Origin of the sequence: Ferruginibacter sp. (assembly GCF_049840995.1) — a bacterium.
Lineage (GTDB): Bacteria > Bacteroidota > Bacteroidia > Chitinophagales > Chitinophagaceae > Ferruginibacter.
This window is the reverse complement of record NZ_JASGIP010000008.1, coordinates 115,344-173,014: the sequence shown is the minus strand read 5'-3', so window position 1 is coordinate 173,014 and position 57,671 is coordinate 115,344. Positions and strand designations below refer to the sequence as shown.

The following is a 57,671-nucleotide window of genomic DNA, read 5'->3' as shown; positions in this document are numbered from 1 at the left end:
TCTCTATAACAATTCCAAAACTATCGTCTCAAAATACGGTGTTGGAATTATACGACGCTGGAGGCAAGCGGATGCTTACGCAAAAAATAACGGCTAATATTACGGTGATCAATACAGGAAAGATACCGGCAGGTGTTTACAAATATCGTGTAGCCGACAACGATAGTTTAGTGAGCAGCGGCACCTTGATGGCGGCACAATAAATTTAAAATTGCGGGATGCCTTCGTGCACAACCTTGCCATCAACAATGTTCAAACCTTTTTTAAGATCGTCGTACATATTGCAGGCTTTCTGCCAGCCATGTGCCGCGATCTTTAATACATAAGGAAGCGTTACATTGGTTAACGCAAGGGTAGAAGTATAAGGCACAGCGCCGGGCATATTACTTACGCAATAATGTACCACATCATCAATGATATACGTAGGATCTTCGTGTGTGGTGGGTCTTGTGGTCTCAAAGCAACCGCCCTGGTCTACCGCTACATCCACCATTACAGTGCCGGGGTGCATTTCCCGCAGCATATCTCTTTTAATAAGTTTGGGCGCTTTGCCGCCGGTAACCAGTACGGCACCCACAATCAGGTCGTGCGTGGCAATATGCCGCCTGATATTGTATTCGCTCGAAAATTCTGTAACTACATGGCTGGGCATTACATCGTTGATATAACGCAGCCTTTTCATATTGATATCTAAAATAGTAACATGAGCGCCTAAACCAGCGGCCATTTTTGCCGCCTGTGTGCCCACTACTCCGGCACCCAATACCAGTACTTTCCCTGGGGGAACACCGGGCACACCGCCCAATAAAATGCCCTTGCCCTTGATAGGTTTTTCCAAATATTTTGCGCCCTGCTGAATAGCCATACGGCCGGCCACTTCGGACATGGGAGTTAACAACGGGAGTGTACCATCCTCATCCTGCACGGTTTCATACGCAATGCAGATGGCTTTGCTGTTGATCATTGCAGTGGTGAGTTCTTTGCTGGAGGCAAAATGAAAATACGTGAACACGATCTGTCCTTCTTTTATCAGCGTGTATTCCTGCCTGATAGGTTCCTTTACTTTTACGATCATTTCCGCAGCGGCATACACTTCTTTAATATCTTCCAGCAGTATTGCCCCGGCTTCCGTATAATCCTCATCTGTACACCCACTGCCCAGGCCGGCGCCACTTTGCACATAAACAGTATGACCGTTCCTCACCAGTTCATAAACGCCTGCGGGGGTAATACCCACCCGGTTCTCATTATTTTTTATCTCTTTAGGTACGCCTATTTTCATGGTTTCAGTAAATATTAAAATGTGAAATATGTATGTATAAACGCCAAAATTCCCTATTTTATTTCTAAAAGCCAGCTATTAATTTGATTTTTTGAAAAAATACTGCTTTAAAATGGTGTTTTTTTGTTGTATGGGATGATTTTTAAGCCATTTTTTGAATTGTATGAAGATTTCTTATGTATCAAGCCCAGGTATTAAATACCGTATTTATATGTGGAATAACTTGCTCACTGCATAAGGCTCCCAAAAAAGGCTTTCGACCCCGAACTATTTTATTTCTAATGAGTTATACAGGAAGTTGTATTTTGTTTTAATTTGGAAAACAAATTGTCTTAAACTGCTAAAACATCTTTTATGAAAATAAGCGTGTTAGCTACCCTGCTGCTGATAATAGCAGCCCCGCTGTTTGCCCAGCATTATAATGCTTCACTGGTGCCTTACCGCCAGGGAGATTCTATGGGGTTATTCCAATCCCGATAAAAAAATCATTATCAAACCTGCATTCCAGGAAGCCAATTGGTTTGTGGCCGGTTATGCAGTAGTAAAAAAAGGGAACAAATATGGATACATTGATGAAACAGGTAAACTGGTAATTCCTTATAAATTCTATTCGGCCAAGCCATTTACCTGGGGTTATTTTGATGATAAAGGAAAACACACAGCTGGAGGTAAAGTAGTAAAGAACCAGGATACCGTTTTGTTTGCAGGTGCATCACTCAAGCCCAATGGTGCAGAAGTGTGTATTGATACAAAGGGCAGGGTAATGTCCAAATGCCCTGCTATCAATGAAGAAGCGCCGGGTAATAATAACAACAATGAACAACTGGTGATGATCGATTCGCAAAAAGTATATGGCCTGGTGAATAATGGTAACCTGTATGATAAACTGGTGGACGATTATAAAGTGGCCGGTGATGAACATACCTATTATATCGGTACTAAAAATGGTATGTATGGTGTGATCAATAATACATTTGATGTGGTGCTGCCTTTTGAATTCAGTTCGCTCAAAAAAACAGATGTAAATGGTAATCTTTATTTGGTAGCGGCAAAGAATGGTTTGTATGGTATGTATACCGGCAATGGCACCGTTTTTATTCCTGTAGAAAAAACAAAACTGAATTATATAAAATCAAGGCAGGGCAATGTGTATTTTATCGAATCAAAAGATGGTGTGGCCAGTTTGAAAGATCTTTCACAGAAAGATATCATCAGTTCCACTTACTCGGATATTGTATATGATGAGAACCGCGGTTTTGTTTTAACTGCGTCAGACAATACAAAGGGGTATTATTTTTTAGAAAATAAACTGATCGCTCCCAAATACAATGAAGTAAGATCGATAAGAGGAGGCGCTTACCTGTTTGTAAAAACAAAAGAAGGTAAGATCGGTTATATCAATACCGATGGGGTGGAATATTTTGAGAACTAAAAGAACAATGAGGGTACAATACAATAAAAGCTGTTTCGGTAAAATGAAACAGCTTTTATTATTCAGTAAAATAATTTTAAAACAATCCTTCGGGTTTGGATGCTTTCAGGTCCCTGGTGTTTTTTTGTACAGCAATGGCGGCAAATAAACTCAGCACAAATGACATGGCGTAAAATCCTTTTTCACTTTTTGCCATTTCGGCATTCCATAAACCAACCGTTAATAATACAATCGAAAGAACGGTGGTGAACCAGGCAATACCATAATACAGGTTGGTCACCGGCACGCCTTCCAATTGATCACGCACGGCTTTTTGTACAGAGATGGCAGAGAATAATCCCAGTATCAGCACGGTAAAATAATAGCCTTTCTCATTCAGTTGCATCGTAGCATTCCATAAGCCGATGTTATATGCAATAACGCCGATAAAAAGCGCCAGCCACGAAGCCGCGATAAATGCATTGGAAGGAGCCAGTGTTTGTCTTTGTTCCATAAATATCTTTTTTTACAACAAATGTATAAGCGGCCTGGCTGCGGGTTTTTGACAATTATCAAAAAGTAAAGATTGAAATGTTAAAAAGATCATGGGGGGTGTTTAGCAAGAAGAGGAGGTATTTATATCTTATTACGTATCCTGCTAAGTGTTTCCTGGCTCATGCCTAAATAAGATGCAATATAGCCCAGCGGCACTCTTTCAATAATATGCGGTGTTTGCAACAGCAGGTTTTCGTATAACTCTTTAGCTGTTTTAAAATGAGCGTTCACAAACCGTTCTTCCAGGCGGATATAATATTTTTCATAAGCGATCCGCAACAGTCTTTCAATTTCATGGTGACGGTTCAGTAGTGCTGTCAATTGTTCATGTGATATGCTCCATAAAATACTTCCTTCCAGTAACTGAATATTTTCCACCGCAGCACTATGCGTTATAAAACTATGGAAAGAGGTCACAAAATCATTCTCAAAACCAAACCAGTGGGTGATCTCTTTGCCATCTAAATTATAAAATCCCCGAAGCGCACCTTTTTCAACAAAATACAAATGCCGGCATACTTGTCCCTGCCTAAGCAAAAGATCATTTTTGGATACCAGCTTTTTTTCAAAAGCGCCTTCCAGTGCAGTGATTGCTTCACTTCCAAGCGAGGCATAGTTGCTGATATGTGCTAAAAGATTTTTCATGAAAGTTAAGTTATTAAAGATAATGCAGTAAACACAATTCAACCTTAACAAAATACAATTCATACCAATACACAATTCCGGGTTGCTGTATGCAAGTAATATTTGCAGCATCATTCAACCGTTTTAAAAAGTGTAGTGTTATGAAAAAAATATTTACCCTTCTATCATGTTTCATTGCTGCCATTGCAGTAGCACAATCGCCGGTAAACTGGCAAACAAAGATCGGTGGTACCGATACCGAGTACGCCAATGCAGTTGACACCAGCATCGATGGCAATATTTTTGCCGCAGGTTTTATCCGCAGCCGCACCGGTGATTATATTATGCAATATCCCGGACCTGATGTTTTATCACCCGATGCATGGATCGTTAAATATAATAAGTACGGTATCATTACCTGGCAAAAATGTTTTGGTGGTACTAACGCAGACGAATTTTTTGATGTTAAAGCCACTGGAGATGGAGGCGCTGTTGCAGTTGGCCGCAGTGGCAGTACCGATGGTGATATCAATAATAACAAAGGTGGTGAAGATATCATTGTAGTTAAATACGATGCCGATGGTAATATACAATGGCACCAGAATTATGGCACTACCTTACTGGATGGTGCAAGAATAATAATACCGATGACAGACGGCAGTTATGTGCTCGGTTGTTATTCCAACGGTAATAATAAAGATCTTATCGGTGGCAAGGGCGGCCGTGATATCTGGCTGCTGCAAATATCTTCTACCGGTACCATCATACGCACAAAAAATTTTGGCGGCAGCGCTGAAGATGATGTATTCGATCTGAAATTATACAATACTGATAACTGGGTATTCACAGGTAGCACCGGCAGTATCAATGGCGATGTTACAGGCAATCATGGGTCCACCGATGTATGGGTGGTAAAGCTGGATGCCAACTGGAACCTGGTGAAACAAAAATGTTTTGGCAGCACCGGTGGAGATATCGGCAATGGTGTGGTGGTATTACCCGATGGTTTTGCCATTGCAGCAAGGGCGGCCGCCAATAACGGCGATGTAAGCGGATTAAAAGGCGCAGTAGATGGCTGGTTGATAAAAACCACGAATGATCTTACGGCCAGCTGGATGAAAACTTTTGGTGGTTCTGCGAATGACTGGTTCTATGCAATGAGCATTACACAGGATGGTAATTTATTGGCAGCAGGGGAGACCAGCAGTACAGATGGCGATATCAGTAGTAATGCCGGCGTATCTGATGCGTGGCTGTTAAAAGTGGATGTTGCAACCGGTAACAAGATCTGGAGCAAAACATACGGGGAAACAAAAGGAGACCGTGCCAATGATATTGTAATGTGGGGCAATGATGATTATTTATTTGCAGGTCAGTTTGGTTACGTGGTTCCCAACAGTACTATTACACATGCACAATTATGGATCGTTACTTCCAAAGTATTACCAACCGCAGGGCCGCTGCCGGTAAAGCTGTTATCATTTGAAGGATACCACGACAACAACAGCAATATATTACTGTGGCAATCGGCGGAAGAGATCAATTCAAAAGAATACGTGATTGAAAGAGCTGTTGATGGCGTTCATTTTGATGCAATCGGCAAGGTTGCTGCAGCGGGTAACAGCAGTGGCACCCGTGCCTATAAATTTACTGACAATAGCCCGGCAGAAAAAAGCTATTATCGTCTACGCATCACTGATATCAATGGTGCTGAGACGTTGAGCAATATCATTTTTATAGGATCAAAAGAGCAGCAGGCCGCGGTAAAATTATATCCCAGCATCACAACCTCTTCTTTAACAGTGCAGATTTCAGCCAAAGAAGCGCAACCGGTTAATATTACCATCATCAATACCGAAGGGCAAGTGATGTATCGCCAAACAAAAAATGTGGTGATAGGGATCAATAAATTAACAGTTGATGTAAGCCATCTGCCCGCCGGCAATTATTACCTGTCTATTACACAGGCGCAAAATACCCAAACAACAAAATTCATAAAATACTAAAGCAGGAAGCAGGTTTATAATTCGATGAGCACATAGTCCCCGCCAAAACGGGGGCTATTTTTTATGCCGCATCCTTATTAATTTGTAGCTTTAAATAAAAAAATGAATAAGTACAATACCTTCCTGCTGCTGTTTTTGGTGGAAGTGGTGGCTTTTGGCTTTTTTATCTATAACTACCTGGAAGTATTTTTTTCATTTACTGCAATGGCGCAGGAAAATCCTCATCCTGATCCTTTTGCCTTGCTGCAAAACTTCCTGAACCCGGTACTGATCATTTCTTTTATTGTGCTGGCCATTACGAGCTTACTCAGCCGCATATTTGGTATTATCGCCGTTGCAAAAAGCAAAACTGTTACAGAAGGAGAAAAAGTGCTTTGGATCATTGGTTTTGGCCTGATGAGTTTTATTACATCGATCGTATTCCTTGTATTGGCGAAGAAGAAGCAGTTTATGGAATAGTCTTTTACTTTCTTCCAAACAACTTCTAATAGGGCATACAAAAAATCAATTCTACTGGTACAAAATTATTAATAAAAGGCTGATTACTTTTTTGTTCCAGCGGAACAACTGATGGGTAACACAAAAACACTCAGGCATCTTTCGTTTGTAGGAACGGCTCGTGTTTCTTTGCTTAAGATGATGCTTCTTTTATTGGCTAAAGCCTGCAACCACCATACGTTCCTACGGAACGTTGAAGGCCAGGTGTGTTATGTTTGTTACCGACAAAATGTTCCTACGGAACAGGTAAAAAATTGTATGAGGAAAGCAGCTATCTTTTGTTCCATCGGAACAACTCGTTGGTAACTAAAAAATCACCAAGTATCCTTCGTTCCGTAGGAACGGCTCGTGTTTCTTTGCTTAAGATGATGCTTCTTTTATTGGCTAAAGCCTGCAACCACCATACGTTCCTACGGAACGTTGAAGGCCAGGTGTGTTATGTTTGTTACCGACAAAATGTTCCTACGGAACAGGTAAAAAATTGTATGAGGCCAGCTGCCTTTTGTTCCATCGGAACAACTCGTTGGTAACACAAAGCCTCCTCAATCTCCTTCGTTCCGTAGGAACGGTTTGTGCTTCTTCACTTAAGAAGATATTGCTTTTACTATCTGAAGCCTGCGCCACCATACGTCCTGTGGCTTTCATTGTTAATGAAGAAAAAAGTTTGTGGAGTAAGTTGACTATAGTTTGATCAATCCCGTAAGGCTGCTATCGAATAAATTGGCAGAAGGAAATATATCATCACTGGTATAAGCAACAAGGTCAACACCACAAGAAAACAAGCAATATTTTTCGCCTGATTTTTTATAATAAAAACGTTGGTGGTTTATTGATGAATGGCCAGCCAGTAAAGGATCTACTATAAAAGTAAATTTATCAGTACGTGCTATTTGTGTTAAACTGTCAGGATATGTGCCCGATTGTTTTTTATAAAACTCAATGTCTTTTACCAGGTGGTCGAGTGCCGGCTGTATAATAGCAGCCGTGTTTTTCCTTCCTTGCTCGGTATATTCAGTATAGTAAATAGCAGATGAATAAATTAAAACAGTAAAGAGTAATGCGGTTATTCCAATATACGTAAGCTTTTTATCCCTGTATTTAAATATTCCCAACAGCATCAATCCAATGCCCACAACTGCGCCAACAAGTGGGATAAGACCTAACCAGCCTCTGCCATATAAATGTTTTGCGGGATTGAACTTTACTTCCATAGTTATTATTGCATTTCCTCCACCCATTTATCCCTGTCATCAGGACTGAATTTCCAGGGAGCGAAATTGTTTTCAATATTACTGAACATGGTATTCCATTCCTGTGGCGCATTACTGTCTTCCATAATTAAAGAGCGGCGTAATTCTAAAATAATTTCCAGCGGAGAAATAGACACCGGGCATTCTTCCACACAGGCATTGCAGGTGGTGCAGGCACGCAGTTCTTCCGTTGTAATATAATCGTTCAGTAATTGTTTGCCATCATCTTTAAACTCTCCATTGGTATTGATGTTCTTGCCTACCGCTTCCAGGCGGTCGCGGGTGCTCATCATTATTTTTCGGGGACTTAATAATTTACCGGTAAGGTTAGCAGGGCAGGCCGCACTGCAGCGACCGCATTCTGTACAGCTGTAGGCATCCAGTAAATTTTTCCAGCTAAGGTCAAACACATCTTTGGCGCCGAATTTTTGTGGAGGTGCATCGCCGGTGGGTGCCAGCTCCGGTTGCATCATATATTTTACTTCATTCTGTACCTGCGGCATATTGTTCATTTTGCCATGTACATTCAGCCGTGCATAATAGGCATTGGGGAATGCCAGCATAATATGCAGGTGTTTGCTGTAAGGCAGGTAATTTAAGAAAGCCAGTATACCAATGATATGCAGCCACCAGCAACTTCTTTCTATCATCACGAGGCTGCCTTCGCTCATGCCACCGAAGAGGGGCGCCAGCATGCCGGAAATAATAAAATTGCCGGTATCATGGTAATGTGCTGCTCCCTGCAATTGCAAAGCACGATCGGTGCTGTTCATGGTAAGGAACAAGGTCATTAAAATGATCTCGGTAAATAAAATATAATTGGCATCGCTGCGGGGCCAGCCATTAAGGTCTTTGCTGATAAAGCGTTTCAGTTTAATAATATTTCTCCGGATCAAAAAAACTGCACACACCACCATAACACCTACTGCGAGTAGCTCAAAAAAATTGATGAGAAAAGTATAAAAACCTCCCAGCAGGGGAAAGAACAAACGGTGTGTACCCAATATGCCATCCAGGATAATTTCCAGCACTTCAATATTGATGATGATAAAACCTGCATAGATCACAAAATGCATCACAGCTACGAGCGGGTTGCGGAACATTTTTTTTTGTCCCAGCGCCAGCAGCATTAAATTCCGCCAGCGTAGGGCTTTGTTATCTGTAAGATCTTCGTCCTTGCCCAGTAAAATATTACGCCGTATCTGCAGGATGTTTTTGGAGAACAGCCAGGTGGCAAAACCGGCACAGGCAACGAAAAGTATTTGCTGAAGAATATGCATAAGCAATGTTTGTAAAACAGATAATACACAAATTACACGAATTAGACGAATTACACGAATTTGGAAGTGGGTTTTGAAGAACCAACAGGGTGGCACAATAAATTAATGTATTTGCTGTAATTTTATTTTTTATTATTGCAATAATGAACAACAAAAAATACATCCTGTCAGCCGAAGTGGCCGAAAAAAAATTACGCCGCATGGCCCTGGAAATTGCCGAACGTAATTACGATGAACCGCAACTGGTGCTGATCGGTATAAAAGATCATGGTACGGTAATGGCCCGCAAGATCAGCGAATATTTAAAAGCTAATTTTAAAGGCGAGGTAGTAGTGCTGGAGTTGGGCATTGATAAAAAGAAACCAGCGGCTGTAACACTCAGCGCTGCAATGGATTTTAATAACAAAGTAATAGTGTTGATAGATGATGTGGCCAACAGCGGCAAGACCATGCTGTACGCCCTGAAACCTTTACTGGAACAGCATCCTAAAAAGATACAGACCCTGGCCCTTGTGGAGCGTACCCATAAAACGTTTCCTGTAGACGTGGATTATGTAGGCTTTTCTGTGTCCACTACTTTGGACGAACACATTTATGTAGAAGTAGCAAACGAAGCAGTTACCGGTGCCTGGATAGAAGAGGGGTGAGGAGCTGCAAGAAATAAAAACTTATTTAGGCGCATTAATTAAATATACATTCCCTGTCTTCCTGCTTCTCCCTTGCCACTATTCCCCTTGTGGCTGGCGCAAAAGCTTCAAGGGAGAAAGGGGAGCAGCCTCAAGAATATTTTTTTGCTTTGTTATTCAGATTAACATTTCAATCTTCCTGCTCATCCCTTGTAACTATTACCCTTGTAGCTGGTCCTCTCACGCTCCTGCAATGAAGAACATATACGATAGCCCGATAATTACAAATGCAAGGATACACACAGCATAGCCTCTTGTAAGTCTCGCCCTTTGTATCATACTCATGGCAATACCAATAGCCATTACCACCAGGCCAAGCCATACTAAATTGATGTAAGGAAATAAATAGGCTTTCAGTGTAATAAAATCAACGATCTTATCCGATTCCTTTATACCCAGTTTGATCTTTTTATTATCCGATACACCTGCAAATCTTAAATACAGGTTTTGTGCATACACCGTATCATCTACAGGCACCGCAGATGAATCCATGCCGCTGATATTGATCTCCACCAAAGGAAATGCCCTGTAATGCATACTGTCCTTACTTACCAGCGTTACATCGGCCATCAGCGCAGCATCCGTGGGTTTGTAATGAAACCTTTCATTATCAGGATTACTTACCACACCGTTTAAAACCAGGTAGCCCTTGCTGTAATAAACCGTATCGCCAATGCCCAGTTCCTTTATCACAAACCTGCTGGTATCGGTCTTGTCATTTTTGCCAGGATTGATACTGGATACATACGTGTAAATATCTTTAGTAAGATAACGTTTGGTGCCGGGGTTACTGCTCTTCAGTTCATCCTTGCCAACATACACATCGGGTGTAAGGGTAAAAATTTCGCTGGAATCTTTTTTTACAAACCGCAGTTTATGAAACACACGACCGTTTTCAGTACCGGCAGAATCGCCTGCATACGTAACATTATAATCCAGCATTCTTGTAGGTACATCCCTCAACATGGTAAGATTCTCCAGCGGGTTTTCCTTACTGTCTTTACTGAATGGGATATTGATACCCGTTACCCTGTTATCACTGATGGTTTTTTTATTGCCCGAAGCGATCAGCATGCCCACAAGCATCAACGCAAATCCCAAATGCGCAATGGACCCACCGGCTGCTTTTAATTTGCCATTCAATCCCGCCCATATATAAGCTCCATTGGCAATTACCGCATATATAGCCGCAAACAAAGCCATATAGATGGCAACTAAAAAACCGGCGCCCTGTTTATTATAAGTGATCGGGTAAAAAGATACCAGTAAAGTAGTCAATACTGCAGACACAAATGTTGGTAAAGCGATCTTCTTTAAAAAATAAGGACGTGGTGTATTCTTATATTTAAAATATTGTGTAATGGCGGTAAGCAATCCAATAATAAAAGCCACCAGCACCATTACTTTGTTGTAAGAGAATTCCACATCTTCCGGTTGCGCCACCGATTGATTGAAGATGGCATTATAAACCGGCACTGATGTTTTACCACTGATGAACAACGCTGCTAAAAAGAAAACCACCGCACCAATGAACATCCAGAATTCTCTGGAATCAATTCTCTCTTCAGTAGCTATGGACGGGATCTTTTTATAATTGATGAAATACAATACCAGTGCCGGTACCGTAAAGGCGCCCATAAACAGCAGCAGCATGGTATAAGTAACCCGCTTGGTTTCTTCATCCAGCGTAAACGCATGTACCGAAGTATCGGACAAGATACCGGTACGGGTTAAAAAAGTAGAGTAGAGTATAAAAACAAAACTCAGTATCACAAATAGATAACTTGCCCTGAGCGATTGCCCGGTTGCTTTAAAGATCACCATGGTATGCAAACCTGCCACCATGATCAGCCAGGGCACCAGTGAAGCATTCTCCACAGGATCCCATGCCCAGTAGCCGCCAAACGATAATGATTCATAAGCCCATTTTCCGCCCATCATGATACCAACACCTAATACACAGGCGCAGAACAATGCAAAAGGCAATGCAGGTTTTACCCATTCGCCAAAGCGTTTGGTTTGTATGCCTGCATAGGCAAATGCAAAAGGCACAATGGTACTCGCAAATCCTAAAAATAATACCGGTGGATGTATCACCATCCAGTAATTACGCAGTAAAACATTCAGACCTACACCATCCTGTATAAGCGACAAATAATCGCGGCGCAGCAGTTTTGTATCGGGATCAATGAAGATAGGCGCATTGGCCAGGTTCAGTTCATTACGGCTTAAAGTAAAAGGACTGCTGCCGATGCGGATATTGAAAACATAGATACCCAGTATCATCATGCCCAAAAAGAACTGGGCAAAACTTATTACGGTCATTACCGGCGCTTCCCATCCTTGCAGTAAACTGGTCTTGCTGCGCCAGATGATGAACAGGCCCAGTATGCTGTGCCAGATGGTCCACAATAAAAAACTTCCTTCCTGGCCTTCCCAGATACAGGCCAGCAAAAATTTCGATTCCAGTTCCTTCGCTGCATGCTTGTAAGCATACATGTATTCAAAATAATGGTGGGAGCAGATATAAAAGATGATCGCAAAAATGATCACTACAGAAACCAGTTGTGTGATAAAAGCAGTTCTTGCAAACCGTATCCAGGATTGTTTGTCAGTTAGTTCCTTTACCCGGGAGGCATTGAAATAAGCAATAGTAGCAATTAATGAAGCAACAAAAGAAAGAATAACAAAGAAATGTCCTAATTGTCCTGGCAGCAGGTGTTCACCGTCAAATTGCATCATTATAAAAGTAATTAGTGATAGTCCGTTCCTTAGTTGCTGGAAACCGATTTTTCCAGTTGTTTCTTATCGTCTTTATATTTGCTCGGACATTTTAAAGTGATATTCTGGCATTCAAAAACATCGCCCTGCATTTTTCCCTGCAGCACCACTCTTTCACTTTGTTCCAGCTCGGTGGGTTTGCTGTTGCGGTAAATTACTTTTGCCTGCGAACCAAGGCTGTCCACGATACTAAAAGTTAAATAGTTCGCGTCTTTAACAGGGTCGTAAACAATAGGTTGCGACTTGTCCAGTTTGGCAATAAGGTGTACATATTTTCCCTGCTTGCTTTTAGCAGAGCTGATGGTGTCGTAGGTAGAAAAGTCAGATGCCGGGAACCCAAAAACGATCAATGCAACTATGGCAACAGCGATCCCGATCAAAATGACAATATGCGTTTTCTTCATCGTTCAAAATTTCAGCGCAAAGTTATAACAAAACGGCTGCACTCACGTTATTGTCAGGTGTTTTTTACCGGCTTTTAATACGAATACACAGCAATACCCGGCCCGGAACCAATAGCAACGGCTCAAATCATTAAAATAAGGTTAAGAATGCCCGCCAGCAACGCCTGTAAAGAACCTTTTTCTAAATGCAACGTAAATTGTTTTACTTACTACTATCTTTGCAAACCTTTTTAATAATTCGCAATGACCGATCTTTCCCAATTTGATCCCAATTCAGTTGGAAATCCCAACAACAATATATTCAGCCTGCCCTTTCCTGAAGAAGATGCAAGACTCGTGATACTACCCGTGCCCTGGGAAGTTACCGTAAGCTACATGGCCGGTACTGCCCGTGCGCCGGAACATGTGCTCAATGCCAGCCTGCAGGTAGACCTTTTTGATCCCGATTATAAAGATGCCTGGAGACAAGGTTTTTATTTGCGCCCAAGCGATAAAAAAGTGTTGATGAAAAGCGATTACCTGCGTAAGGAAGCCGAACTCTACATCAACTACATAGCACAGGGCGAAATAGTGGCGGAAAATAAATTCATGTGCAAAACGCTGAAGGAGATCAATGAAGGCAGTAATTTTTTGAATGGCTGGGTGTACGAGCAAACCAAGGACCTGCTGAACCAGGGCAAACTGGTGGGCTTACTGGGAGGCGATCATAGCACACCGTTCGGATTTTATAAAGCCATTGCAGAAAAGCACGGCGATTTTGGCATACTGCATATAGATGCACATTGCGACCTGCGCAAAGCTTATGAAGGATTTAAATATTCGCATGCTTCCGTTATGTACAATGCACTGGAAGAAATACCGCAATTAAAAAAACTGGTGCAGGTAGGGGTGCGTGATTTTTGTGACGAGGAATTTGATTACATGATCAACAGCAAAGAAAGAGTGATCACGTATTTTGATAAGGATATTAAAGAACGCCAGTACGAAGGCCAGACCTGGAAGACCATCGTGGATGAAATAATACAACACCTGCCACAGAATGTATTCATCAGTTTTGATATTGACGGCCTGGATCCCAAACTTTGTCCGCATACCGGTACACCGGTGCAGGGCGGTTTTGAAACAGAACAAATGTTCTACCTCTTTAAAAAAATGGTGCAGAGCGGCCGCCAGCTTGTAGGGTTCGACCTTGTGGAAGTAGGTGTAAGCCACAGCGAATACGATGAGAATGTAGGAGCGAGGTGCCTGTTTAAATTATGCAACCTACTTACTACTGCAAATAGTTAATGCTGTTCTGATGAACGAGTTTGTATTCACGCTGAAAGACACGACTAAAAAAGCCTTCAATACTTTTTTCTGGTTCCTGTATTGTGTACATCTGCTGATAGCGGCACTCATGATCGGCAATACCGAAAACCCTTTACAGAAAAAAACAGCCATTGTAAGTTTTGCCTTCTGGATCATTGCCACCATCCTGTATTATTTCTTTAAACATAAATTCCGCTTATTCCGTTTTCAGCTGGCCATGTTTGCAGCCATGCTCGCATTCTGGTTGATACAATATGCCTGGTTACCGGCAATATTTTGTGCAGTCATCATCGTGTTTGTATTAAGAGTGTTTGCTATAAAAAGTACGGCGGCATTTTCAACCTCGGGTATACTGATCATTAAATCCCTCTTTAAAAAGCAATACCACTGGAAGGAAGTGGATAACGTGGTGTTAAAAGATGGCCTGCTTTCCATCGATCTGAAGAATAATCATTTGATACAGGCAGAAATTGACCCGGAAGACACTACCAATGCCGCTGAATTCAACAATTTTTGCAAGGCGCAACTGGGTTAAAAATATCCATCACTTTATTTTTTTATTTATTTTTATGGAATTCCGAAGGCGGAGCATCAAAGTAAAAAAACTTACTGTTATGCCAACCCAATACTCCCTGCAGATCGTACACCCTGCTTTTGAATTATTAAAACGTTCCGCCCGTGTACTGCACTTTATAGCTGCTTCAGTAATTTTGATCAATGCCCTGCACGTATTACAGGCACACCATGGCAGCAAAGTACTGTGCTATACGCAAATGGTGATAGCCGCTGATATTTATATTCTTGTATTCTTTGGCGGCGTGCTGCTGATAGAAGCGCCCCGGCTGAATTTAATCTTTCGCCTGATAGAAGCCCTGGCCATTTTCGGCATTTCTATCACACTGATGAAAGAGGGGCATACAGGCTTTGGCTTTTTACATTTAATGGCATCCGCAGGTTATTGTTTTTTATTTTACAGGGAGTGGAGGGTATTGCGTTCCGAAGCAGTGGATATTAGCCAGACCGGAATCTCCGTGCCTAATTTTATGAAGGATGCCGAGATCGGTTGGAACGAGGTAAAAGCCATCATTCCCAAATACCACAGCATTATCATTGAAACACTTACACATAAAAAACTGGAATTCGACCTGCGCAAAAATTTAAATATTGATGAGTTGGAACAAATTGACGATTTTTGCAAAAAACATTTGGTCAATGGATAATTGGTTAGTGGATAATGGATAATGTCCCGTAACCAACAACATTATCCGTTATTGCATTATCAATTATTAATTAATGGAATCTCCCTATATTTTATACTCCGACGGCGAAGGCAATATTTTTGAAGATACTTCACTCTACATAACCGGCCGCAGTGGCTGGGATGCAATGCCCATCGATCCGGAAGAATGGATCGAATTGCCTAGTGGCGGCAACCTGTACGAATTACCCGGAAGAAGAGGTATCGGCATTGATGTGGAAACAGGGGAGATGCGCCTTTGCGAAAAAGGATGGGCTGTAGCCGCATTCATACCGCCTGCACATACCGGCCTGTACATGGCCGCTTACGAAACAGCACCTGATGCACCTACACTCCCTTTATTTTGCTATACAGCAGCCGGCTGGCTGGATGATAAATTTTATGTACCTGCAGTACGTATTGAACAGGACATTCGCCAGGAGTGTCAAGGATATGATGATGAGTTGATAAAAGAAGGGGCCGAAAATCTTTTGAAGAATTACCCGCACAACAGGCTGGTGCAGCATTTAATGGAAAACTGCTGTATGACCTATACCTGCCCGGCAGCAAGAAAATCTTTCATTGGGAAGATGGGAATGCCCCGTGCCCGTATCGCCTGCCTGCAATGCCAACTGCATTGGCTGTATCAGTTTTCAGCCACAGGAAGAGACCATTATCAGTACACAGGACAGGCTGACCTTTAAGCCTACTGCCGAAGAGATCACCGAGTTTACGGTGCCGCACCTGGAAACAGCGCCTTTTCCGCTCGTAAGCTTTGGCCAGGGCTGCGAAGGCGAACCATTGCTGATGTGGGAAACCATCCGGGAGTCCATTATTGAAATAAGAAAACATACTTCCAAAGGCAGCATCAACATCAACACCAACGGCAGCAAGCCCGATGCCGTAAAAGCTTTGTGCGAAGCAGGTTTGAACAGTATAAGGGTGAGTACCAACAGCGCCCGCAAACATATTTACACACCTTATTACCGTCCTAACAATTATGTTTTTGAAGACATCATCGAAAGCTTAAAAATAGTGCGCAGTTATGGTGGCTGGACCAGTATCAACTATTTTGTATTTCCTGGTATGACGGACAGTATTGAAGAATATGAAGCATTGCGTAAACTGATCAAAGAAACCGACCTCTGTATGATCCAATGGCGCAACTTTAATATTGATCCGGACTGGTATTTAGGCAAGATAGGTGTTACCGATACCGGCGAATGCATGGGCGTAAAGCAGATGATGGAATTGATAAGAGAAGAATTCCCTAATTTAAAATTCGGTTATTTCAACCCCTCGATGGAGCGTATAAAAGGTAATTTTGAAGTGGATTTTGCACATTGATAATTAATTACTTAATCATCATACCTCAATAATAATTTCATGTAGATGGTGTATTCATCTGATGAATGCCAATTGTCGTTCTCGGTAGATTTATAGTAATATGTACCTTCTTCGGAGCCGACAAATGATAAGGAAGATCTGTCCTTATCCAGCTTGGAACCATCCAGTACTTCAAAGCTTACAAAGATATTTTTCTGTGATAAGATCAGGTTGTATTTGTTCAGGTCAAATTCATAAGGTTTTTCTGCAGCGGTACTTTTACGGATGATCTGTGCAACAGAATCAGTTAATAATTCGCGGCCGGGTTGTCCGTTGGTAACTTCCCGTACATGCAGGCGTATGATGCAGGTATCATAAGTATTATACACTTTAAAACGCACTTTGGCCACCTGGTATTCTTTGTGGCCGGGCAAAAAGGTTCTCCCGATCTCGCCCTTTTTATTTTCCGTATTCCAGCTCCTGAAATATCCAACGGCTTCTGTTTTGGCACCGGCGATCTCTTCTTTGCTGAATGATTTTATCACCACAGCGTCCATCGTTTTCTGCGCCTCCTGCAGTTTGAATTCATTTTGCTGCAGCGCCTGGCGTACAGGTACTTTTAAATTTTCATAGCCCACCGATGTTATCAGGATCGTATCAGCATGTTTAAGATTGCGTACCACCAGCGAAAAATTGCCCATTGCATCAGATACAATGCCATTACTGGCGGTGGTGAGTTTTACAGAAGCGAAGGGAGCAGGCTTTCCATCCCGTGCATAAATGATCTTTCCTTTAACTGCATTTTGCGACCAACCGGTCGCAGCACAAAGGATCATGGAAATTAATACAGTAAATTGAATAGTCTGGCCTTGCAAATACTTCCTTGCTGAAATCATAATAGGTTTATGCTTATTTTTCTCTGACGTAAAAATATCGTAAACCGTTGCAGCTAAAAAATATTTTGGATGAATGGCGAAAAAGAGAATAATGATCTTTTTAATAGCATCATGCCAATAAAAATGCCTTCCATTACGAAGGCATTCTTATTATACATTATATTGAAATATTCTTAATGCAAGGTTTCATCCAGCCATTTAAAGAATTCGTGTTGCCATACCAGTGCATCCTGTGCAGTCAATACCCAGTGGTTCTGATCGGGCAATAGAACAAACTTACTTTTGATACCTCTCAGCTGTGCAGCCTGGAAGGCCTGCTGCCCCTGTTCAATAGGAACGCGGTAATCCTTACCACCCTGGTAGATCAGGATCGGCGTATTCCATTTGGCCACCAGGTCGCTGGGGTTGAATTTGCTATAACTTTTTTGCGCAGCAGCATTGCTCTTATCCCAGTAAGGGCCGCCTTTATCCCAGTTCTCGAACCACAGTTCATCCGTGGTACCGTACATGCTGCGGAAATCGAACACACCATCATGTGCAATAAAGCTTTTAAAACGTTTATTGTGGATGCCTGCCAGGTAAAATACCGAATAGCCACCATAACTGGCGCCCACACAGCCCAACCTGGCTTTATCTACATATTTTTCTTTACTAACGCCGTCGATTGCACTAAGATAATCGTTCATCACCTGGCCGCCCCAGTCCTTACTGATCTGTTCGTTCCATTTAGTACCATGGCCGGGCATACCACGACGGTTGGGTGCCACCACGATATAACCGTTGGCTGCCATCAATTGAAAATTCCAGCGGAAAGAATAGTATTGCGTAAGCGCCACCTGCGGACCACCCTGGCAATACAGTAGAGCAGGATATTTTTTTGCAGGATCAAAATCAGGCGGATAGATCACCCATACCAGCATATCTTTTCCGTCGGTGGTTTTTATCATGCGCCTTTCAGTTTTACTCATGCCGATAGTGGCATAAGTAGCATCGTTTATATGCGTCAGCTGTTTCATATCGCCGTTACTGATGTCAACGGTGTATAATTCTGCAGCGTGGTTAATATCCCCTCTTGAAACAACCAGTGTATTACCGCTTTGTGTAACAATACCATTTACATCAAAATCGCCTTTGGTAACCTGGCGGATGATCGGCATCATCTTGGTAAGGCCGGGATAACTTACTTCAAACAATTGCAGTGTACCATCTATTGGTGCAAAGAAGAATAATTTTTTGCCATCGCTGCTCCATTTATAACCTTCTACATGAATATCATCTCGCTGTGCGGTCAGGTTCATTTTGGTAACACCATTCCATACATAAATATCCTGTTTGTCTGATTCATAGCCTGCACGCTTCATGCTCATCCAGGCTAACTCACCCTTCTGGTTATACGAAGGTGCAACATCATAACCCGGCATACCTGCAGTAAGATTGGTTGTTTTACGGGTATCGATATTGTAAGCATACAGATCGGTATTGGTGCTGAGGGCATAGGCAGTACCATATTCTTTTTTGGTACAGTACACCACTTCTTTGCCATTGGGGTTCCATACATAATCTTCATCACCGCCCGATGGTTTTTGTGGACAGTCATAAGGTTCGTCTTTCATCAGGTCGATGGCATTGTTCATATCCGGCTTACCATTTACCATTGGCGAAAGCATTACATGACTGAACTTACCATCTTCATAAGTGTCCCAGTGACGGTAATCGAGATTATCGAAAATATATACATTCGATTTTTTCAGTTCAGGATACGTATCAGCGCCGGTAATAGGTTTTACTTTCTGTTCCGCATCACCGATCATGTATTTACCATCGGCAGAGACCTTTTCATTGTTCAGCAGGCTGTCGGCATTGGTAACAACAATCGCATCGCCGCCGGTAACGGGCACCATAAAAGTTTTTCTTGAACTTTTATTTTCCTCTGCATTAGGAGTAGATACGGAATACAGGATATATTTCCCATCTTTAGAAAGACCGAGACCGGAAACCCTTCCGAGTTTCCATAGTAGTTCGGGCGTCATTTTGTTTTGTGCAAACGCAGTGCAACTGCTTAATGCAACAAATACCAGCAGTAATTTTTTCATAATAACATTATTAATTTTTCATTATTAATTATTAATTGCCTTAGGGTAATCAAATACTAATTGGCAGAATGTTTTTACACCCACGTACAATTTACTGTCGTCGATCATAAAATCGGGTGTGTGATGGGGTGGGGCATCTTTTGCATCATTGCCGCGGGGCATACCGCCAAAATAAAAAAAGAAGGCAGGGGCCTTGGTGCCAAAATAACTAAAGTCTTCTGCACCGGTAACCCATTCCATTGGCCGTACATTTTCCTTTCCTGCAGCGGCTTGTAAAGAGGGCAGCATTTTTTCCACCAGTTCGGGGGTATTGTAAGTTACCAGTGTTTTAGGATTGAAATTAACTTCCACCGTTGCGTTGGATGCTTCAGCGATCTTTGCGGCTGTAAACTTCATACGTTGCTGTACATCTACCTGCATTTTACTGTCCAGTGTTCTTAAAGTGCCTTCCATCAATGCTTCTTCAGGAATGATATTAAAACGTATACCGCTGTTGAATTTTGCAACGGTTATTACTACCGGTGCTTTGGTAAGATCCATCTGCCTGCTTACAATATTCTGAAAGCCTTCAATGATCTGCGCACCCACTGCAATAGGATCCACACCCAGCCAGGGTTGTGAGCCATGAGACGATCTGCCTTTTACTTTTACTGTAAACTGGTCGGCCGATGCCATAAAGGCGCCGGGTTTATATTGAATATCGCCGGCAGGTATCCAGCTTTCAATGTGCATGCCGAATATCACATCCACTTTAGGATTATCCATGGCGCCTTCTTTTACCATTAAAGCGGCACCGCCTTCTTCTCCCGCCGGTGGTCCTTCCTCAGCAGGTTGAAAAATGAATTTTACAGTACCCGCAATATCTTTCTTCATCGCAGCCAGCACTCTTGCGGTGCCCAGCAGCATGGCTGTATGTGCGTCATGACCGCAGGCATGCATTACAGGTACCCGCTGACCTAAGTAATCCGTACTGTCTTTAGAAGCATAAGGAATATTCACTCTTTCCTTTACCGGCAATGCATCTATATCAGCACGCAAAGCTATTACAGGACCGGGTTTGCCGCCTTTCAAAATGGCTACCACACCGGTTTTGCCCACACCGGTTTGTATTTCCAGGCCAAGATCTTTCAACTGCTCAACAATGTACGCGGCAGTTTTATATTCCCTGTTGCCCAGTTCAGGATGTTCGTGCAGGTGCCTGCGCCATTCCACCAGCTTAGCCTGTAAGGCCTGCGATTTTGTATCGATGGTTTTTGAAATATCCTGTGCTGCGGCGATTGCACAGCAAAAGAACCATAATAAGGTGAGTAATAATTTTCGTCTATGCATTAATGATAGTTTTGGTGGGTTAACAAAGAAAGCAAGTTTTGGAAACCATCCTTCTTTAATATCTTATTTATATTCCCCGAATACTTTTCTCAGTTCATCAGCTATTTCGCCCAGTGTGCAGTAATTTTCTACAGCTTCCACCACGGCAGGCATCAGGTTTTCACCGCTGATCGCCCTTGCATGCAACTGCTGTAAACAGGCGGTAGCCTTTGCGTTGTCTCTTTTGTTACGCAATGCTTTTAATTTATCGCTCTGCACCTGTTGTATGCTTTCATCAATTTTAAAAACAGGGGTAGTATTCTCTTCATCTATCACAAACTTGTTCACGCCCACAATTATTTTTTGCCCGCTTTCAATATTGCGCTGGTATTCGTAAGCGCTTTTGGCGATCTCGTTCTGCATAAAGCCTTCTTCAATGGCGCTTACGCTGCCACCCATGGCATCTATTTTTTCTATCAGCTGCAGGGCTGCTTTTTCCACTTCAGTGGTCAATGCTTCCACGTAATAACTTCCGGCAAGGGGATCCACCGTTTCGGGTGTGCCACTTTCAAAAGCCACGATCTGTTGCGTACGCAGCGCTATCCTGGCGGCTTCTTCCGTTGGCAGGCTTAATGCTTCGTCGTAACCATTGGTATGCAGCGATTGCGTACCGCCTAATACAGCTGCAATAGTTTGTATGGTTACGCGGCTGATATTATTTTGTGGTTGCTGTGCCGTTAAAGTGCTGCCGCCTGTCTGTGTATGAAAGCGCAGCATCATGGCTTTGGGATCGGTTGCGCCTAATTCTTTCATGATATTTGCCCACATCTTCCGCGCCGCCCTGAACTTAGCCACTTCTTCAAACAGGTTATTGTGCGCATTAAAAAAGAAGGAGAGGCGTTTGCCAAAAACATTGATGTCCAGGCCTTTTTCCAGCGCCGCTTTTACATAGGCTTTGCCATTGCTGAGGGTAAAGGCAATTTCCTGTACGGCGGTACTGCCAGCCTCACGGATATGATAACCCGAAATTGAAATGGTATTCCATTTGGGCACTTCTTTGGCACACCATTCAAAAATATCGGTGATGATGCGCATGGAAGCTTTGGGAGGATAGATGTATGTGCCTCTTGCGGCGTATTCTTTTAATATATCGTTCTGTATAGTGCCGGATATCTTTTTCAGATCGCGACCGGTCTTTTTAGCCAGTGCTACATATAATGCCAGCAAAATAAAACCGCTTGCATTGATGGTCATGGAAGTGGATACTTCTTCCAGGTTGATACCGCTGAACAAGATCTCCATATCTTCCAGGCTGTCGATGGCAACACCCACTTTTCCTACTTCACCATCTGCCAATGGATGATCGCTGTCGTAACCGATCTGCGTAGGCAGGTCGAATGCCACACTCAAACCATTCACACCCTGCGATAAAAGATAATGATACCGTTTATTGCTTTCTTCTGCAGTGGAAAAACCGGCATACTGGCGCATCGTCCATAATTTGCCGCGGTACATATCCGGTTGCACACCTCTTGTGTAAGGAAATTCGCCGGGCATACCTGTTGCAGCAACAGGGAGATCTTTTTCGGTGTACACCTGCCTGATCTCGATACCCGAATCGGTCGTTATTGTTTTTTCATCACCCATAATAAGGTTGGTTGATCTACTTCAGTATTTTATCTGCTTCGTATTTCAATGCGTCCAGCACTATCTTATTCAGTTCTGCATTATTGGTCATAGAATATTCCAGCAACGATTTGCTCAGGTCCATGGCCGAAGCATTGGCAGGCAATGCAGCGGCGATTTGGTTAATGATAAAAATGTTCTGGTCACGCAGTTTGGTGATCGCCTTCCACATTTCGGGGCTTACATATATCTGCTGACTTACATTGTATTCATATTCGCTGTTGAGTGTCTGCAGCAGTTCCATCTGCATTTGCCTTGCGCTGGTATCTTCTGAATGTAATCTTGATACCAGGTTTTTAAGACCGGCCCTTTCTGCATATAAGGTTAGCCTTTCATAAGCCTGCAGGCGCAGTTTGATGGTGTCGTTGTTCATGCCCAGCCTTTCTTTCAGCTCGTCTTTCATCCCTTTGAACTCGGCCAGCAACCATGCTATGGCAATAAAGAACATGAATGTGCCTGCGATCTGTATATCAGTGCCGGTTACTTCCAGTAAATACATATTTGAATTTTAGTTGACAAAAATAAGGTAAAATGTACTGGTTTTAACAGTCAGTCAGCCTGTTAAAGCTCTTTTAAAAAAGGCAGATTTTCCTGTTTTCGAAAGGTGCACCTGTACCGCATTTTTTAATTTGTTTATACCTTTGCAGTAAAACAGATAATATGGAAACTGCAACAGCACCGGTTACATTCACTAAAACAGCTATTGAAGAAATTAAAAGGCTGATGAGCGTGGAAGGTTTTGATAAAAGCCAGCAATTACGTATTGGTGTAAAGGGTGGTGGCTGCAGCGGCATGACCTATGTGCTGGGTTTTGATGCCAAAACAGAAAAAGACGAGCAGTTCGAGATTGAAGGTATTCCCTGCTTAATGGAAAGGTCGCATGGCATTTACCTGATGGGTATGGAAGTGGACTGGCAGGGCGGTTTGAATTCAAGGGGATTTACCTTTAATAATCCCAATGCGAGTAAGACCTGCGGTTGCGGTACCAGCTTTGCCGTATAGTGTGATCCAAATTTCTTTTGGATCTTTTTCCAATAAAAAGCTATAGCATTTACATTATAAGATAACCCAAAAGGATTTTGGGTTACACAAATAAAAAAACCGTCAATTACAATTGACGGTTTTTTTATTATGTTGTAGTGTGTACTATGCTTTTTTTGCTACCGCAACTTTTTCAGTAGCTTTTTCGGTGCTGATGATCTCAGCTTCGCCCAGTGGTTTGTCTTTTGCAAAGTCAACCAGTATCGGAGCAGCCACAAAGATAGAAGAGTAGGTACCGGTAATAACACCGATCAGCATCGCGAAGGCAAAACCTCTTGTTACTTCTCCACCAAAGATGAAGAGTACCAGCAGGGTTAAGAACACGGTCAGTGATGTCATGATAGTACGGCTCAGCGTATCATTGATAGCACGGTTGATGATGCTGCCTTTCTGATCTGCCTTGCTGCCTTTGCTGTATTCCCTGATACGGTCAAACACGATCACCGTATCATTCATACTGAAACCGATCACCGTCAATACAGCCGCAATAAAGTGCTGGTCAATTTCGAGCGGGAATGGTACAATATTTTTAAAGAAAGAGAACACGGCCAGTGTAACCAATACGTCATGCAGCAATGCCACAATGGTACCCATTGAATACCTCCAGTCGCGGAAACGGATGAAGATATAAATGAAGATGATGATGATAGAGAAGATAGTCGCTTTTACAGCGCCTTTCTTCAGGTCATCGGATATACTTGGCTGAATAGTGGTATAACTCTGGATAGATGCTCTTTTCGCATCTGGTTTAATGAACTGGTCGTAAGTAAAATCAGCAGGTAATACTTTCTTTAAACCAAGGAACAACCTGGTCCTTACCATACTATCGGCATTATCCTGTCCTTTTAAGTATGAAGTAGTGATATTCAGGTGACGCTCGTCTCCAACAGTTTTAATAACCGGGAAATCGCCATCAAAAGCAGCCTTTAAGTCGTCCTGTACCTGTTCGTTTTTTACAATTTTTTCAAACTGAACGGTATAACTGCGTCCTCCTTTAAATTCCACCCCTTCGTGGAAGCCATTGAAAAATGCACCGATACCCAGTAATAAGATAACGATAGAAATACCATAAGCTACTTTCCTGTACTCAATGAACTTAAAGCTGGCATGTTTGAAAATGCGCTTAGAAATAGCTGTGAAATAATTAAAGTGACGTTGCTTGTTAGTCCAGAATTCAGTGATGATCCTTGATACCAGGATACCGCAGAACAGGGATAATACGATACCCAGCATTTGCGTAGTGGCAAAGCCCAGTACAGGACCTAAACCAAAGTAGAACAAAATAGCTGCCGTTAAGAAGGTAGTAACGTGGGCATCCAGTACAGGAGCCAGTGAACGGCGGTAACCGTCATTAACAGCCTGCTGGTAAGATTTACCTTTGGTTAATTCTTCTTTTATCCTTTCAAAGATGATTACGTTCGTATCCACCGCCATACCAATGGTCAACACCAGACCTGCGATACCAGCAGCTGTTAAAGTAGCGCCGAATGCAGTTAAAGTACCAATGGTGAACAGTAAGTTTAATATCAATGCAATATTTGCAACCCAACCACCGGTGTTATAGTACACCAGCATCAGTACAAATATGATCACGAATGCGATGGCAAAAGATTTCATACCACCATTGATGGAGTCCTTTCCTAAAGTGGCACCCACTACCTGGTCGGCCACAATTTTAGCAGGAGCGCTTACCCTACCTGATTTTAATGTATTGGCAAGGTCAGTAGCTTCATCTACAGAAAAACTACCGGAGATGATCGATACACCATCTGTGATAGGATTGATAACATTAGGAGCAGAATAAATGATGTCATCCAAAGCGATAGCAATTGGTTTACCAACATTTGCAGTGGTCAATCTTGCCCACTGACCTTTACCATAAGAGGTCATTTTTAAATTTACCCCTGGTTTGCCATTCTGGTCGTATTCAAAATTGGCAGTTTCCACAGCTTCACCTTCAATAGGCGCTTTATCCGATCCCGGTACCAGCTTTACAGCATATACAGGGAAATACCGGCCACCTTTATCATTCTTTTCTTCATTACCCAATAAGAATTTGGCATTGGATGGAATGATATTCTTAACTACTTCGTTATTGATATAAGTGTTGAAAGCGCTGGTGTCTTTTGACTCAACCTGTGCTAACGCCGGCGAGTACACGTCGTTGCCTGCTTTATCTTTCTGAGGAGGAATAACCCTCATTACACTCAATAAAGGATTGGCGTTTTGCTTGCTCCTTAAAGAATCCGGAACTTTATTGGCGCTGTCAGTATTGGTAACACCGTTCAGGTAATCCTGCAATGCTTTGTCAGCAGTTTCAATAGGAGTGTACAGCTCGTTGATACGGTATACTTCCCAAAACTGCAGGTGTGCAGAAGCAGATAATAATTTCTTTACCCTGTCCGGATTATCAACACCCGCCAGTTCCACGTTGATGATACCCCTGTTCTCGTCCAGGTTGATATTAGGCTGTGCAACGCCGAATTTATCGATACGTTTTAATAATATTTTGTAGGTTTCTTTGATCGCATCTTTAGAGCTGGTGGTTAATTTGGCGATCACCTGGTCATCGTTATCAGATATCTTAACATCTTTACCCTGTCCGGCAAATAAAGCAGATAATTTACCAGCACCATTTTGCTTTACAAAAGCCTCTTTAAAAAGGGTGATGAAATTAGCGTCGCTGTGTAATTTATCAACATTGGCAGTTGCTATTGCTTTTAACAGCGCTGAATCTTTAGAGTTGTTGCTTAAAGATTTGATCAAACCATCCAGGCTAACGTCCAGGGTAACACTGATACCACCCTGCAGGTCCAAACCAAGGTTCAGTTCGTTCTCCTTACATTTCTGGTAAGTAGTTCCAACAAGCGGGAAGATCTCTTTGTCGCCGGTTGCGTGAAGGATACTGTCTTTTTTTGCTTTAACAACAGCATCAAAAGCTTCGCCCGTTACACCGGGAGCTACTTTTTTAGCAAGTTTTGTCGCTTGTGCCTTTACGTCGTTTTCATAGTTGCGTACCACCCAGGTATACGACAGTTCCCAGAGCGATATTAAAATCAATGCAATGGTAAAAAACCAAACCAGCCCTTTCAATTTCATAATAGTAGACTTTTTAAATAGCTATTTCTTCGATTTTTAAGAAGTGTGCAAAGATAGGGGAAAAAGCGATTGACAATTACTGCGGGATAATTTTAGAATTTTAGTCATTTTGCACTCAAAATCGGGTAGAATGGATGGTTTTCGCAATAATTGGGTAAGGGTTTTTGCTTTGTGCTTGTTTTTCAATGCCTGTTCGCCGTCAAAGCGGTCTACAGCTACCAGGCCTATGCCTGCCAGGCCAAACTTGGTAACCACGGCACAGGCTCAACCAATTGTTGTAGAGGATCCGTCAAAAACAGACAGCTTCCTGGAGAACCTGTTGCGGCAGCACCCGGCTCTTTTCGACAGTGTGCTGTTGCACCGTAAAGACTGGAATGTGCAGCTCATTTATACCCAGGTGAACCGTGGGGCGAATGGAGTGCCGAAATTAAATAACTACTATTTTAATGTAAACCCGGCCAATTATTTCTACCCGGCATCTACAGTAAAATTTCCGGTAAGCCTGCTCGCTTTACAAAAGATCAATGAATTAAAAAGCAAAGGAATTGACAGGAACAGCGCCATGATCACCGAAGCTGCAGGGCCGGTGCAGACGGTTGTTTACAACGATCCTACCTCGCCGGATGGTACCCCGAGCATTGCCCAATACATTAAAAAAATACTGATGGTAAGCGATAATGATGCTTACAACCGCCTGTATGAATTTTTAGGGCAGCAATACATTAATGACGAATTGCATAAGAAAGGATATAAGGATGTGCAGTTGCTGCACCGCCTCAATATTTTACTACCCGAAGCCGATAACCGGCAGACCAACCCGGTTAAATTCGTTGATAGTACCGGCAATATTTTGTACCAGCAGGAGGCCGTTACCAACAAAAAGCAGTATGAGGAAAGACACGACAGCATGGGCAGGGCTTTTTACCGCGGTGGAAAAATTGTGGATGAACCGATGAACTTTTCAAAGAAGAACCGGATCAGTTTGGAAGACCTGCATACAATTTTGATCAGTCTGGTATTTCCGGAAAAAGTGCCGGCAGCGCAACGTTTTAATATTTCGGCAGATGACCGGCTGTTTGTGTTGAAATACATGAGCCAGTTTCCTACTGAAAGCACTTATCCTCCTTACAGTGCTGATACAGCGGGTTACTGGCCGGCCTATTGCAAGTTTATTCTGTTTGGCGGCGACCGTTCTGCTCCACCCAATAATATCAGGATATTTAATAAACCCGGTGATGCTTATGGGCAAATGCTGGATGTTGCTTATGTGGTGGATTATGAAAAAGGAGTGGAGTTCTTTTTATCGGCTGTTATTTATTGTAATAGTGATGGCATTTTAAATGATGACCAGTATGATTATAAAACCATTGGTTTGCCTTTCATGAAAAATATCGGCAAGACCATTTATGATTATGAAGTAACAAGACCGAAGCAATACCTGCCTGATCTTTCAGGTATGCGTTTTATTTATGATAAGTGATAATAATTTTTCTAAACAATAATAAGCTTTCATTGATTTTTTTTAACCATTAATAAGTACTTTTGCAAATTATGCAACTATCTACACTTTTATCGAGATTTAATGAGCCGGAAACACTAAAAATGGCCAAATTAGGAAGGGAATTAAGAGCTAAAGGAATTGATGTAATTGACCTGAGCCTTGGAGAACCCGATTTTGACACCCCACAACACATCAAGGATGCTGCAATAAAAGCCATCAACGATAACTGGAGCCACTATACTCCTGTTGCGGGCTTTGCTGACCTGCGTGAAGCGGTATGCACCAAATTAAAACGTGATAATAATTTAGATTATAAACCGGAGAATATCATTACTTCTACCGGCGCCAAGCAAAGCCTGGCCAATGCTATTTACGCAGTGGTGGATAATGGTGACGAAGTGGTGATACCGACACCTTACTGGGTTACTTATTCCGAACTGGTTAAAATGGCCGGCGGTAAAGTGGTGGAGATACGCACTTCGCCTGAAAGCGGTTTTAAATGCTCGCCTGCACAACTGGAAGCAGCTATTACCCCTAAAACAAAATTGTTCATGTTCTCTTCGCCCTGCAATCCATCAGGAGCAGTGTACAGCAAAGCAGAACTGGCAGGTCTTGCAGAAGTATTCAGGAAACATCCGGATGTTATAATTATGGCGGACGAGATCTATGAATACATCAATTTTGTGGGCGGTCACGAGAGTATTGCACAGTTCAGTGATTTGAAAGACCGGATCATTTTAGTGAATGGATTAAGTAAAGGTTTTGCGATGACCGGCTGGCGCCTGGGCTATATTGCTGCCAGTGCAGAGATTGCAAAAGCCTGCGAAAAGATACAGGGACAATTGACCAGTGGTACCTGTTCTATTACACAGAAAGCAGCTGTTGCAGCGCTTACCGGTAATTTAAAACCATCCGAAGAGATGACGGAGGAGTTTACACGAAGAAGGGCAAGAGTGCTGGAACTGATAAAAGAAATTCCGGGCTTTAAATGTTTTGAACCGGAAGGCGCTTTTTATATTTTTCCGGATGTATCTTATTACTACGGAAAATCGGATGGTACACAAACCATCAGCAATGCCGCTGATTTCAGCATGTATCTTTTAAACACAGCGCATGTATCGTCTGTAATGGGCGATGCGTTTGGCGAACCCAAATGTGTGCGTTTTTCATTTGCCAACAGCATGCCTAATATTGAAAAAGCATGGGCAAGGATTAAAGACGCTTTGGCTAAATTAAAATAGTACCTGGAAGCTCCAGCTTCCAGCGCTTTATAAGGAGTTTTTAGCTCCTTTCATGAAATAAAAAAGGTTTCCAGGTAATTGGAAACCTTTTTTATTATGCAGAACCGGAAGCTGGAGCTTCCGGGCACTAAAAAGTAAATCTTGCAGAGAAGCCGATACCGGCGCCTTCAAAACCAACTTTGGAAACAATGTTCAGTTCCGGTTTCCAGTCGAGTGTAAGGTTCAAAGGTACCTGGCTGAATTTATAATCCAGTCCTACAATACCCGCTGCGCCTACATTGCTGCTGCCACTGTTAAAACCAACATAACCACCAAAGCCTATCAGCCATTGCAGGTTTTCGGTAGAGAGTGGTTTATGAATTTCATACAAACCGCAAATGCCCACGCCATCTCCAAAACTTAAAATGCCTTCTATAGCATTGCTGCCAATAAAATGTTTGTACGTGATACCATTTTTAATGACCGGTACCGTTGAACTTAAACGAATACCGATGGCGTCTTTATAAGAAGAACTGGTGGTGGTGCTGGTCTCTTCCTGCGCTTGCGTGGAGAGGGAAAAAACAAGGGCGGCTAACGACAATAAAAATAATTTTTTCATGGTTATATTTTTTTTGTAACGATAAACGAAAATGATGCCAGTGTACCACAGGTAACATCACACAGCAGCGCAGCATTGTATTTTTGCTGTTAAGAATTTTGTAAAAGAAAGGAGGGAAGTATTATTCGAACAGTTCCAGTTTGTTCTTGGGCCTGCGGGCATCCTGCCATTTAAAATTGCGCAGTTCTTTTTTATCAGCAGGTATTTGTCTCATGGGATACATTACACCATCCACTTTGTTAATGAATTTAACTTTATTCAGTTCTTTATTTACAAAGAAGATATCGATCACATCACTGCTGCTGCGATTCATACCGGTGTAAGCGCTGTCATTATCCTGCGGATAAAAAATGCTTTCTGCAGGCGTGCCTTTTACACGCATATAATCTATTTCACCATTCTTAAAATAGCCGTTTATTTCCCGACCACCTATCTGGTTGAATAATTGATCGGCAGTTTGATTAATGATGATGCTGTTGTAAAATACATGCACCCGCTTTGGTTTTTGATCAGCGGTGAACAGATGTATTGTATCACCGGCTATCTGCGATTTGCCATTCCATACCAATGGCTGACCAAATAATTTAAAAGTAGAATCGGCAGTAGTGTAATGTAAACTGTCGCATACTGCCTGCAAGCTGTCATTAAAAATGCGTACATGATGAAAGGCGAGGAAATACCTGATGGCCGTATCTTTTGAATTTACATTAATGGCCATTGGTTTGGAAACAATGGCGTTGCTGTCTTTCGGTGGACTGCTTTTGGCAAGTGTATCATTCATGATCGCAACCCTTCTTTCCAGGCTATCATATTTACGCAGCCCGCTGAAAAGTGTATCGCCTGCAATATAAGTACTGTCATTATCCCTGTACAATATCATCACCGGTTTGCGGGTAGCGAGAAAGGAATTTCTTTTTACATCCAGCCATATTTCATTACCGATCACCGTTACTTTGTTCACACTATCCACCAGCTTACCATTACCATGTATCTGCACAATGCCGCTTACTTTATCATAGGCCATCTGGTTACCCGATATGGAATGCGTGCTATCGCGGTAAACGGTTCTATCATTAAAGATCGCTTCTCCTGTAGAAAGATTATACGTACCACTTTTGGTGTCTATCACGCTGCCATCCTTGCTTACAATATGTGTAGGTGCAATAAAAGTGGCGGTATTGGTATTCAGGTTGTAGATCAAACTATCGGTAGTGATGGTATTATTGGGATCTTTGAAGTACACATTCTTTCTGAAATACACATCCTTGGTATCGGCCAGATAAGTACCTTCTTTGCTGGTCAATACGGTCTGCCCGTTCACCACGCGGCCGCCATTTTTATAATTTGCAACGCCTGTTCTTAAATTATATTCCAGTTCATCTGTAAACAAAGTTCCTTTTTTATCGGTAAGCTTCACATCCTTTTTTAAATAAGCGATCCTGTCGCCACCCACATAGCGTAATGATTGCGCATAGGTATGTATGCTGTCGTTATCGTTGATATGGATATTACCAAAAGCCTCTACAATATTGGTGCGGCGGTTGATCACCACGCTGTCGCAATAAGTAGTGGTAGCGCCTTCTTTTATCACAGCATCGCCGGCCGCTGTTTCAATGGTAGTGAGGGAATCAATTGTTTTTTCACGAAGACTTCTTGCTTTTACGATCTGTATCACACGGTTAGTATCCTGCGAGGAAGAAGGGGGAGGGGCAATGATCCTTTGCTGTGCAGTAATTGTATTGCCGAAACCATGCAGCAGGAACAGTAAAATTATAATGCGTGTAAATTTCAATTGCAATGGTATCAGTTTTATTGAACTGGCTGCAAATTGCTGAAATAATTTTATAACAGAATGATAAAATTATTTTTGCAGTATGATATAAGGCGCATTCAGCGTGTCCGGTAAAGGATATTTTAACGGTTCGCTTTTATTTTTTTTGCCAAACACCGAGAACGAGATATAGCGTTTAGGATTGGTCTTGATATCATCCAGCAGCACGTTGATCTTGTTGGCGGTGGCCGCAAGATTATTGTACAGCTTGGGATCGTTCAGCAACATACCCGCCGTGCCATTGGTGGTATTCAGTTTACCCAATGAAGCCTTTAATTCAGTTACCGTGGCATCCAGCGTGGTCAATGTTTTTTGCAGGTCCAGGTTGGAAAGATTGGTGGTGGTCTTATCCAGGTTGGTCATTACTGCAGTAAGCTTATCATTGTTATTGGCAAGGTTACCTGTAAAGGAACTTACATTATTCAACGATTTTGCCAATGCACCTGTCTGAGTGTTCAGCAATGTGTTGAGTGATGCAGATGATTCCGTCAATCCTGCGGTTGTTTTATTCAGGTTTTCTAAAATGCCGCGGATATTATTTTTTGCATTGGGATCCACTACGCTGTTTACGGTCATTAATACGGAATCCAAAGACTTTACTGCATTTTTCACTTGTCCCAGTACCGGCCTTATTTCCTGCACAGCAGCATCTAAAATGCCTGCGCTGGTCTCGGTCCTAATTGTATCATCCTTGGGTAAATATTGCATCGCATCGCCCAGGCGTATCTCCACCGTGGTGGTACCGAGCGGGTTATTTTTTATAGTGGCATAAGAATTTACCGGTATGTTCACGTCTTTAGTAAGCGTCATATTCACCAGTATTTCCTTCATGTTCTTATCGGTGGTAATGCTGTACACAGTGCCTACCTGCAGCCCGTTGATCATTACAGGATTGCTGGTGGCAAGCCCCTGTACATTGGTATATTTTGCATACATGGTATGGCTGGTGCCAAACAGGGTCTTTCCTTTTAAAAAGTTAAAGCCCAGGATCATTATGGTAATGGCAAATGCTGTAAGTACACCTATCTTGGTCTCGTTCGAAATTTTCATATAATAGTTAGTTAGACAAATATACTTATTACCGGCAAAACTCCGGCCAATTTACAGGTGGGGCTATTTAACCTCGAACCTGACGGAAGCATTGTTTTTAAGATCGGCAGACAACCTTACTTCGTAACGGTTGGTGCCATCGGTGATGATCATTAATGCGGTATTAGGTGGTATTTTTCCAAGATTGTCTGCAAATAATACCAGCTCATTATTCCTGCCCGGCTGAAGGTTTAAATTGAATGCATAAGCGCTGGCAGTTAAGGATTCTTTTTCCACTATCACCGATTTGTTGAAGTATACAGATACTATATCATCATCAATATCCCCATCATCATACAACTCCACTCTTATTTTATCGCTTTTTACCTGCAATACTTTTTCTTCTTTGGTATTCCTGGTTTCGTATGCTGCATTAGCAGGCGTTTGTGCGGTTGGTTCTTTTGGTTTGGGAGGATCGGCCTGCGCTGCCTGCTGCCCATTGGTTTTTGCGCCGCTTTCTATCTGTTCCTTATAGCGTTTAACAGCTGCTGTTATGGCTTCTGCCAATTCCTGCTGCCCCTGTTCGCTGTTCAGGTAGCGTTCATCTTCAGGATTGTTGATAAAGCCTGTTTCTATTAATATGGCCGGCATGTTGGTGGCCTGCAATACCCATATTCCCTTCTGGCGCTGGCTGATGCCCAGTGCAGCACGACCTGTTTTTTCTATTTCATCATTCACATAACCGGCAAGCCTGTCGCTCCTTAACTGGAAACGGCTGGCATAAATGCTGGCCAATGTCCTTCCTTCGGGGCTGTTAAAATCAAAATTCTCGGTTGAATCCACGTTGTCTGTTTCAATTTCAAAATCCTCACCACCATCCATGATCGCTTTTAATTTATCACTCGTTTTATGCGGTGCGAATATCCATACACTGGTTCCGCTTCTTGTTAATGGCATTTTAAAATATTCATACACGGGAACTGTTACGGTATAAGGATGGGGAATTTTTTTCCGTTTTTTGCCTTTACCGGTATAGGTATATTTATAACGGGTCTCTTCACGGGTGCCGATCTGCCTTCTGCCTTGCTTCAACGGGCCGCTATCGGCATGTATGCACAAAAATAGCTGGCCGCCCTGTTCGTTGGCGATCCTTCGCTTTTTCACGGGGATCCTGGTAAATATCGGTGGTACGGGTGGGTTTTACATTTACATCGGGCAATTGCTTTTTAAGCTCCGCCACCAGTTTTAATGATATAGCAAGGGTAATATCTTTTTCTTTGGAACGCAGGGAATTTTCATACTGGCCTGTTGCACCGGGGTCCTTGGTTCCGCCATGGCCCGCATCCACGATGATAGTAGTTAATTTTTTCTGAGAAAAAGTACCTGGAATTATTAACAAATTAAAAGCAGCAATAGCAACTAAAACGGGCACTTTGTTTTTCAGCATACTCAAAAGGTTTACCGGGGGTTAGTAATTATATTAATATTCACAAATTCATTCTGTTAGAATGGCTATTTTTGCTCATCCAAAAAAAATGAACCAACTGTACAAAGGTAAGGCAAAATATATATTGACATGGGCTTTGGCGCTGGTGTTCACAGGCATAACGCTGTATGGTGGTAATTATAGTTTTAATGAGCATCACTTTCACAGTAATTTAACTGACATCCCTGCCAATAAAAACGAAAAAAATATTGCAGATATTGTAATTGTTGACACTCCTCCTGTTAAAAAATCTATTCCCGACACCAGCCATATCACTGAAGTGAAGGTGGATACTTTTAATTTTAAGACCTCCAAAGATTCACTGGATGCCCCCATAACTTATCATGCCGATGATTCCATGATACTGGATGTGCCTACAAAAAAGATCATCCTGTATGGTAAAGAAACCAAGGTAAATTATATCGATAACCAACTGGTATCGCCGCATATTGAGTTCGATCAATCCACCAACCTGGTAAGCGCTTATTTTGTTAAAGACAGCACCGGCAATGTAATAGCATGGCCCACTTATACCCAGGGCAGTTTCTTATCTGTAAGTGATTCCATTAAGGTGAATATGAAAACGGGTAAGGGTATCACCAAAGGTACTTATACCAAGCAGGATGAAATGTTTGTGTATGGCAGAACAATAAAAAAGGTGGATGCGAATGTATTTTACGCCTCTTACGGCAGGTTCACCACCTGTAACCTGGATACGCCGCATTTTGCCTTTGTAAGCAAGAAGATAAAATTTATCAATAAAAAAATGGCCTTTACCGGCCCCGTGCATCCTGAAATTGAAGAGATCCCTTTACCGATATCATTGCCCTTTGGTATTTTCCCTTTATCCAAAGGCCGCCACTCCGGTATTATCAGGCCCAGCTTTACTGCCAACGAACAATTAGGATTGGCGCTGGAAGGGATCGGTTATTATAAGATCATCAACCAGCACTGGGATGCGGTGGCATTGGGTACCTTGTACTCGTACGGGGGATGGACGGCGAGCATCAGTCCACGATATTACAAACGCTATCATTACCAGGGTAATTTCAATATCAATATCCAGCACCTGCGGGATCTTGATAAATCGGGGGCCCGTAATTTTAACGTAACGTGGTCGCATAGTGCCGATACCAAGTCCAGGCCGGGTGTAACTTTCAGCGCCAGCGTAAATGCGGGCAGCAGCAAATTCAACGAATCAGTGCCCAACAGCCCGCAGCGGAATTTTCAAAACCAGATGAACTCTTCCATCACTTACTCCAAAGTATGGAAGGATAAACCTTTTAACCTAACCGTTAGTGCCAACCATAATCAGAACACCCAACAGCGCCTTATTAACCTGAACCTGCCCGATGTTGGATTCAATGTTACAACATTGTATCCTTTCAGGAGAAAGGAACCGATCGGTGAATATAAATGGTACGAGAACCTGGGCGTGGCACTCAATTCAAACGTAAAGAGCCTGACTTATTTTTATGATACGGCCAGCAATATTACCAAACAGCTGGTGGATAAACTGCAATGGGGCGGCAGCCATAGTGTGCCTATCACACTTGCATTACCACCACTGGGTCCGCTGCAGATAGCGCCCAGCGTTAGTTACCAGGAATACTGGTACCAGAATAAAACGGTGCGTAGCTGGAATGATGTAACTAAAAAAGTGGACACAGTTACCACCAAAGGTTTTTACCGTGCACACGAAATGTCGTATGGCGTATCGGGTACCACCAGGATTTTCGGTATGATCGGTTTTGGCAAGAACAGCAAAGTGCAGGCCATCCGCCACGAAATAAGGCCGAGCATTGGTTTCAGCTATCATCCTGATATCAACGGAAAAGATCACTACACATTGCAGCTGGATACTTCCGGTAAAATATTCTCCAGGCCGTCCATCTACGATGGCAATATTTTCTCTGCTTTTGGCGAAGGAAAATCGGGCGCCATCACATTTGGTATTGATAATAATATCCAGATGAAAGTAAGGAGTAAAAAAGATACCGGCGAAGCTGCTATTAAAAAAGTTACACTGATCGACGGTTTCAGTATCAACAGCAGTTACAATCTTTTAGGCGATTCATTCAAACTGCAGCCTTTCACTATTTCTGCAAGAACGAACCTTTTTGAAAAAGTAAGTATCACTGCAAGTGGTACTACCATGCCTTATCAAACCAACAGCAGGGGCGATTTTATTGATAAACTGATCTGGAAGAAAAAGCCCTGGTCGCTGGGTACGCTCACCAATGCCAATATTTCGCTGCAAACGAGCTTTAAAGGTGGTGATAAGAATGAAAAACTGCCCAACAACAATAATGTGGATGCCAATGGTAATGTATCTGGCATGCCGCTGGATGAATACCAGCAGGAGGCGAATTACATCAGCAAGAATCCCGGTGAGTTTGCCAACTTTAATATTCCGTGGAGCCTGAGTTTTTCGTATGCCCTTACCTATGTAAGGCAACTGAATGCAGATTATTCCGGGTACAAGGGTATTATTGCGCAAAATATCAGCTGGAACAGTACACTGAACCTTACATCCAAATGGCAGATCGGGTTTAATGGTTATTACAATATCACTACCGGCGAAGTGGGTTCCATCAGTATGTATCTTACAAGAGAAATGCACTGCTGGCAAATGGCCATTAATATTTCGCCCGTGGGTAAGTACCGTTTCTTCAATATCAGCATCAATCCTAAGTCGGGTATCTTAAGGGATCTTAGATCTAACCGTACCAGGTATTTCTACGATCTGTAGATCATTGCAATGAGCGCAGGTATTGTTCCTTCATTACTATAAATACTTTTTCTTTTAATTCCTTAACGGGAATATTGGCGGGAGATATGGCCGGCAGGAATTCCATTGTTAAAGGAACAGGCAACAGGTAAAAGAATTTGTTTACCGGCATGGCTTTTTTGGTGCCGGTGATGATGCAGGGAATGATCTCTTTTTGTGTATCGGTAGATAATTTAAAAGCGCCATCGTAAAATGGTTTTAGCGGCTCGGCTGTTCTGTTGCGGGTGCCTTCAGGATAAATGCTCATGTGCATACCTTCTGCAAGTACCTGCTTCATGGCTTCATAACTCTGTATACGGCTTTTTTCATTTTTCCTGTCAACCAATATAGAGCCTTTACGATAGAACCAGCCGAATAAAGGCACTTTGGCAAAAGATGCTTTGGCGATGGTCTTATTGGGTCCGGGTACATAGGGCGCTGATAAGGGCACATCCAGCAACGTATTGTGATTGAATACCACGATATAATTCCTGCCGGGTATAAAATTTTGTTTGCCTTTTACTTTTACCGGGCAGCCCACCAGCGGCAGCCAGATGTTCATCCAGAAGCGGGACACTTTTATAAAATAATCCTGGCCTTTGATCCCTTTTATTAAATAAGAGACCATTGAAGGAATGAAAATGAGGAGGAAAGTGGCAATAAAACTAATAATGCCCCATAAAGCCCACAACCTTGCAAAAATATTTTTTATAACGTTCATGGATACACTAAATCAGGGAGTTAATAATTTCCAATCGATAGGAGCAAGGCCTTCTTTTACCAGCAGCTCATTGGTTTTTGAAAAATGTTTGCAGCCAAAAAAACCTTTATCCGCCGAAAAAGGCGAGGGGTGTGCCGCTTTTAAAACAAAATGTTTGGTCTCGTCTATCAGGTTTTGTTTTTCCTGCGCAAATTTGCCCCATAATAAAAAAACGATGCCTGTTCTTTCGTCGGATATTTTTTGAATAACCGCATTGGTAAAATCGGCCCAGCCAAAATTGGCATGACTGAATGGTTCATTAGCCCTTACCGTTAAAGCCGCATTGAGTAACAGCACGCCCTGTTCGGCCCAGCGGGTAAGATTACCATATTGCAGGGGCATGGCCACACCAATATCTTTTTGTATCTCTTTAAAAATATTCACCAGCGATGGCGGCGGCTTGATACCATTGGGCACTGAAAAACTTAATCCGTGCGCCTGGCCGGGACCATGGTAAGGATCCTGCCCGATGATGACCACTTTTACTTTATTGAAAGGCGTTTGATTGAATGCATTAAAGATGAGCGGACCGGGCGGGTAAATAGTTTTGCCCGCAGCCTTTTCTGTTTTTAAAAAAGTAACGATCTGTTCAAAGTACGGTTTGGTGAATTCGTTCTTTAAAACAGCCGCCCAGGAAGCTTCAATTTTTACATCCATTCATTACAGATTTGCATAAAAATACAAAAGCTGTGAAATATAAATGCGTTTTAACCGGCCAGCTGGTATTTTATAACCATGATTTTTTACTTAATTTACAGATCAACTTTATCTAATACAATTGCAGTATGAAAAAACTGGTGGTATTATCAGCCCTTGTGCTGATCATTTCTTCCTTTGCCAAAAAAAATATTACCTGGGTGGCCATTGGTGATTCTATCACTTACCTGAACGACCATGCCAATGAAACGGGCAACCGCATTACCAAAGGTTACATGACCCGTGTTACGGATAAACTCGGCAATATTCATTTTATCAACCAGGGACATAATGGCTGGACGGCCAGCCGCATTGCAGATAATATTGAAAAACTGGGATTGGTGAAAGCAGATGTATATTCTGTTTTTTTAGGTACCAACGACTGGTGGCATTCCAATAAACTGGGCAGTTTTGCTGATTACCAAAATAATACCGGCAGTGGCACTTTGTATGGCGCATTCCGCATTATCATCAATAAACTGCGCAGCCTTAATCCCGATGCAAAAATTATTTTGATAACGCCTATGCAGCGTTCGGATTTTGTGTATATCAATAATCCCAAGAACAATGCTTATGGTTCTTATAAAGAAAAAGATGGACAAAGCCTGGAACAGTTTGCCAATGCGGTGGATAGTATTGCAGACTTTGAACATTTTAAATGTGCAGACCTGTACCATAAAAAAGGGATGGAAGTGGAACAACTGGTAAAATACAAACGGTTAAAAGATCCGCAAACGGGGGCGTATACCAACTATACTTACCCTGCCTATACCAATATTCCTTTTAACCCGGAAACGGATGAATATCCATATCCTTTGGATGCGATCGATGTTACTTATGATGGCCTGCATCCCTCAGACAAAGGCTATGAGATCATTGCCAAAATGCTTATCAGGATCATGAAAAAATATTAATATAGTACTACATCCTGTTGAAAAATATAATATCAGGCTGCCGTCCGGCATAATTGCATGTACGTTAACGAATAATTCTTTTGTGTTTGTTACATTTTCTATATTTTTAATCCGATTTACCAAAATACAACCAACCTGCTATTGCCTGAGAAGCCGTTATATAATGAACGTGAACTGTTGATACAAGTATCCGAAGGAAGTGAGCTTGCCTTCAGGCAATTGTTCAATACTTACCATCCTAAATTATACAGTTTCATACTCCGCATCACCGAATCCAGCGAAATGGCGGAGGATACCGTGCATGATGTATTTTCTTAAACTATGGCTGCACCGTGACCGTTTAAAGGAAATTCAGCAGTTGAATGCCTATTTATTTAAAATGGCGCAGAATACGGCTTTCAATGGTTTGCGCAGCCTGGCCAAGCGTACGTTGTTGACCACAGAGCTGGATAAAGCTACCGTACCGGAATCGGGCAACCCCGACGATAAGCTGGTACGGAAAGAAGTGCTGCAACTGATCCACAATGCAGTAGGTAAACTAACACCCCAGCAAAAAGAAGTATTCAAAATGAGCCGCGAAGAAGGGCTTAAACAGGAAGATATTGCCAAACGCCTGGGCATTTCCATCTTTACGGTAAAAAGGCACCTTACCGATGCCCTCAATCATTTACGCAAGGAAATCACGGAGACTTACGGTTCAAAAGCCGTGGCACTCTGCGTTATTTTATCGCTCAGCCTGTCCTGAAACGGGCTTTAATTACCCCTCCTGATTTTTTTTTGTTTTCATCTACTACCTTTTTGGTTTTGCTGTGTCTCACAAAAGGATATTGCTTAACTGTTATGCTTGTTTTATGAAATTCTTATCATTTTTCTGCACCAAAACAATTACCAATGCCTGAAGCAAAATTGCAGGACCTGTTTGCAAAACATGTAGCCAAAACCATTACGGAGGCTGAAAAGCAGGAGCTTGCCATGCTATTGCTTTCTCCCCAATGGGAAGGAAAAGTAAAAGAATTATTACAACAAAGCTGGGAAGAAGAACATGGAGATGAAATGATGCCTATCCATAAAAGGGAAGCGCTCCTTCATGCTATTCTTTCTGCCGAAGCGCCTGTTGCGGCAACCGAAACAGTCAAAAGCTATTCCATCTGGAAGCGGGTGGCTGCTGCAGCGGCAGTTTTGCTGCTCGTTTCAGTGGGCGGTTATATGCTGCTTAAAAATAAACCTGCACAATGGGAAAGCATAGCCGAAGTTCCTGCAAAAAAAACACCTGTGACCGATATCAGCGCCCCTGCTGCAAGGGCTATGATCACTTTGGCGGATGGCAGGGTATTACCGCTTGACAGCATCAACAACGGAACATTTGCCACGCAGGGCGGCGTGAACCTGGTAAAGAATGCCAATGGCCAGATCGTGTACAGTGCGGCGCAAAAAGCTACCGGGGATATACAATATAATACGCTCACCAATCCCAGGGGAAGTAAAGTGGTGGATATGATACTGGCAGATGGCAGCCGCGTATGGCTCAATGCCGGTTCGTCGCTTACATACCCTGTTGCATTTGCAGGCAAAGAAAGAAAAGTGGCCATTACCGGTGAAGCCTATTTTGAAGTGGTGCATAATGATGCGATGCCTTTTAAAGTCAGCTATGGCCAAACGGAGATCACCGACCTGGGTACGGAGTTCAATGTAAATGCTTACGAAAATGAAGCCAATGTAAAAGTTACGTTGCTGCAGGGTTCAGTAAAAGTAACACAACCCGTTGCAGGTATAAATAAAGGTATCATCATTAAACCGGGCGAACAGGCACAGGTGAAAAACGATATTAAAGTAATAAAAGATGTGGATGTTGAAAAAGTAATGGCCTGGAAGAATGGTGTGTTCAATTTCCAGGATGCTTCGCTGGAAGATGTGATGCGCCAGCTGGAACGCTGGTATAATATTGAAGTGGTGTATGAAAAAGGTGTTCCGCAATTTGAATTTGTGGGTAAGTTAAGCAGAACGTTGAGCTTATCCGCTGTACTGCATGGCCTGGAAGTATCGAAAGTACACTTCAGGCTGGAGCAGGGTAAGAGGGTAGTGGTACTGCCCTGATAACAGGATCTTTTAAGAGAAGATAATCATAATTGAGTGCGCAAAAAAATGCCGCCCTGGAGTCGCGATCCTGGCGGCAAGCCGGAAAAATTCCGGAAAGTTTTGCTCCATTCAAAATTTTGAGTTCGGTTAAAAACTACATTTTAGAAACAAAACCAATGTGAAGTTATGCCAAAAACTGCTATTTCTGATCGCAATGCTGTGGTTTTTCAGTCCATGGTGATTCCTTTTAAGTGGCTTGAAAAACCGGGATTACAGCCGTTGCGGTTCTCAACTAAAACGCTGCGTATTATGAAGCTGATCATCTTTTTTATGCTGTGCGCTTTGCTGAATGCAAATGCAAAAACTGCTGCGCAAACGGTCACTTTTTCCGGCAGGAATGTAACACTTACCAAAGTGTTTGATGCAGTGGAAAAACAAACCGGCTTTACTTTTTTTGCCAACAAAAGCTTGCTGAAAGACATTAAACCGGTGTCGCTTTCTGTGAAAGACATGCCATTGGCTACTTTCCTGGATCTTGCTTTCCAGGGGCAGCCCATCAGCTACGAGATCACCAACAGATCGATCTTTATTAAAGAAAAAGCGGCAACTGCCAATCCTCCTGCGGGTGGTAACCAGCAACCTGCTGTAAAACAGGACCTGCGCAAAGAAGTTACGGGCAGGGTAACGGGTGCAGACGGTGCGCCGTTACAGGGTGTATCGATCGTGGTAAAAGGCACTAAGACCGGTACTTCTACTGATGCCTCAGGAAAATTCACCATTAATGTGGAACCGGGACAGGTACTCGTGTTCTCTTATATCGGTTTTGCTACCGTGGAGCAACCGGTTGGTTCACGTACCACTGTAGACGTAGTGCTGCAAAAAGCGATAGCCGAAGCAGAAACTATCGTGGTTACTGCATTGGGCATTTCCAAAAAAAGCAAATCACTTACTTATAATGTACAGGAACTGAAAACAGAAGATATCACCAAAGTAAATGACGGTAGTTTTGTGAACAGCCTAAACGGTAAGATCGCAGGTGCTACCATCAATGCTTCTTCTGCAGGCGCTGGCAGTTCATCCCGTGTGGTGATGCGTGGTTTAAAATCTATTAACGGCAACAATAATGCCTTGTATGTGATAGATGGTATCCCGATGCCGAATACCATCCGTGGCCAGGCCGCAGATATTTTTTCCGGCGCCGGACAGACCGGTGATTTTGTTTCCAATCTTAACCCGGATGATATTGAAACTGTGTCCATCTTGAGCGGACCTTCTGCAGCTGCATTGTATGGCAGTGCTGCCGCCAATGGTGTGATACTGATCACCACTAAAAAAGGACAGAAAGATAAAACCAGTGTATCCATATCTAACGGTACCACGTACTCGAACCCATTACTGCTGCCTAAATTCCAGAATACGTATGGCCAGACAGAAGTGGGCAGTTATTACAGCTGGGGCGATAAGCTGGTAACACCTTCTGATTATAAACCTGCTGATTTTTTTGAGACCGGCGTAAACTCTACCACAGGTCTTACACTTTCTACAGGTAATGATAAAAACCAGACTTATGTATCCGTAGGTAATGTTACTTCTTATGGCATTATTCCTAACAACGATTATAACCGTTCCAACTTTACAGCACGCAATACTGCTGTACTGGCCGGCGGAAAACTGAACCTGGACCTTGCGTTTATGGCGGGCCTGGTGAAGGAAAAGAACATGATATCGCAGGGGCAGTATTTTAACCCGCTGATCGCTATCTACCTGTTTCCAGCAGGCGATAATTTTGACCGGGTAAAAGCGTATGAAAGATATGATCCTTCGCGAAACCTGATGACCCAGTTCTGGCCTTATGGCGATAACGGTTTATTGATGCAGAACCCTTACTGGGTTACACAGCGTGATCTTTTTGAAAATAAAAAAGAACGCTACATGACCACCATGTCGCTGAAATACAATCTTGCCAGCTGGATCAATTTATCAGGCCGTGTTAAATTAGATAAGGACGATGAAAAGGATGAGAAAAAATTTGCTGCATCCACCAATACATTATTTGCATCCAACAATGGTTATTACTCATTAAACTCCCTGGATACCCGCCAGATATATGCAGATGCATTGGCCAACATCAATAAAAAAATAAACAGGGACTTCAACTTAACTGCCAACCTGGGCGGCTCTATTGAAGATATCGTGTACAACCAGTACATGTACGGTGGAAAATTACAAGGCGTTGCCAACCTGTACACTTACAGCAATGTAAATAAGTCTACTTCCGAAATGTCGCAGACGGGTTATCATAAACAAAAGCAATCAGCTTTTGCCAGTGCACAACTTGCCTTCCGCAATATGGTGTACCTGGATGCAACTGCACGTAACGACTGGGCTTCCACACTGGCGCAGTCAGGCGGTGATAAATCATTCTTCTATCCATCTGCAGGTCTATCCGCAGTGCTGAGCGACCTGTTGCATATCAAGTCCAATAAATTATCGTATTTAAAAGTACGTGCATCTTATTCTGAAGTGGGTAACGAACCGGATGTATTCCTGACCATACCTACTTATTCGCTTACTGGCGGCTACCCTGTAACACAAACCAGGTTGCCGAATCCTGATCTTAAAGCAGAGCTGACCAAATCGTGGGAAGCGGGTCTGAATGCAGCTTTCTTTAACGGCGCATTGAAACTGGATGCAACGGTATATTCATCCCGTACGTACAACCAGTTCTTTACACCTACACTTTCATCTGCATCCGGTTACACCAGTGTAATCGTAAACGCAGGCCGTGTGGATAATAAAGGTATTGAGGCTTCATTAAGGTATACCCGCAAATTCGGCAACTTTAACTGGAGCACATTTGCCAACTATTCTTTGAACGTGAACAAGATAGTGGAATTGCTGCCGGGCTGGACCAATCCTATCACCGGTGAAGTGATATCCTTACATGAACTGGATATGAGTGGAACGGGTAGCTATAAAATGATGCTGAAAGAAGGCGGATCAATGGGAGATATCTATGTAAATACTTTGAGAGTGGATGAACACGGTGCTATTTATGTGGACCCGGGTTCTAAAACTGTGGTGGCTGAACCTAATAAATTTGTTTATGCAGGTAATAACAATCCTAAATACAACCTGGGATGGGGTAACGACCTTAAATGGAAGGGCATCGGGCTGAGCTTCTTATTCACGGCTCGTGTAGGCGGTATCGTTGTATCCAATACGCAGGCCATCATGGATGCGTTCGGTATATCACAGGCATCGGCAGATGCAAGGGATAACGGCGGCGCTCTTGTAAACGGCAAACGGGTACCTGCAAAAGAATACTACCAGGTGGTGGGTGCCGGCGCTTCGGGCGGTATTGCATCTATGTACTGCTACAGTGCTACCAATGTACGCCTGGGCGAAGTTTCTTTAGGGTATGATATCCCTGTAAAAAGATGGGTGAAATTTGTAAAAAGCGCCAATGTTTCATTGGTGGGCCGCAACCTGTTCTTCCTGTACAATACTGCGCCATTTGACCCGGAACTTACTTCCAACACGCAAACCTATTACCAGGGTATCGACTATTTCATGATGCCGAGCCTTCGTTCAATAGGATTTTCTGTAAAAGTTAATTTCTGATAATCTCAATAAATAATCATTATGAAAATTATTATGAAAAAAGATGAACTAATTTTTTGGGCAAAAATGGTTGGCATCAGTGTAGTGCTGATAGCTGTAATTGCATCCTGCACCAAAAACTTCGATAAATACAATACCAACCAGAACGAAGCTACCGAGGATATGCTGGCAACAGATAACCTTAAAACGGGCGCCTTCTTCTCGCAGATGCAGCGCAACGTGGTTTTGTTTAAAGACGGTACCAACCTTACCAGCGATTACCAGGTGGCACAGGGCCTTACCAGCGATGTATACTCTGGTTATATTGCACCAACCGGTACATGGTATGGCGGTGTGCACAACGGCGCTTATTACTTTATCACCGGCTGGATAGAAAGGACCTTTACTTCCGGTTTTGCATCAGTGATGCCGGCATGGCAATCCATCACCAAAATTGCTGCCGATCAAAACCTGCCCCAGGTGGCGGCAATAGCCACGATTGTAAAAGTTGAAGGTATGCACCGCGTTGCGGATGCCTACGGACCCATACCTTATAACAATTACGGCAGTGGTACATTACAAAATAACTACAGTTCCTTGCAGGATGTGTATACCAAGTTTTTAACTGAACTGGATTCAGCTATCAATGTACTTACACAGTATACCCAATCCAATCCTGCTGCCACTGTATTAAAGGACTATGATTTTATTTACGGCGGCAATGTGGCCAACTGGGTAAAATTTGCGAATACATTGCGCCTTCGTTTAGCAATGCGTATCGTTTATGCCAATGCGGCACTAGCACAGACCGAAGCAGAAAAATCAGCTGCCAATCCCATTGGTTTTATTACCAGCGCCAATGACAGGGCAGCTTTACAGCATTCTGCCAACTTAGTGTACTACCACCCGTTATACGAGATCGCTTATTCTTTCAATGCCGGTGAAGCCCGTATGAGCGCTTCCATGGATTCTTATTTGAATGGTTATGCTGATCCACGCCGTGCAGTATATTTTACCAAGGCAGATGATGGTAACTATCATGGCGTACGCCAGGGTATACTCACCACAACCTGGACGCCGTATACAGGCACCAAGATATCCAGCTTTAATATGAACACCAGCAGCACACAGATCGTATGGATGACGGCTGCTGAATCGTACTTCCTGCGTGCAGAAGGCGCTTTACGTGGATGGAACATGGGTGGCACAGCACAAAATTTTTATAACTCAGGTATCAGCGCTTCATTTGTAGAAAACGGATTGCAGGCAACTGATGCAGCGACCTATGCGGCAAATGCGACTGCAGTACCGGCTTCATTTACTGATAACAGTGGTCAATCCGGCAACAATATTGCTGCACAAAGCACCATTAAAATAGCCTGGAATGCGGCAGATGTTTTTGAGACCAACCTGGAAAGGATCATCACACAAAAATGGATCGCTATGTATCCCGATGGTCCGGAAGGATGGGCTGAATTCCGCCGTACTACTTATCCTAAATTATTCCCCGTAGTCAATAACAATAGTAACGGTACCATCAATACAGCCACGCAGGTGCGCCGTATCCCATACCCGCAATCGGAGTATAATAATAACAGAACAGGTGTGCAGAGCGGTGTTGCGGCATTGGGCGGACCTGATGGCGGTGGTATTAAATTATGGTGGGACAAAAAATAATCAATTAGAAACAACATAAACATAACTGTTATGAAAAAACATTTGATTGCCGTTGTAGCACTGGTTGTATCAGTAATGATACTGGCAAGCTGCAAAAAAGATGCGGAGGCTTTGGAAATTCAGAAGCCTTATACATACGATGAGCAATACTATTCCAATTTAAGGGCGTACAAAAAAACAGAATCACACGCTTTTCTATGGCTTTTATGCAGCGTATGCTCCTATACAGGGCGCTAGTGGTAACAAAGAATCTCCTTCGTGGGGAGAACGTATCCTGGGGCTGCCGGATAGTGTTGATATTGTGAACTTATGGATGGGTATCCCTACAAAAGACTGGCAGCCGTTGGCGCTTGCCGATATGCAGTTCTGCCAGCAGAAAAAAGGCACCCGCTTTGTATCGCACCAGGATGCCAGTAATATATCGCAGTTTGTAACTGCAAAAGGCGATACGGTGAAAATAAAAGACAGTGCCACTATTACACAATACGGGCAGTATATCATTGACCAGGTGATCAACAATAATATCGACGGTGTGGATATTGATTACGAACCATCACAAGGTGTATGGACCACTTCGAACAATTTCACCATACTGGTAAAATACATTGCCCAGTCGTTCGGGCCAACAGGAAAGTATCCTGATAAATTACTGGTAGTGGATTATTACTCTTCATTACCACCGGCTGCTGTGGGGCCGCTTGTAAACTATTATGTAAAACAAGCTTATTCACAAGGTACAGGCGGCGTGCAGAATGCCACTAACCTGCAGAGTTATTATAATTCAGTTGCCGCGGCAATTCCCCCGGGCAAATTCATTGTACAGGAAAACTTTGGTGATTTTTCTGCCAATGGGGGAACACCATTCACCGAAGCAAATGGTAATACATTAACCACCGATGGTACACAAATGTATTCCATGGAAGGGATGGCAAGATGGAATCCTACGCAGGGTAAAAAAGCAGGCTTCGGCGCATTTTATTTTGACAGGGATTATTATTCAGCAACAGGCGTTCCATACTATAATGTAAGGCGGTCGATCCAGATTGTAAACCCTGCAGCTAAATAATATTTCAGATCACTTTAATAATACTATTAAAAATTATAAAATGAAGACAAAAATATTCCTGGCACCATTTTTTACAACAATCGCTGCAGTATTACTGCTGTCTACCGGTTGTAAAAAGAAAAATGATTTTGGTCAACCCGTTATTCTTATTACCGGTACAGAATCATACCCGATCGTAAAATTTTCTGTTGAGAATACGCCTGCCACTTACCTGGTATCGGCAACTTCTACTATCAAAGCGCCAACAGATATCAAAGTTAACTTTGCGCTGGATACCGGTGCTGTTACTGCTTTTAACAAAGCGCACAACACTACTTACTTCGGCGTGCCTGCATCTGCTGTTGAAGTAACCAATGTGGAAACGGTGATCAAAGCCGGTTCTTCTGTTTCATCATCTGTAAGTGTAAAAATGCTGTCTACCGCTCCATTGGTAGATGGCCGTTCTTATCTTATACCAATTACGATCACATCATTCAGTGGTGGCAGCAGCGATATAAGCGTGCTTGAATCATCCAGGACCATTTTCTTAAGGGTGGCAAGGGTGATCAGCTTCCCTGCATTATCCATGAATAATTCCAATGCCGGTACTACAGGAACACCGGGTACACGTGGCCGTTTTAACGCTACTGCTATCCTGGATGCCACCAATCCTGTACAGCTGGCCAATTTTACACTCGAAATAAAAAATCTTATTTACGCTTACAGAACCGGTGATGGTAATACCAATCCTCAGCCTATACAGACATTGATCAGCTGGAGCAGTTACACCGAAGACAAGAGTATCGGTTTACGTTATGCAGAGTTGGGTAACCCCAGTAATTCATTGCAATTGATCGGCTCATTGGGTAGTGCCTTCGCCTATAATTTCAATGCCAATCAATGGTACACCATTTCTTTATCGTATGATGGCAGTAAAATGTCCATGTACGTTGATGGTGTTAAAGCAGCGGAAGTATCCGGCTCAATGGTATTGCCATTGTCAAGACTGAACCTGGGGCAGAACTGGGGTGGTTATGATACCAAACAGTATGTAAACGGCCGTATCGCGGAATGCCGTGTATGGAGCCGTGCATTAACTGCCAGTGAAATAAAACTGAACCTTTGCGGCGCCGATCCTAATGCTGATGGGTTAGTGGCTTACTGGAAATTCAATGAAGGTTCTGGAACGAAGTTCAAGAACTCATCAAGCGCAGGTGCTAAATACGACCTGGACTGGACCAAAGTATATTGGGATAATGCAGGCAGCGGCACTTTGGTTGCTGTAGATAAATCTGCTTACGTTACATGGACAAATGACATATTGAACAAGTGTAGCCAATAACCGGAATTGTAATCCTAAAATTAAACTGCAAAACATGTTAAAAATAAAATACTTCACAGGATGCCTTGCACTGGCGGTTGCATTTTTCTCCTGTAAAAAAAGCGACTCATTTGATGTGGTAGGCGATCCCACCACCAAATTCTTTGTAGACAACAATCCCACATTTGCCAATATGCCGGATAATTCCATCAGCTATGCGGCAGTGAATATTCCTAATGTTGCAGGAAGTGGCGTGGTCAACTTATCCACCACTGTTCCTGCTGCCATCAAATTCCCGGTATATGCATCCAGGGCTATCAGTATGGATGTTACCATTAATGCCGAGCTGGATACAACATTAGTAGCAGCATACAATGCATCACACAATACCAAGTATGCAGTTTTTCCTGCCGGTATTTTAACCACTACAGGATTGGTTGCACATATGAGCAAAGGTTCCAGCACATCCAGTGATTCCATCACTGTACCGGTAGACGCTACCAAGCTGGGTTTACTTACTTTAACTGCGTATATGGCGCCCATTAAATTAACCAGCTTATCTGCAGCAGCGGGCGAGATCACCACCAATACCAGGATCGCTTACATCGTAATAAATGTAGAACAAAGAAGGATCAAATACCTCGCCACTACTGCAGATGTGATCGGCGCTATATTGCCAACACGTACTGCATGGACTTCTGCATTTGATCCTGCATTGACCACTACCGGAAGCATATTTGATGGATCGACTACCACCTATTCAAGATGGTCAGCATCTCCCGGTACACTGGATGTAAATATGCAGACCGTGCAGAATATTACAGGTATCCGTTTATACACTGCCACTTCAGCTACTTATGTTCCTACACAGGTGGATGTATATCTCAGTACCGATGGTATTACTTATGATCTTATCGGTTCGCCTTTAAAAGCAAACCTTACGTATGCATCCAGCTATAATTACATATTGTTTTATAAAGCTATCCCGGCAAAATATGTAAGGCTTAAGCTGTATTATGCCACATCTACCAATACACAGAATTACAGGGTGGTGGAGTTTGATGCGTATGCGAATTAAAAGTGCCGGTATTTAAAAATAACCCGATGAAGAAGTGCTGTATCATTATCCTGGCGGTAAAATTTATTTTCATCGGCTCATTGTATGCGCAAACAATTTCGAACAGTGTGGTATTTGAAGAGCGCATACATGATTTTGGTACCATCATGGAAAAGAATGGAAAAGTATCGCACGTGTTTACTTTTCGCAATGCAGGTAAAACGCCGGTAGTGGTTACAGATGTTTTCAGCGCCTGTGGTTGTATCGGGAATGTGATCACCAAAGAACCCGTGAAGCCGGGTGGTAAAGGAAAAGTAACGATCACTTTTAACCCGGAATATAAATCGGGTTTCTTTTCGAAGGAACTGGTGGTGTACAGTAACGATCGTAAGGAATTCAGCCGTATATGGGTGCAGGGCAAAATTATTCCTGCTGAGCATCCAATAGAGGAAGACTATCCTTATAACTATGGTAATGGGCTATACATGCGGTTGAAAGTAATGGCCTTCGGTTATTTAAAGCCTGGCGAAACAAGGCAGATGGAACTGCATTACGCCAACAATACCAATAAACCGATGACCTTAAATTTTTTGATGAAAGATAAAAGAACAGGATTGGTATTTAAAAATCCCGGTACCATAGCCGCTAAAGGAAAAGGAGTGATGACGGTTGCTTATACAATGCCAAAGGAGAGCAAAGATGATGTGCTGTTCACACTTTATCCCTATGTAAACAATAAGCAGTTAAGTGAAACATTGCAGGTAAAGATATTGTACGGAAAATAAGCCATGCAGGTAAGCTGGCGTAAAGATAGTTTGGTTGGATTTAGCAGCAATCCACGTTTAGCAGTAGGCCGATGCGGAACACGATCCGTCAAAAGCCTGCTGCATTTTTAAAGAAAAAGGTATAGCCAGATAATATTAAACCAGTACGGGTAACATTAGTTTTTGCATGAAAAAAAAGAGGATCACTGCTGTTGGCGTTTTATGCCTGTTGCTTATTAATTCTATAGAGGCGCAGCATAACGCCAACAAGTATCCCTTAATACCTTACCCAACAACTCTAACAGAAGGTAAAGGCAATTGTATTATCACACCTGCAACAGTGATAGTGGCGCCTGCCAATGACTGTTTTAAGAATGAGGTCAATATCCTCAACTTTTTTTTTACCAATTATTTTGGCAAGCCATTAAAGATCACTACTCGGTCTGCCGGCCTGGCCATTAATCTTGTACAGGATCCGGCTGTTACTGCGCCGGAAGGTTACCAACTGCACATTACCAATCAGCATATCACCATCAGTGCGGCAACTGCAACAGGTATGTTCAGGGCTATACAAACTGTAAGACAATTGTTGCCGGTTGCGACAGAAAAAAATAATAAACATTTTTCCACTTCTTTATCACTGCCATCACTTGATATCAATGATGCTCCCGCTTTTGCATGGCGGGGAATGCACCTCGATGTATCCCGTCATTTTTTTTCCATAGACTATTTGAAAAAAATGCTGGACCTGATGACACTCTACAAGTTCAATAAATTTCACCTGCACCTTACTGATGACCAGGGCTGGCGCATAGAAATAAAAAAATACCCATTATTGACTGAAGAAGGCGCCTGGCGCAGTTTTAATAACCAGGATTCTGCCTGCATGCTGAAGGCAAAAGACAATCCTGATTTTGAGATCGACAAGAAACATATTGTACAGCGCAACGGTAAAACAATGTACGGCGGCTTTTACACGCAGCAGCAAATGAAAGATATCGTTGCTTATGCAGCAGCAAGGCATATCGACATTGTTCCTGAAATTGATATGCCCGGCCACATGATGGCAGCCATCAATAGCTATAAATATTTAAGCTGCGATGGCACCAGCGCATTCGGCGAATTATTTTCAATTCCCGTTTGTCCCTGCCTGCCCACCACTTTTGCATTTGCGAAAGATGTGTATACCGAGATCATGGATATATTTCCCGGCGAATACATACATATCGGGGGAGACGAAGTGGACCGTAAATTTTGGGAAGCATCCCCGGAATGCAAAACATTGATGCAGAAAGAAGGGCTGAAAAGCACGGCCGAATTGCAAAGTTATTTTATCCGGCAGATGGAACAGTTCTTCAACAGCAAAGGCCGCAAACTGATCGGTTGGGATGAGATACTGGAAGGAGGCGTAAGCAAAACAGCCGCAATAATGTATTGGAGAACCTGGGTGCCGCAGGCGCCGTTAATAGCAGCCCGTAACGGCAACGCCGTTATCATGACACCAGGTAATCCTTTATATTTTAATGAGCAACCTGATAAAAATTCTTTGGCTGCTGTATACAATTATAACCCTGTGCCTGCAGGATTGAATCAACCTGATGAAAAAAATATAATGGGCGCACAGGCCAATATGTGGGCAGAACAAATACCATCCGAAGCCCGTGCAGATTATATCATGATGCCGAGGATGCAGGCCCTGGCTGAAAACCTGTGGAGCAGCGATCATAATTACGCCGCATTTTTACAAAGGTTGCAACAGCAATATGCAAGGCTGGACCTGCTGGAGGCGAAATACCGTTTACCCGATCTTCCGCTAATGGAACAATACGCCTTCACGGAAAAGGCTACACTAAAAGTTGAAAGGCCATTATACAACACGGTGATCAGGTACACGCTGGATAGCACATTACCCAATGTGCGTTCCAGTGTGTTAACCCAGCCCCTGCAGATCAAAAAGACATCGCTGGTGCGGCTGGCGGTATTTAAAACGGACGGCACACGTGGAGATGTGTACGATGTGCAATATGTACAACAGCAGCCTGCGCAACCGGTTGTTTCAATTGTAAAAGATGGCTTGACCTGTAACTGGATAAAAGCTAGTTTTGCAAGTGCGGCCCTGCTTGCTAAAGAAACAACCCCACAGGGTTCAACGATTGTCGAGAACATACTGGTGCCCAAAGAAGCGGAGGCGCCGGCATTCGGGCTGCAATACCGTGGTTATATTGATGTGCCGGAAGAAAGCACTTATAGCTTTTACCTTACCTGCGATGATGGAGGTATTTTAAATATCGCCGGCAGGGAAGTGGTGAACAACGATGGCATGCACGCACCCAAAGAAAAAAATGGACAGGTGATATTGCAAAAAGGTTTGCATGCCTTTAAACTGGATTTTGTAGAAGGCGGGGGTGGATATACATTGCAATTACGGTACAGCAAAAACGGGGAAGCACCGAAACCGGTACCGGCTGCATGGTTCAAACATCCGCAATAAATTCAATGATCAATCTGGCGCAATGAAAAGAATAACAGCACTTGCATTATTGGTAGCACTGGTACTTGTGAACAAGATACAGGCGCAGGCGCCGCCAAAACCTTATGGCGCCCTGCCAACCGCTGCACAGTTAAAGTGGCACGAAACGGAAATGTATTGCCTTATCCATTTTGGAGTGGATACCTATACAGATAAAGAATGGGGATTTGGTGATGAAGATCCTGCAATAGTGAACCCGGTTCATTTCGATGCAACACAAATTGTGGGCGCCGTAAAAGCGGGCGGTTTTAAAGGCATTGTGGTGGTGGCAAAACATCATGACGGGCTTTGCTTATGGCCTACCAAAACCACGGAACATAATATCAGCAAAAGCCCTTTTAAAAATGGCAAAGGCGATATGGTAAAGGAATACCAGCTGGCCTGCAATAAACTGGGTATGCAACTGGGATTGTATTGTTCGCCATGGGACAGGAATAATCCATTGTATGGGAGTGCCGCTTATGTGAAGATCTACCGGCAGCAATTAAAAGAACTGTACAGTAATTACGGACCGTTATTCATTTCCTGGCACGATGGCGCCAATGGCGGCGATGGTTATTACGGCGGTACAAAAGAAGTAAGAAAGATCGACCGGACCAGTTATTATGGATGGGACAGCACGTTTATGATTACACGAAAAATGCAGCCCACCGCTGTTATTTTTGGAGATATAGGACCCGATGTGCGTTGGGTGGGCAACGAAGAAGGTTATGCAGGCGAGACCTGTTGGGCGACCTATACACCCGTTGCTCCCGACGAAGGCAAAGCGCCTGCTAATGGCTACAGCAAATACTGGCTGGCCACCGAAGGAACCATGAACGGTAAATACTGGATGCCGGCAGAATGTGATGTGCCGTTAAGACCAGGTTGGTTCTATCATGCAAGCCAGGATGAACAGGCAAAATCTGCTTATACCTTATTGGACCTCTATTATAAAAGTGTTGGCCGCGGCGCCTGCCTGGATGTGGGCATTGCCCCCAACCGCGAAGGACTGTTGCACGAAAACGATGTAAAGGCCTTAAAAGAATTCGGAGCATTGCTGAAACAGGTATTTGCAGTAAACCTTGCAAAAGGAGCGGTATTTACCCCAAGTAATATCCGTGCAAAAAATGCAGCAAAATTCGGCACTGCATTTTTAACCGATAACGATCGTTATTCTTATTGGGCCACAGATGACGAAGTGATGAATCCTGAATTACTGATCGACCTTAAAAAAGAAAAAACATTCAACGTAATAAGGTTGCGGGAGAATATTAAACTGGGACAGCGGATCACATCCTTTGCCGTAGATGCATTTATTGATCAGCAATGGAAAACAATAGCAACAGCCACCAGTATTGGCGCCAACCGGCTGATACGTTTACCGCAAAATATCACTGCATCCAAAATACGCCTGCGCATTACCGGCGCCAATGCCTGCATTGCTTTAAGCGATATAGGATTGTTTAAAGAACCGGCGCATCTTACAGCGCCTGTAATAGAACGCAGTAAAAATGGTGAAGTGCAGATCAATACTATCGCACCGGTAAGCAGCATTCATTATACAATAGATGGAACCACGCCTACGATGGCATCGACGGCTTATGCACATCCTTTTGCATTACCAACAGGTGGTATCATAAAAGCCCGCAGCTTTGAAACAAATGACCAGGCAAGCGAGACCAGTGTAAAAGAATTCGGTATATCAAAAGCAGGCTGGAAAATGATCAGTCCTGCAAATAATAATGCCACTGCAGCAATAGATGAGAATATCCATTCCGTTTTCAGCACCGTAACTAACGATGCTGCCAATGATGGATTGCCACAGGAAATAGCGGTGGACATGGGCGCTGTGCAAACCATAAAGGCATTCACATTTCTTCCACGCCAGGATAAAAAAATTGCGGGCATACCAGACAGGTACAGCTATCAGGTAAGCAATGATGGCGTACAATGGCAACAGGTGGCAGCGGGAGAATTTGCCAATATCAAAGCAAACCCGCTTGAACAGGTGATCGCACTGGATAAACCGGTCAGCACAAGATATTTTAAGATCATAGTAACGCATGTACTGGAAGGCAACGGTATCAGTGTGGCGGAATTAGGCGCTCAATAGTAAAAAAAATAACTTTCGGAATGAAAAAAAAGTATAAGTACGGTATAATCTTTTCAGTGATCTTTTTTTGCCTGTTGCACAATGCTGTAATGGGGCAAGAACCACTGCCATTCCGGAATGCAAAATTACCTTTAGCCACAAGGATCAATGATCTTATCGGCAGGCTTACGCTGGAAGAGAAAATTGCATTACTGGGTTATAAAAGCCAGGCAGTATCACGGTTAGGCATACCCGCTTATAACTGGTGGAACGAAGGGTTGCATGGCGTGGCAAGAGCCGGTATGGCTACCGTATTTCCACAGGCCATCGGCATGGCCGCTACTTTTAATGACAGCTTATTGAAAGAAGTGGCTGGTGTAATCTCCACAGAAGCAAGGGCCAAATACAATCTCTCCACAGCACTGGGGTTTCACCAGCAATACATGGGCTTAACATTCTGGTCGCCCAACATTAATATTTTCCGCGATCCACGATGGGGCAGGGGACAAGAGACTTATGGAGAAGATCCTTTTCTCACCGGCACCATGGGATTGTCTTTTGTAAAAGGCATACAGGGTAACGATCCATTGTATTTGAAAGCGGCGGCTTGTGCCAAACATTTTGCAGTACACAGCGGCCCCGAAGCAGGACGACATGCTTTCAATACTATTGTTGATGAAAAAGACCTGCGGGAAACATATCTCGTCGCATTCAAAAAACTGGTGGATGGTGGCGTGGAATCGGTGATGTGCGCTTACAATCGTTTGAATAACGAACCCTGCTGCACCAGCAATACTTTACTCACCAACATACTGCACAAAGAATGGGGCTTTAAAGGCCACGTGGTTACTGATTGTGGCGCCTTATACGATATACTCGATTACCATAAAGTAATGAATGATCCCGCAGAAGTGGCCGCAGCAGCAATAAAAGCAGGCGTAAACCTCGATTGTTCGGACCTGTTGCAGAAGAATGTGATAGCAGCTTATAACAGGAAACTGATCACTAGACAATTGCTTGATTCGTCCCTTGTAACTTTATTACGCACCCAATTTAAATTAGGATTTTTTGATGATAAGACTGCCGTGCCATTCTCATCATTGGATGCCACCAGTGTACATGCAGCAACAGCGGTTAGCCTTTCCCGTAAGGCAGCGCAGCAAAGCATGGTATTATTGAAAAATGATAAAGGATTATTGCCATTACAGAAAAATAAATACGGCGCCATAATGGTGCTGGGCGCCAATGCAGGTGCCATGGATCCGCTGGTAGCCAATTACCATGGCATGTCGGATAATATGGTAACATTTGCAGAAGGCATTACGGCAGCAGCAGGCCCCGGCATTGCAGTACAATACGACCAGGGCAGTGATTACAGCGACACCACGCATTTCGGCGGTATATGGGCCGCAGGAGAGAGTGATATCACCATCGCAGTGATCGGTCTCACCCCTGTATACGAAGGAGAAGAAGGGGATGCATTCCTCGCTGCACATGGCGGTGATAAATTAACACTTGATCTGCCGGCCGCACATATTGCCATGCTGAAACAACTGCGCAAAAAAAATAAACCGGTAGTGGTGGTGGTTACAGCAGGCAGTAATATTGATATATCCGCCATTGAGCCTTATGCAGATGCCATCATACTGGCATGGTATCCGGGTGAGCAGGGTGGTAATGCACTGGCAGATATCATTTTTGGAAAAGTATCTCCTGCAGGGCGCTTGCCGGTAACATTTTATAAATCCCTTGCTGATCTGCCGGCTTATGATAATTACAATATGAAAGGCAGGACCTATCGCTATTTTGAAGGTGCCGTGCAATATCCTTTTGGTTATGGATTATCCTACACCAGTTTTCAATACAGCTGGCAACAGCAACCGGGCAAAATAAATACATTGAAAGACACTTTATTCTTTTCTGCAGT

Annotated in this window: 49 protein-coding genes (2 of these 49 cut by a window edge); 28 read left to right on the top strand and 21 right to left on the bottom strand. The window is 43.0% G+C overall.

Translation table 11 applies throughout. The features are described 5' to 3' along the window. Positions 1-203: the end of a T9SS type A sorting domain-containing protein gene (locus QM738_RS21595; RefSeq protein ID WP_462278836.1), read on the top strand. The gene continues 1,174 nt to the left of window position 1, outside the view; 203 of the gene's 1,377 nt are visible here — the last part of the coding sequence; its start codon lies beyond the left edge, outside the window; it ends in the stop codon at positions 201-203. Between the two features lie 2 nt (positions 204-205). Here QM738_RS21595 and ald read toward each other — a convergent pair whose 3' ends face one another. After that, the gene (ald, locus tag QM738_RS21590; protein ID WP_462278835.1) at positions 206-1,282 is read right to left on the bottom strand and encodes an alanine dehydrogenase; all 1,077 of its coding nucleotides are present in this window, start codon (positions 1,280-1,282) and stop codon (positions 206-208) included. 421 nt (positions 1,283-1,703) lie between these two features. Between ald and QM738_RS21585 the strand changes: the two genes are divergently transcribed. Beyond that, a complete protein-coding gene (locus QM738_RS21585) occupies positions 1,704-2,714 on the top strand; it encodes a WG repeat-containing protein (RefSeq protein ID WP_462278834.1) in 1,011 nt (336 codons plus the stop codon). A gap of 76 nt (positions 2,715-2,790) precedes the next feature. Here QM738_RS21585 and yiaA read toward each other — a convergent pair whose 3' ends face one another. Further along, complete coding sequence (yiaA, locus tag QM738_RS21580; RefSeq protein WP_462278833.1) at positions 2,791-3,207, bottom strand: inner membrane protein YiaA; 417 nt, start codon at positions 3,205-3,207, stop codon at positions 2,791-2,793. A 122-nt stretch (positions 3,208-3,329) separates the two neighbouring features. Continuing rightward, positions 3,330-3,893, bottom strand: a complete 564-nt coding sequence (locus tag QM738_RS21575) for a Crp/Fnr family transcriptional regulator (RefSeq protein ID WP_462278832.1) — start codon at positions 3,891-3,893, stop codon at positions 3,330-3,332. Between the two features lie 140 nt (positions 3,894-4,033). Here QM738_RS21575 and QM738_RS21570 point away from each other — a divergent pair, with 140 nt between their 5' ends. After that, positions 4,034-5,878 (top strand): T9SS type A sorting domain-containing protein, encoded by a 1,845-nt coding sequence (locus tag QM738_RS21570; protein ID WP_462278831.1) that lies wholly within the window; start codon positions 4,034-4,036, stop codon positions 5,876-5,878. Between the two features lie 102 nt (positions 5,879-5,980). Then, positions 5,981-6,337: a hypothetical protein gene (locus QM738_RS21565; protein WP_462278830.1), complete on the top strand. Its 357-nt coding sequence runs from the start codon at positions 5,981-5,983 to the stop codon at positions 6,335-6,337. Positions 6,338-6,838: 501 nt separating this feature from the next. Here the strand turns inward: QM738_RS21565 and QM738_RS21560 are convergent. From QM738_RS21560 to QM738_RS21550, 3 genes are read right to left on the bottom strand one after another with little or no spacing between them, the layout of a single operon-like run. Further along, entirely contained in the window at positions 6,839-7,021 is a 183-nt protein-coding gene (locus QM738_RS21560; RefSeq protein WP_462278829.1) for a hypothetical protein, read from the bottom strand. A gap of 35 nt (positions 7,022-7,056) precedes the next feature. Beyond that, entirely contained in the window at positions 7,057-7,587 is a 531-nt protein-coding gene (locus QM738_RS21555; protein ID WP_462278828.1) for a hypothetical protein, read from the bottom strand. A 5-nt stretch (positions 7,588-7,592) separates the two neighbouring features. Further along, positions 7,593-8,906, bottom strand: coding sequence for a 4Fe-4S dicluster domain-containing protein (locus QM738_RS21550; RefSeq protein WP_462278827.1), 1,314 nt, complete (start codon positions 8,904-8,906; stop codon positions 7,593-7,595). A gap of 143 nt (positions 8,907-9,049) precedes the next feature. Between QM738_RS21550 and QM738_RS21545 the strand changes: the two genes are divergently transcribed. Continuing rightward, positions 9,050-9,553 (top strand): phosphoribosyltransferase family protein, encoded by a 504-nt coding sequence (locus QM738_RS21545; protein WP_462278826.1) that lies wholly within the window; start codon positions 9,050-9,052, stop codon positions 9,551-9,553. A 219-nt stretch (positions 9,554-9,772) separates the two neighbouring features. Here the strand turns inward: QM738_RS21545 and ccsA are convergent, their stop codons facing one another. Together ccsA and QM738_RS21535 are read right to left on the bottom strand one after the other, a co-directional pair. After that, positions 9,773-12,334: a cytochrome c biogenesis protein CcsA gene (ccsA, locus tag QM738_RS21540; protein WP_462278825.1), complete on the bottom strand. Its 2,562-nt coding sequence runs from the start codon at positions 12,332-12,334 to the stop codon at positions 9,773-9,775. Between the two features lie 29 nt (positions 12,335-12,363). Further along, the gene (locus QM738_RS21535) at positions 12,364-12,777 is read right to left on the bottom strand and encodes a cytochrome c maturation protein CcmE domain-containing protein (protein ID WP_462278824.1); all 414 of its coding nucleotides are present in this window, start codon (positions 12,775-12,777) and stop codon (positions 12,364-12,366) included. Between the two features lie 243 nt (positions 12,778-13,020). Here QM738_RS21535 and QM738_RS21530 point away from each other — a divergent pair, with 243 nt between their 5' ends. The 5 genes from QM738_RS21530 (at position 13,021) to QM738_RS21510 (ending at position 16,669) form a co-directional block, all read left to right on the top strand. Beyond that, complete coding sequence (locus tag QM738_RS21530) at positions 13,021-14,064, top strand: agmatinase family protein (RefSeq protein WP_462278823.1); 1,044 nt, start codon at positions 13,021-13,023, stop codon at positions 14,062-14,064. A gap of 10 nt (positions 14,065-14,074) precedes the next feature. After that, on the top strand, positions 14,075-14,620 hold the full coding sequence (locus QM738_RS21525; RefSeq protein ID WP_462278822.1) for a hypothetical protein: 546 nt from the start codon (positions 14,075-14,077) through the stop codon (positions 14,618-14,620). A gap of 79 nt (positions 14,621-14,699) precedes the next feature. Continuing rightward, positions 14,700-15,305: a hypothetical protein gene (locus QM738_RS21520; protein WP_462278821.1), complete on the top strand. Its 606-nt coding sequence runs from the start codon at positions 14,700-14,702 to the stop codon at positions 15,303-15,305. Positions 15,306-15,378: 73 nt separating this feature from the next. Continuing rightward, entirely contained in the window at positions 15,379-16,026 is a 648-nt protein-coding gene (locus tag QM738_RS21515; protein WP_462278820.1) for a hypothetical protein, read from the top strand. After that, entirely contained in the window at positions 15,926-16,669 is a 744-nt protein-coding gene (locus tag QM738_RS21510) for a radical SAM protein (RefSeq protein ID WP_462279384.1), read from the top strand. Before QM738_RS21515 ends, QM738_RS21510 begins: the two co-directional genes overlap by 101 nt. Before the next feature lie 11 nt (positions 16,670-16,680). On the opposite strand, the gene QM738_RS21505 is transcribed toward QM738_RS21510, so the two are convergent. The 5 genes from QM738_RS21505 to QM738_RS21485 form a co-directional block, all read right to left on the bottom strand. Next, positions 16,681-17,484, bottom strand: coding sequence for a carboxypeptidase-like regulatory domain-containing protein (locus QM738_RS21505; protein WP_462278819.1), 804 nt, complete (start codon positions 17,482-17,484; stop codon positions 16,681-16,683). A gap of 233 nt (positions 17,485-17,717) precedes the next feature. Further along, entirely contained in the window at positions 17,718-19,637 is a 1,920-nt protein-coding gene (locus QM738_RS21500) for a S9 family peptidase (RefSeq protein WP_462278818.1), read from the bottom strand. Positions 19,638-19,661: 24 nt separating this feature from the next. Continuing rightward, positions 19,662-20,966: an amidohydrolase gene (locus QM738_RS21495; protein ID WP_462278817.1), complete on the bottom strand. Its 1,305-nt coding sequence runs from the start codon at positions 20,964-20,966 to the stop codon at positions 19,662-19,664. Positions 20,967-21,029: 63 nt separating this feature from the next. Next, a complete protein-coding gene (locus tag QM738_RS21490; protein WP_462278816.1) occupies positions 21,030-22,592 on the bottom strand; it encodes an acyl-CoA mutase large subunit family protein in 1,563 nt (520 codons plus the stop codon). Positions 22,593-22,608: 16 nt separating this feature from the next. Continuing rightward, positions 22,609-23,130 carry a DUF7935 family protein gene (locus QM738_RS21485; protein ID WP_462278815.1) on the bottom strand — a complete coding sequence of 174 codons (522 nt, stop codon included), beginning with the start codon at positions 23,128-23,130 and terminating at the stop codon, positions 22,609-22,611. A 161-nt stretch (positions 23,131-23,291) separates the two neighbouring features. On the opposite strand from QM738_RS21485, the gene QM738_RS21480 reads away from it, so the two are divergent. Next, a complete protein-coding gene (locus QM738_RS21480) occupies positions 23,292-23,633 on the top strand; it encodes a HesB/IscA family protein (protein ID WP_462278814.1) in 342 nt (113 codons plus the stop codon). A 144-nt stretch (positions 23,634-23,777) separates the two neighbouring features. On the opposite strand, the gene secDF is transcribed toward QM738_RS21480, so the two are convergent. Next, positions 23,778-26,771: a protein translocase subunit SecDF gene (secDF, locus tag QM738_RS21475; protein WP_462278813.1), complete on the bottom strand. Its 2,994-nt coding sequence runs from the start codon at positions 26,769-26,771 to the stop codon at positions 23,778-23,780. Between the two features lie 226 nt (positions 26,772-26,997). Between secDF and QM738_RS21470 the strand changes: the two genes are divergently transcribed. After that, positions 26,998-28,251, top strand: coding sequence for a serine hydrolase (locus QM738_RS21470; RefSeq protein WP_462278812.1), 1,254 nt, complete (start codon positions 26,998-27,000; stop codon positions 28,249-28,251). A 71-nt stretch (positions 28,252-28,322) separates the two neighbouring features. Next, positions 28,323-29,513: a pyridoxal phosphate-dependent aminotransferase gene (locus QM738_RS21465; protein WP_462278811.1), complete on the top strand. Its 1,191-nt coding sequence runs from the start codon at positions 28,323-28,325 to the stop codon at positions 29,511-29,513. A gap of 127 nt (positions 29,514-29,640) precedes the next feature. On the opposite strand, the gene QM738_RS21460 is transcribed toward QM738_RS21465, so the two are convergent. The 5 genes from QM738_RS21460 to QM738_RS21440 form a co-directional block, all read right to left on the bottom strand. After that, the gene (locus QM738_RS21460) at positions 29,641-30,111 is read right to left on the bottom strand and encodes a hypothetical protein (RefSeq protein ID WP_462278810.1); all 471 of its coding nucleotides are present in this window, start codon (positions 30,109-30,111) and stop codon (positions 29,641-29,643) included. Positions 30,112-30,232: 121 nt separating this feature from the next. Then, positions 30,233-31,909, bottom strand: a complete 1,677-nt coding sequence (locus tag QM738_RS21455) for an OstA-like protein (RefSeq protein WP_462278809.1) — start codon at positions 31,907-31,909, stop codon at positions 30,233-30,235. Positions 31,910-31,972: 63 nt separating this feature from the next. Beyond that, positions 31,973-32,992: an MlaD family protein gene (locus QM738_RS21450; protein WP_462278808.1), complete on the bottom strand. Its 1,020-nt coding sequence runs from the start codon at positions 32,990-32,992 to the stop codon at positions 31,973-31,975. Between the two features lie 63 nt (positions 32,993-33,055). Then, positions 33,056-34,135, bottom strand: coding sequence for an N-acetylmuramoyl-L-alanine amidase family protein (locus QM738_RS21445; protein WP_462278807.1), 1,080 nt, complete (start codon positions 34,133-34,135; stop codon positions 33,056-33,058). Beyond that, complete coding sequence (locus QM738_RS21440) at positions 34,071-34,418, bottom strand: N-acetylmuramoyl-L-alanine amidase family protein (RefSeq protein WP_462278806.1); 348 nt, start codon at positions 34,416-34,418, stop codon at positions 34,071-34,073. Before QM738_RS21440 ends, QM738_RS21445 begins: the two co-directional genes overlap by 65 nt. 88 nt (positions 34,419-34,506) lie before the next feature. Here QM738_RS21440 and QM738_RS21435 point away from each other — a divergent pair, with 88 nt between their 5' ends. Continuing rightward, positions 34,507-37,209, top strand: a complete 2,703-nt coding sequence (locus tag QM738_RS21435) for a putative LPS assembly protein LptD (RefSeq protein ID WP_462278805.1) — start codon at positions 34,507-34,509, stop codon at positions 37,207-37,209. 1 nt (position 37,210) lies between these two features. Here the strand turns inward: QM738_RS21435 and QM738_RS21430 are convergent, their stop codons facing one another. Both QM738_RS21430 and ung read right to left on the bottom strand, forming a co-directional pair. Beyond that, positions 37,211-37,948 carry a lysophospholipid acyltransferase family protein gene (locus tag QM738_RS21430; RefSeq protein WP_462278804.1) on the bottom strand — a complete coding sequence of 246 codons (738 nt, stop codon included), beginning with the start codon at positions 37,946-37,948 and terminating at the stop codon, positions 37,211-37,213. A 12-nt stretch (positions 37,949-37,960) separates the two neighbouring features. Continuing rightward, positions 37,961-38,644 carry a uracil-DNA glycosylase gene (ung, locus tag QM738_RS21425; RefSeq protein ID WP_462278803.1) on the bottom strand — a complete coding sequence of 228 codons (684 nt, stop codon included), beginning with the start codon at positions 38,642-38,644 and terminating at the stop codon, positions 37,961-37,963. Positions 38,645-38,772: 128 nt separating this feature from the next. Between ung and QM738_RS21420 the strand changes: the two genes are divergently transcribed. The 14 genes from QM738_RS21420 to QM738_RS21355 all read left to right on the top strand — a co-directional run. After that, the gene (locus QM738_RS21420) at positions 38,773-39,597 is read left to right on the top strand and encodes an SGNH/GDSL hydrolase family protein (RefSeq protein WP_462278802.1); all 825 of its coding nucleotides are present in this window, start codon (positions 38,773-38,775) and stop codon (positions 39,595-39,597) included. Between the two features lie 177 nt (positions 39,598-39,774). Then, positions 39,775-39,915, top strand: a complete 141-nt coding sequence (locus QM738_RS21415; RefSeq protein ID WP_462278801.1) for an RNA polymerase sigma factor — start codon at positions 39,775-39,777, stop codon at positions 39,913-39,915. Beyond that, positions 39,899-40,342: a sigma-70 family RNA polymerase sigma factor gene (locus QM738_RS21410; RefSeq protein WP_462278800.1), complete on the top strand. Its 444-nt coding sequence runs from the start codon at positions 39,899-39,901 to the stop codon at positions 40,340-40,342. The genes QM738_RS21415 and QM738_RS21410 overlap by 17 nt, the downstream gene beginning before the upstream one ends. A 146-nt stretch (positions 40,343-40,488) precedes the next feature. After that, positions 40,489-41,691: a FecR family protein gene (locus QM738_RS21405; protein WP_462278799.1), complete on the top strand. Its 1,203-nt coding sequence runs from the start codon at positions 40,489-40,491 to the stop codon at positions 41,689-41,691. Between the two features lie 291 nt (positions 41,692-41,982). After that, positions 41,983-45,297: a SusC/RagA family TonB-linked outer membrane protein gene (locus QM738_RS21400; RefSeq protein ID WP_462278798.1), complete on the top strand. Its 3,315-nt coding sequence runs from the start codon at positions 41,983-41,985 to the stop codon at positions 45,295-45,297. A gap of 21 nt (positions 45,298-45,318) precedes the next feature. Beyond that, positions 45,319-46,953, top strand: a complete 1,635-nt coding sequence (locus QM738_RS21395; protein WP_462278797.1) for a RagB/SusD family nutrient uptake outer membrane protein — start codon at positions 45,319-45,321, stop codon at positions 46,951-46,953. Between the two features lie 30 nt (positions 46,954-46,983). Further along, a complete protein-coding gene (locus tag QM738_RS21390) occupies positions 46,984-47,190 on the top strand; it encodes a hypothetical protein (protein ID WP_462278796.1) in 207 nt (68 codons plus the stop codon). Continuing rightward, on the top strand, positions 47,177-48,019 hold the full coding sequence (locus QM738_RS21385; RefSeq protein WP_462279383.1) for a glycoside hydrolase family 18: 843 nt from the start codon (positions 47,177-47,179) through the stop codon (positions 48,017-48,019). Before QM738_RS21390 ends, QM738_RS21385 begins: the two co-directional genes overlap by 14 nt. A gap of 40 nt (positions 48,020-48,059) precedes the next feature. Next, positions 48,060-49,340, top strand: a complete 1,281-nt coding sequence (locus QM738_RS21380) for a BT_3987 domain-containing protein (protein WP_462278795.1) — start codon at positions 48,060-48,062, stop codon at positions 49,338-49,340. 34 nt (positions 49,341-49,374) lie between these two features. Continuing rightward, positions 49,375-50,397, top strand: a complete 1,023-nt coding sequence (locus QM738_RS21375; RefSeq protein ID WP_462278794.1) for a BT_3987 domain-containing protein — start codon at positions 49,375-49,377, stop codon at positions 50,395-50,397. Positions 50,398-50,423: 26 nt separating this feature from the next. Further along, on the top strand, positions 50,424-51,161 hold the full coding sequence (locus QM738_RS21370) for a DUF1573 domain-containing protein (protein ID WP_462278793.1): 738 nt from the start codon (positions 50,424-50,426) through the stop codon (positions 51,159-51,161). A 166-nt stretch (positions 51,162-51,327) separates the two neighbouring features. After that, positions 51,328-53,631 (top strand): family 20 glycosylhydrolase, encoded by a 2,304-nt coding sequence (locus QM738_RS21365; protein ID WP_462278792.1) that lies wholly within the window; start codon positions 51,328-51,330, stop codon positions 53,629-53,631. Positions 53,632-53,653: 22 nt separating this feature from the next. Next, positions 53,654-55,765 carry an alpha-L-fucosidase gene (locus tag QM738_RS21360; protein WP_462278791.1) on the top strand — a complete coding sequence of 704 codons (2,112 nt, stop codon included), beginning with the start codon at positions 53,654-53,656 and terminating at the stop codon, positions 55,763-55,765. Between the two features lie 20 nt (positions 55,766-55,785). Further along, a protein-coding gene (locus QM738_RS21355; RefSeq protein WP_462278790.1) for a glycoside hydrolase family 3 C-terminal domain-containing protein crosses the window boundary here: on the top strand, positions 55,786-57,671 show its 5' portion. Its footprint extends 292 nt past the window's final position; 1,886 of the gene's 2,178 nt are visible here — the first part of the coding sequence; the start codon lies at positions 55,786-55,788; its stop codon lies off the right edge, out of view.

Coding starts and splice junctions, on each gene's coding strand:
- QM738_RS21515 (WP_462278820.1), top strand. CDS start 15,379: ATGGAATCTCCCTATATTTTATACTCCGACGGCGAAGGCAATATTTTT.
- QM738_RS21505 (WP_462278819.1), bottom strand. CDS start 17,484: ATGATCCTTTGTGCTGCGACCGGTTGGTCGCAAAATGCAGTTAAAGGA.
- QM738_RS21435 (WP_462278805.1), top strand. CDS start 34,507: ATGAACCAACTGTACAAAGGTAAGGCAAAATATATATTGACATGGGCT.
- QM738_RS21440 (WP_462278806.1), bottom strand. CDS start 34,418: ATGCTGAAAAACAAAGTGCCCGTTTTAGTTGCTATTGCTGCTTTTAAT.
- QM738_RS21395 (WP_462278797.1), top strand. CDS start 45,319: ATGAAAATTATTATGAAAAAAGATGAACTAATTTTTTGGGCAAAAATG.
- QM738_RS21465 (WP_462278811.1), top strand. CDS start 28,323: ATGCAACTATCTACACTTTTATCGAGATTTAATGAGCCGGAAACACTA.
- QM738_RS21375 (WP_462278794.1), top strand. CDS start 49,375: ATGTTAAAAATAAAATACTTCACAGGATGCCTTGCACTGGCGGTTGCA.
- QM738_RS21450 (WP_462278808.1), bottom strand. CDS start 32,992: ATGAAAATTTCGAACGAGACCAAGATAGGTGTACTTACAGCATTTGCC.
- QM738_RS21490 (WP_462278816.1), bottom strand. CDS start 22,592: ATGGGTGATGAAAAAACAATAACGACCGATTCGGGTATCGAGATCAGG.
- QM738_RS21470 (WP_462278812.1), top strand. CDS start 26,998: ATGCCTGCCAGGCCAAACTTGGTAACCACGGCACAGGCTCAACCAATT.
- QM738_RS21420 (WP_462278802.1), top strand. CDS start 38,773: ATGAAAAAACTGGTGGTATTATCAGCCCTTGTGCTGATCATTTCTTCC.
- QM738_RS21570 (WP_462278831.1), top strand. CDS start 4,034: ATGAAAAAAATATTTACCCTTCTATCATGTTTCATTGCTGCCATTGCA.
- QM738_RS21550 (WP_462278827.1), bottom strand. CDS start 8,906: ATGCATATTCTTCAGCAAATACTTTTCGTTGCCTGTGCCGGTTTTGCC.
- yiaA (WP_462278833.1), bottom strand. CDS start 3,207: ATGGAACAAAGACAAACACTGGCTCCTTCCAATGCATTTATCGCGGCT.
- QM738_RS21380 (WP_462278795.1), top strand. CDS start 48,060: ATGAAGACAAAAATATTCCTGGCACCATTTTTTACAACAATCGCTGCA.
- QM738_RS21390 (WP_462278796.1), top strand. CDS start 46,984: ATGAAAAAACATTTGATTGCCGTTGTAGCACTGGTTGTATCAGTAATG.
- QM738_RS21500 (WP_462278818.1), bottom strand. CDS start 19,637: ATGAAAAAATTACTGCTGGTATTTGTTGCATTAAGCAGTTGCACTGCG.
- QM738_RS21485 (WP_462278815.1), bottom strand. CDS start 23,130: ATGTATTTACTGGAAGTAACCGGCACTGATATACAGATCGCAGGCACA.
- ccsA (WP_462278825.1), bottom strand. CDS start 12,334: ATGATGCAATTTGACGGTGAACACCTGCTGCCAGGACAATTAGGACAT.
- ald (WP_462278835.1), bottom strand. CDS start 1,282: ATGAAAATAGGCGTACCTAAAGAGATAAAAAATAATGAGAACCGGGTG.
- QM738_RS21520 (WP_462278821.1), top strand. CDS start 14,700: ATGCCAACCCAATACTCCCTGCAGATCGTACACCCTGCTTTTGAATTA.
- ung (WP_462278803.1), bottom strand. CDS start 38,644: ATGGATGTAAAAATTGAAGCTTCCTGGGCGGCTGTTTTAAAGAACGAA.
- QM738_RS21560 (WP_462278829.1), bottom strand. CDS start 7,021: ATGAAAGCCACAGGACGTATGGTGGCGCAGGCTTCAGATAGTAAAAGC.
- QM738_RS21430 (WP_462278804.1), bottom strand. CDS start 37,948: ATGAACGTTATAAAAAATATTTTTGCAAGGTTGTGGGCTTTATGGGGC.
- QM738_RS21410 (WP_462278800.1), top strand. CDS start 39,899: ATGATGTATTTTCTTAAACTATGGCTGCACCGTGACCGTTTAAAGGAA.
- QM738_RS21495 (WP_462278817.1), bottom strand. CDS start 20,966: ATGCATAGACGAAAATTATTACTCACCTTATTATGGTTCTTTTGCTGT.
- QM738_RS21405 (WP_462278799.1), top strand. CDS start 40,489: ATGCCTGAAGCAAAATTGCAGGACCTGTTTGCAAAACATGTAGCCAAA.
- QM738_RS21400 (WP_462278798.1), top strand. CDS start 41,983: ATGAAGCTGATCATCTTTTTTATGCTGTGCGCTTTGCTGAATGCAAAT.
- QM738_RS21360 (WP_462278791.1), top strand. CDS start 53,654: ATGAAAAGAATAACAGCACTTGCATTATTGGTAGCACTGGTACTTGTG.
- QM738_RS21535 (WP_462278824.1), bottom strand. CDS start 12,777: ATGAAGAAAACGCATATTGTCATTTTGATCGGGATCGCTGTTGCCATA.
- secDF (WP_462278813.1), bottom strand. CDS start 26,771: ATGAAATTGAAAGGGCTGGTTTGGTTTTTTACCATTGCATTGATTTTA.
- QM738_RS21370 (WP_462278793.1), top strand. CDS start 50,424: ATGAAGAAGTGCTGTATCATTATCCTGGCGGTAAAATTTATTTTCATC.
- QM738_RS21525 (WP_462278822.1), top strand. CDS start 14,075: ATGAACGAGTTTGTATTCACGCTGAAAGACACGACTAAAAAAGCCTTC.
- QM738_RS21365 (WP_462278792.1), top strand. CDS start 51,328: ATGAAAAAAAAGAGGATCACTGCTGTTGGCGTTTTATGCCTGTTGCTT.
- QM738_RS21555 (WP_462278828.1), bottom strand. CDS start 7,587: ATGGAAGTAAAGTTCAATCCCGCAAAACATTTATATGGCAGAGGCTGG.
- QM738_RS21545 (WP_462278826.1), top strand. CDS start 9,050: ATGAACAACAAAAAATACATCCTGTCAGCCGAAGTGGCCGAAAAAAAA.
- QM738_RS21585 (WP_462278834.1), top strand. CDS start 1,704: ATGCTTCACTGGTGCCTTACCGCCAGGGAGATTCTATGGGGTTATTCC.
- QM738_RS21565 (WP_462278830.1), top strand. CDS start 5,981: ATGAATAAGTACAATACCTTCCTGCTGCTGTTTTTGGTGGAAGTGGTG.
- QM738_RS21575 (WP_462278832.1), bottom strand. CDS start 3,893: ATGAAAAATCTTTTAGCACATATCAGCAACTATGCCTCGCTTGGAAGT.
- QM738_RS21530 (WP_462278823.1), top strand. CDS start 13,021: ATGACCGATCTTTCCCAATTTGATCCCAATTCAGTTGGAAATCCCAAC.
- QM738_RS21480 (WP_462278814.1), top strand. CDS start 23,292: ATGGAAACTGCAACAGCACCGGTTACATTCACTAAAACAGCTATTGAA.
- QM738_RS21460 (WP_462278810.1), bottom strand. CDS start 30,111: ATGAAAAAATTATTTTTATTGTCGTTAGCCGCCCTTGTTTTTTCCCTC.